At 53.7% G+C, this 43247-nt stretch carries 31 protein-coding genes; 8 read left to right on the top strand and 23 right to left on the bottom strand.

The features are described from left to right. The 11 genes from PAT3040_RS32220 to PAT3040_RS32170 form a co-directional block, all read right to left on the bottom strand. A partial coding sequence (locus PAT3040_RS32220) for an SMP-30/gluconolactonase/LRE family protein (RefSeq protein ID WP_219930345.1) occupies nt 1-1883 on the bottom strand: 1883 nt, incomplete at its 3' end. Between the two features lie 308 nt (nt 1884-2191). Continuing rightward, the gene (locus tag PAT3040_RS32215; RefSeq protein WP_373863991.1) at nt 2192-3136 is read right to left on the bottom strand and encodes an NAD(P)/FAD-dependent oxidoreductase; all 945 of its coding nucleotides are present in this window, start codon (nt 3134-3136) and stop codon (nt 2192-2194) included. Nucleotides 3137-3315: 179 nt separating this feature from the next. After that, nucleotides 3316-3939 carry a flavin reductase family protein gene (locus tag PAT3040_RS32210; RefSeq protein WP_108995900.1) on the bottom strand — a complete coding sequence of 208 codons (624 nt, stop codon included), beginning with the start codon at nt 3937-3939 and terminating at the stop codon, nt 3316-3318. 132 nt (nt 3940-4071) lie between these two features. Further along, entirely contained in the window at nt 4072-4692 is a 621-nt protein-coding gene (locus PAT3040_RS32205; protein WP_108995899.1) for an alpha/beta hydrolase, read from the bottom strand. A gap of 9 nt (nt 4693-4701) precedes the next feature. Then, a complete protein-coding gene (locus PAT3040_RS32200) occupies nt 4702-5685 on the bottom strand; it encodes a VOC family protein (protein ID WP_108995893.1) in 984 nt (327 codons plus the stop codon). 89 nt (nt 5686-5774) lie between these two features. Beyond that, the gene (locus PAT3040_RS32195; RefSeq protein ID WP_108995892.1) at nt 5775-6260 is read right to left on the bottom strand and encodes a MarR family winged helix-turn-helix transcriptional regulator; all 486 of its coding nucleotides are present in this window, start codon (nt 6258-6260) and stop codon (nt 5775-5777) included. A 997-nt stretch (nt 6261-7257) separates the two neighbouring features. Continuing rightward, the gene (locus PAT3040_RS32190; RefSeq protein ID WP_373863992.1) at nt 7258-8682 is read right to left on the bottom strand and encodes an MATE family efflux transporter; all 1425 of its coding nucleotides are present in this window, start codon (nt 8680-8682) and stop codon (nt 7258-7260) included. Between the two features lie 93 nt (nt 8683-8775). Further along, nucleotides 8776-9882: a GerAB/ArcD/ProY family transporter gene (locus PAT3040_RS32185; RefSeq protein WP_108995890.1), complete on the bottom strand. Its 1107-nt coding sequence runs from the start codon at nt 9880-9882 to the stop codon at nt 8776-8778. Beyond that, entirely contained in the window at nt 9879-10130 is a 252-nt protein-coding gene (locus tag PAT3040_RS32180) for a hypothetical protein (RefSeq protein ID WP_108995889.1), read from the bottom strand. Before PAT3040_RS32180 ends, PAT3040_RS32185 begins: the two co-directional genes overlap by 4 nt. Before the next feature lie 7 nt (nt 10131-10137). Further along, complete coding sequence (locus tag PAT3040_RS32175) at nt 10138-11337, bottom strand: Ger(x)C family spore germination protein (RefSeq protein ID WP_108995888.1); 1200 nt, start codon at nt 11335-11337, stop codon at nt 10138-10140. 21 nt (nt 11338-11358) lie between these two features. Then, a complete protein-coding gene (locus PAT3040_RS32170) occupies nt 11359-12936 on the bottom strand; it encodes a spore germination protein (protein ID WP_108995898.1) in 1578 nt (525 codons plus the stop codon). A 524-nt stretch (nt 12937-13460) separates the two neighbouring features. Here PAT3040_RS32170 and trpS point away from each other — a divergent pair. Then, nucleotides 13461-14450 carry a tryptophan--tRNA ligase gene (trpS, locus tag PAT3040_RS32165; RefSeq protein WP_108995887.1) on the top strand — a complete coding sequence of 330 codons (990 nt, stop codon included), beginning with the start codon at nt 13461-13463 and terminating at the stop codon, nt 14448-14450. A gap of 77 nt (nt 14451-14527) precedes the next feature. Here the strand turns inward: trpS and PAT3040_RS32160 are convergent, their stop codons facing one another. From PAT3040_RS32160 to PAT3040_RS32150, 3 genes are all read right to left on the bottom strand, one after another. Continuing rightward, a complete protein-coding gene (locus PAT3040_RS32160) occupies nt 14528-16423 on the bottom strand; it encodes a helix-turn-helix domain-containing protein (protein WP_108995886.1) in 1896 nt (631 codons plus the stop codon). 24 nt (nt 16424-16447) lie between these two features. After that, nucleotides 16448-17560, bottom strand: a complete 1113-nt coding sequence (locus PAT3040_RS32155; RefSeq protein WP_108995885.1) for an MBL fold metallo-hydrolase — start codon at nt 17558-17560, stop codon at nt 16448-16450. Nucleotides 17561-18438: 878 nt separating this feature from the next. Beyond that, nucleotides 18439-19182, bottom strand: coding sequence for a MerR family transcriptional regulator (locus PAT3040_RS32150; RefSeq protein WP_108995884.1), 744 nt, complete (start codon nt 19180-19182; stop codon nt 18439-18441). A 189-nt stretch (nt 19183-19371) separates the two neighbouring features. On the opposite strand from PAT3040_RS32150, the gene PAT3040_RS37745 reads away from it, so the two are divergent. Continuing rightward, nucleotides 19372-19671 carry a hypothetical protein gene (locus tag PAT3040_RS37745; protein WP_181376970.1) on the top strand — a complete coding sequence of 100 codons (300 nt, stop codon included), beginning with the start codon at nt 19372-19374 and terminating at the stop codon, nt 19669-19671. 475 nt (nt 19672-20146) lie between these two features. Here the strand turns inward: PAT3040_RS37745 and PAT3040_RS32140 are convergent, their stop codons facing one another. Together PAT3040_RS32140 and PAT3040_RS32135 are read right to left on the bottom strand one after the other, a co-directional pair. Next, nucleotides 20147-21481: a glycosyltransferase family 4 protein gene (locus PAT3040_RS32140; RefSeq protein WP_108995883.1), complete on the bottom strand. Its 1335-nt coding sequence runs from the start codon at nt 21479-21481 to the stop codon at nt 20147-20149. Continuing rightward, a complete protein-coding gene (locus tag PAT3040_RS32135) occupies nt 21432-23363 on the bottom strand; it encodes a CotS family spore coat protein (protein WP_258235269.1) in 1932 nt (643 codons plus the stop codon). Before PAT3040_RS32135 ends, PAT3040_RS32140 begins: the two co-directional genes overlap by 50 nt. Before the next feature lie 293 nt (nt 23364-23656). On the opposite strand from PAT3040_RS32135, the gene PAT3040_RS32130 reads away from it, so the two are divergent. Next, on the top strand, nt 23657-24745 hold the full coding sequence (locus PAT3040_RS32130; RefSeq protein WP_108995882.1) for a Gfo/Idh/MocA family protein: 1089 nt from the start codon (nt 23657-23659) through the stop codon (nt 24743-24745). 107 nt (nt 24746-24852) lie between these two features. Here PAT3040_RS32130 and PAT3040_RS32125 read toward each other — a convergent pair whose 3' ends face one another. The 7 genes from PAT3040_RS32125 to PAT3040_RS32095 form a co-directional block, all read right to left on the bottom strand. Further along, nucleotides 24853-26223: an SH3 domain-containing protein gene (locus PAT3040_RS32125; protein ID WP_108995881.1), complete on the bottom strand. Its 1371-nt coding sequence runs from the start codon at nt 26221-26223 to the stop codon at nt 24853-24855. Continuing rightward, nucleotides 26210-26782 (bottom strand): RNA polymerase sigma factor, encoded by a 573-nt coding sequence (locus PAT3040_RS32120; RefSeq protein WP_246608382.1) that lies wholly within the window; start codon nt 26780-26782, stop codon nt 26210-26212. The genes PAT3040_RS32125 and PAT3040_RS32120 overlap by 14 nt, the downstream gene beginning before the upstream one ends. Nucleotides 26783-26895: 113 nt before the next feature. Continuing rightward, complete coding sequence (locus PAT3040_RS32115) at nt 26896-30138, bottom strand: DUF6259 domain-containing protein (RefSeq protein WP_108995880.1); 3243 nt, start codon at nt 30136-30138, stop codon at nt 26896-26898. 41 nt (nt 30139-30179) lie between these two features. Then, nucleotides 30180-31886, bottom strand: coding sequence for an extracellular solute-binding protein (locus PAT3040_RS32110; protein WP_181376969.1), 1707 nt, complete (start codon nt 31884-31886; stop codon nt 30180-30182). 97 nt (nt 31887-31983) lie between these two features. After that, nucleotides 31984-33642 carry a response regulator transcription factor gene (locus PAT3040_RS39630; protein WP_108995878.1) on the bottom strand — a complete coding sequence of 553 codons (1659 nt, stop codon included), beginning with the start codon at nt 33640-33642 and terminating at the stop codon, nt 31984-31986. Beyond that, nucleotides 33642-35393 carry a sensor histidine kinase gene (locus PAT3040_RS32100; protein ID WP_087568268.1) on the bottom strand — a complete coding sequence of 584 codons (1752 nt, stop codon included), beginning with the start codon at nt 35391-35393 and terminating at the stop codon, nt 33642-33644. The genes PAT3040_RS39630 and PAT3040_RS32100 overlap by 1 nt, the downstream gene beginning before the upstream one ends. A 99-nt stretch (nt 35394-35492) precedes the next feature. Next, nucleotides 35493-36452 carry an alpha/beta fold hydrolase gene (locus PAT3040_RS32095; RefSeq protein WP_108995877.1) on the bottom strand — a complete coding sequence of 320 codons (960 nt, stop codon included), beginning with the start codon at nt 36450-36452 and terminating at the stop codon, nt 35493-35495. A gap of 143 nt (nt 36453-36595) precedes the next feature. On the opposite strand from PAT3040_RS32095, the gene PAT3040_RS32090 reads away from it, so the two are divergent. From PAT3040_RS32090 to PAT3040_RS32070, 5 genes are all read left to right on the top strand, one after another. After that, nucleotides 36596-37468: an AraC family transcriptional regulator gene (locus PAT3040_RS32090; RefSeq protein WP_108995876.1), complete on the top strand. Its 873-nt coding sequence runs from the start codon at nt 36596-36598 to the stop codon at nt 37466-37468. Nucleotides 37469-37591: 123 nt separating this feature from the next. Beyond that, nucleotides 37592-39241: an extracellular solute-binding protein gene (locus PAT3040_RS32085; RefSeq protein ID WP_108995875.1), complete on the top strand. Its 1650-nt coding sequence runs from the start codon at nt 37592-37594 to the stop codon at nt 39239-39241. A gap of 93 nt (nt 39242-39334) precedes the next feature. Beyond that, a complete protein-coding gene (locus PAT3040_RS32080; protein WP_087568294.1) occupies nt 39335-40246 on the top strand; it encodes an ABC transporter permease in 912 nt (303 codons plus the stop codon). 14 nt (nt 40247-40260) lie between these two features. Next, nucleotides 40261-41142, top strand: a complete 882-nt coding sequence (locus PAT3040_RS32075) for a carbohydrate ABC transporter permease (protein ID WP_108995874.1) — start codon at nt 40261-40263, stop codon at nt 41140-41142. A 30-nt stretch (nt 41143-41172) separates the two neighbouring features. Beyond that, nucleotides 41173-43230: a TIM-barrel domain-containing protein gene (locus tag PAT3040_RS32070; RefSeq protein WP_108995873.1), complete on the top strand. Its 2058-nt coding sequence runs from the start codon at nt 41173-41175 to the stop codon at nt 43228-43230. The last annotated feature ends 17 nt before the right edge of the window (nt 43231-43247 follow it).

Raw genomic sequence — 43247 nt, 5'->3', positions numbered from 1 at the left:
TCCGTCAGTTCTTCGTCGGTGTACCAACCTCCGAACGCGTATCCCGTTCTTATCGGAGCTTCTGGTGCTTCCACAGTATCACCGTGTTTCACCGTCGCTGCCTCCACCGCACTGCCGCCGTTGCTTTCGAAGCTCACCTCATGCGTCGATGGCGTGAACTTCTGCACCCGATGGTTGCCCGTCTCGGTCACGTAGACGTTGCCGGCACGGTCCACCGCGATGGCGGCAAGTCCATCGAACTCGCCTTCGCCCTTCCCAGAAGCCCCCCAGCTCGCTATCAATTCGCCGTCGGGATTAAATTTTTGAATACGGCTGTTACCTTCGTCCGTCACGAACAGATTGCCTTCGCTATCCACCGCCATGCCGGAAATATATCCGAAAGCTCCGCCCTCCGGCTCGCCCCAGCTTTCCTGCAGATGCTCCCCGTCCGTTTTGAAGGTTTGGATGTTGGTCGAATCGCCCGTATAGACAATCCCTCTTGCGCTATCCACCGCGATGGTAGTTGGGCGGAAGTAGAAGCTGCCTGGGCTCATCACGCCCTCCATCTCCAGCACCTTGTCACCAGATGCATCGAACTTGACGATCTTATAGCCGCTTGTGTTAGCTACATAAATAAAGCCGTCGGCATCCACCGCGACCTCGCCCGGGTTCGATAGATACGAAGTCTCGTTCAAATGCGTAACCCCATTGCTCGCTGGATCAAATCGCAGCAGCGCGCTGTCGCTTGTCATATACAGGCGTCCCGCTTCGTCGACCGCCAGGCCGTATGGCGAGAAGTAGGAATCTTCTCCGTCTCTTGCTGCAATAAAAGCAAATTCACGGTCGAACAGTTGAATGCGCTCGTTGCCCTGATCGGCGATATAGATATGTCCTTCACCATCGACGGCTATACCTTCCGGAATGAAGAACTGCCCTTCAGCGGAGCCATACGACCCCCATACGGCTTGCGACTCGAGCGTATCCGCATCCAGCTTCTGTACACGCCGGTTGGAAGTATCGGCCACATACACCGAACCGTTCGCGGCAACGGCAATCCCTTGCGGCGAATCGAATTCCCCGGCACCCATACCATAGGAACCACGAGTGGCCAACACTTCGAACGATGCATTCATGGCGATGATCGCATTCTCATCGTAATCGGTGGCGTAGATATGGCCCGTTTCGTCTACCGCTAAACCATGCAAGCTGCCGAACTGCTCCCCTCCCTCCAGCATGTCGAGATAAGCCCCATATCCGTTCATTTTTATAATGCGGTTATCCCGGTCCATGACGAACACATTGCCTTCGCCATCCAAGGCGACATCGACTATGCTGTCGAATCGACGCTCCACCTCGCTCGAGTCGTAGAAGCTCGTCCATACTTCTACATGATCGGTCATCGTATCCAGTATCCGGATACCGCCAAGATTATAGTCGGCTACATAGACATTTTCGCCGTCCGCATCAACGGCCATCCCCGAGACGTCCATATCGGCAATATGCCAAGTGTCCTCGACGGTCATGGCAGTCATATCGATCTTATGTACTTGCTCCTTGCTGCCAACGTATACGAATCCTTCGCCGTCCACCGTAATGGCACGCGGGGCAATCGAGCTGTCGCCCTGCCACTCGGCCATCACTTCTCCATTCGGACTCAGCTTGACGATTCTGTGGCCGAACTGCTCCGCTGCATAGACATTGCCTGCGTTATCTGTTGCCACATCCATAACCTGATCCAAATAATACGCCCCGCCCGGAAACATGCCGTCGAATACATACGACTCCTCCAGCCCCGGCTCCGGTTCTGCCGCCGCCTCACCCGGCACCCCCGAGACCATGCTGCCCGCAAGCAGCACGACGAGCGCCCATTTCCCCGCTTTGCTCCATCCTCTTCCCAGCCTCAAATCTGCGCACAACCTTTCCCGGTTTCCTAATACCCTTTTCTACATACTAGCACCTTGAAATCCGGGAAAATATTAACCAAAGTTAACTTTCAAACAAAAACAAGGTGAAATGGCTGTCGACATCCTTGGAGAAATGTAGAGAAAGTATAACGAAATGACTATAAAGTAGTGTTTCCTTTCCTATAATTCTAGAAAAAAAGGTTATCCCGCCTGCGTTCATCACTAAGATGATGAACGAACGCTGAGGATAACCTTTTTTTGCGAATGTCTAAAGATCTTCATTCGCTGATAATGGTGATGGGTATACATTAGCCCCCGAAATCTTCTCTTACGAGATCCGAGTTGATGCCGATCGCCGCGCGACTGCCTTCTCCAGCTGCGATAGATGTCTGGGCCGGCGCGATTACCGAGGTATCGCCCGCCGCATATACCCCGGGGATGCTTGTGCGGCCCAAGTTGTCCGTCTCTATGCCCCCTTGCCCGTTTATACGACAGCCCAGCATTTCGCCGAAAGGCGCAGCCTGCCGCCAATAAGGCGAGATGAAGCCTCCCGAGCGCTTCGCTTCCGTCCCGTCGTGGAACCGGACTGCTCGCAGTTTGCCGTTGTCTCCGACCAGCTCGGCGATTTTTTTCTCCGTCACAACTACTCCTCTGCCGCTTAGCGCCTGCGCCTCCAGCCTGCCAAGCGATCTCGAGGAACCGTTCGTGCAGACAAGCAGATCACGGCTCCATTGATACGCCAGACGAGCCAGCGAGAATGCGTTCGATCCTTCTGCGATGACGACGAGCGGCCCATCCCGGAGCTCCCATCCGTCGCAATAGGGGCAATTGAAGAGACTGCTGCCGTAAAACTCCGTCACTCCCGTAATTTTCGGCAATGTCTCCTTCAGTCCAGTCGCGAGCAGCAGTTTCCTGGCCCGGTAGGTTGCTCCGCCTCGGTCGCGCAGGAGGAAGCCTGAACCATCCAGCGGAGCCACCGCCTCGATCCGGCGGTCAACCGGCCAGACGGAGGGATAACGGGCGAGGTCCCGCCGGGCGAGCACCCTCAGCTCTTGCGGCGTCGCGCCATCCCGTGTCATGAAACCATGCGTATGTCTTGTCACCGCGTTACGCGGCGAATGGTCGTCGAACAACAAGACGCTCCGTCTGGCTCTGCCGAGCATCAACGCAGCGTTCAGTCCTGCCGGTCCTCCCCCGATAATGGCGCATTCCGCTTCCACTCCGCCACCGCCTTCCCTCTTCCCATCCGTCATCTGCTATACAGCAATCTCTTATGTATATCGCGAGAAGGCTGCCGACATGCATGCATACGATGGGAAGGAAGCCGCAATGGTTGCTGTCGGCCCCGCTGGAAACGCGAGGCTGCCATCTAGCTGATCATATGGATCACGATCCTGTCCAATCCCGGCAAACATTAAACATTCGCAGGGTTTCAAGTGGGGCGTACCAGCGTAAATCTCTCGCCTAGCTTTGCATAGTCATTCCCTGCCAATCGGCTTACGGGCTTTAACGCTTCCGGATCGATACGCCCGTTATTGTACAGCTTCTCGTCAATATGGAACCTGACGACGCGGCCGATGAGCAGGTCGGTCGACGGTACGCCGGCATCTCCGATAAGCGTACCGCCAAGGGGGATGGCTTGCTCCAGCACGCATTCCAGACGGATCGCCGCCTCGGCTACGCCGGGCACGGTGATGATCTCGCTGGCAACTGGAGTCAATCCCGCCAGCTCGACCTCGCTCACATCCGGAGGCGCGGGGGCCGCCGTCACGTTTAACGCTTCCACATAACGCTCATCCGCGATATGCGTCACGAATTGCCGCTTCGCTATGGCATTGCGGGCAGTGTCCTTCTGTATGCCGCTTTTACGCTGCACCGATACCGCAATCATCGGAGGATCGGCCGCGACAATATTAAAGAAGCTGAAAGGCGCCGCATTTAACACTCCCTCCTCCGACAACGTTGTGACTAACGCGATCGGCCTCGGGATAATGCCGCCTATAAGAAGCTTATAATTGTCCTGGGTGCTCTGTCCCTCCGGATCGATCGAAATCATCGTCATATCGTTAATCTCCCTTCATTAAGCGCGATGCGCAAAAGGACGACCGTCTCCCGGTCGTGCCGGGATGAGCCGTCCTTTTTATCGTAACCGATTATAGGAATGCCGAATATCCCCTGCCTGGATGCCTCATTCGATCGCAAAAGTTTGTTTAAACCACGCAGCAGCGGCATGCGCCTCTGCGCTCGTCAATTGGTGCCCGAACCGATCCCATCGCACTTCCACAACCGCCCCCGCTTCGCGAAGCAAAGCATCCAGCTCCTTCGTCTCGGTAGGCGGGCAGAGGGGGTCATTTTCTCCTGCCGCTATGAAAACAGGCACGCCCGATAAATCCGGCAGCTTTATGCCGCGAAGAGGAACCATGGGATGAAGAAGGATAGCGCCCTTGAGCGAATCCTTGTAATGGAACAACAGGCTTCCCGCAATGTTGGCTCCATTAGAGTAGCCTGCCGCCACGATATTGCTCCGATCAAATCCGTACTCCGTCGCCGCTTCCGCCAGGAACTCATGAAGCTCCCCAGTCCGGTATACCAGATCCTCGATGTCGAACACGCCCTCGGCGAGTCTGCGGAAGAATCGCGGCATGCCGTTCTCCAGCACGTTCCCTCTTACGCTGAGAACGGAGGAGCCAGGCGAGATCAGCTCCGCCAGTCCCAGCAGGTCGCGCTCTGTGCCTCCCGTCCCGTGAAGCATTAGCAGTACAGGCGCTTCCTCATTTTTGCCCTTGATATAGAGATGCTTCATCTTCATCGTCATTGTTCAGATTCCCTCCAATTCGCGTACCTCGAACGGTGTCAGCAGCTTCTCGATCTCCGCGCGGTTCTGTTCGTACCATTCGGGCAGCATCAGCTTCTCGCCAAGATGCTCCGCGTCTTCGTCTCGAGCGAAGCCCGGGGGATCCGTCGCGATCTCGAACAAAATTCCGCCTTCTTCCCTGAAGTACAGCGCGTTAAAATATTGCCGATCCACAATCGGAGTAGGCTGATAGCCGTTCGCGGCTACGTGGCTTCTCCAGAGCGCGTGCTCCGCGTCGTCTTTCGCTCTCCATGCGATATGATGCACCGTGCCGTGACCTCCATGGCCTGGAGCCATCGCGGTAGCGTTAACGTCAATGATGTTGCCGATGTCGCCGAAAGAACGATAACGAACGTAACCGACATCCTCGCCAACTTTCGTTAATCCCATAACATCCTGAAGCAGCTTGCCTGTCGACTCTGGCGCTCCGCTAAACAGAACCGCGCCTCCGAAACCTTTGATCGCTTTGTCCGTTGTCACGCCTCCGAACGACCATCTGCTATTGGCTCCTTCTGCCCGGGCGACGATCTCGCCGCGCAGCCCGTCTGTGTCAGCGAAGCCCAGGTACGTCTCGCCGAAACGCTGCGTCTCTTCTACTTTGACACCTAACCTCGTCAAACGCTCACGCCAAAATGCCAGTGCACCTTCGGGAACAACATACGTCGTGATGCCGACTTGACCCGCTCCGATCCGGCCCCTGCGGGATTCCTCCCAAGGGAAAAACGTGATGATGGTGCCGGGACTGCCGCTTTGATCGCCGAAGTACAGATGATAGACTTCCGGAGCGTCGAAGTTGATCGTTTTTTTTACCAGACGCAGTCCCAGTATCCCGGCATAAAAATCGGAAGTGGCCTGCGGATCTCGTACGAATGCCGTAATGTGATGGATGCCTGCCGTTTGTGCACGATCCTCGAAGCTCGTTTGCCCTTGCGCGTTTTGGATTGTCATTGGATATCTCTCCTCTTTTTGCATAATATTTGTGAATCTTAAAATTAAGATATATGTTCGATAGAAGCAGTCCTTCCTGCCTAGTGTGGCTACTTGTAGGACTGCTGGGCGTACTTTCCTAATTTTTTGAGCAGAGTGCTGGCCTGCGCCTTCTCTTCGTCGGTCAGACCGCCAGTCGCTTCTTCGATGCATATAGTATGCGCCGGGAACACTTCTTCTATAAATTTGCTGCCTTCATCCGTAATTTCGCCGTAGATCAGCCGCCGGTCTTCCTTGGATGCGCGTCTGCGGCACAGTCCCTTTTTCTCCAGCTTATCGATGACGTATGTGATGTTGCCGCTGCTCATCAGCACCTTACCGCCAATCTGCTGCAGGGGCTGAGGCCCGCGATGATACAACATCTCCAATACGCCGAATTCCGTTCTGTTGAGACCGTGGCTGCGAATATCCCGATCAATGTGGGCATTTACCCACTGACTGGCCCGCGAAAGCGCAATGTAGAGGTCCAGAGAGACATTGGATTTAGCAGCGTTGCCTTGAGTCGATTGATGGGTTGAATGGTTGTCACTGCTCATATTCATCTACTCCTTTCCTTCAATTTGCATTATCTTAAATTAAAGATATCAGAAGACGCGGTTATTGTCAACTACCGATTAAAAGATAATTTCGTTTGTGAGAAACGCTCCGCTAACCCTAATATGGCTTGCCGGCGTAAGACATACATCGTGTACACCGACTTAAGACCACCCTGGCAGAAACCCCGGGGGAGTCGGTCTGGACGACTTAATGGCCATCAACCAAGCCCATCTGAAAGTTTAAGTCGGTCTCGGCGACTTAAAAGCCACCAACCGAGCGCATTCGAAAGTTTAAGTCGGTCTCGACGACTTAAAAGCCGCCAACCAAGCACATCTGAAAGTTTAAGTCGGTCTCGGCGATTTAACGGCCGCCAACCAAGCCCATCTGAAAATTTAAGTCGGTCTCGACGATTTAAAGGCCGCCAACCGAGCGCATCTGCAAGTTTAAGTCGGTCTCGACGTCTTAAAGGCCGCCAACCGAGCGCATCTGCAAGTTTAAGTCGGTCTCGACGACTTAAAGACCACCAACCAAGCGCATCTGCAAGTTTAAGTCGGTCTCGTCGACTTAAACCGGCGGTAGTCCGTTCTCATCGACATACTCGCCACCCTCGCATCTCCAGAAAAGTAAAATCCCCGCCACCGCACCTCATATGGCACAGTCGCGGGGGAATGCACATTCTCTTCTTACGATTCAAAAAGCAGATGGGCCGTAGGGGTTGTCCAGCCAACCCGTACGCAGACCTAATCCTGCAACGGCTCCCCAGGTTACGCCTGCAACGGCCCCCTTGGCTTACGCCTGCAACAGCTCCTCAGGCTACGCCTACACCGGCTCCCCTAGCTGACCGCCTGCAACCAACGGCCCCCCTGGCTTACGCTTGCAACAGCTCCTCAGGCTACGCCTACACCGGTTTCCCTAGCTTACGCCTGCAATGGCTCCCCAGGCTACGCCTACACCAGCTCCCCTAGCTTACCGCCTGCAACCAACGGCCCCCCTGGCTTACGTCTGCACCGCGGCGGCATGTCCATCCGCGGGCGGCGTGTCCGGTCTGACCAGCGCGTGTTTCTCCCACTTGCGGCTGCGCCAGCGGAAGTAGAAGATTACCGCGCGGACCCACTCGTCTGCGGCGATCGCCAGCCAAACGCCCGGCAGCCCCATATCCAGTTGGAACACCAACAGATAGCCCAGGGGCAAGCTCATGCCAATCATCGAGAAAACACCGACATAGAGCGGATACTTCGCATCGCCGGAAGCCCGCAGCGAGTTTACGATGACGATATTAATCGTGCGCCCTGTCTCCAGAATAAAGCTATAGAGCAGCACCTGCGCCCCCAGTCTGAGCACATCGGGATCATCCGTAAAGAAGCCGACGAGCTGCTCGCGGAACACCATCACAATCACGACGACGATCAGCGTCCCGATGCTGGCGGAGCGAACGCTCATCCAGACGCGGCGGTACGCAGCGTCCGGGCGCCCTTCGCCGACAAGACGGCCGACCATGATGGACGTGCCGATGCCGATCGCGAATGCGAACAGATAGATCAACATCGAAATATTGGATGCGTATTGCTTCGCCGCCAGCGACGCCTCGCCCAGATACGTCGTGTAAGCGAGGAAGACGATCTGGCAGCTATGGTACATTACCTGTTCCAGTGCGGAAGGGATGCCGATTTTTAAAATTTTGCCTACAAATTCCTTGGACAGATTTAAATAATAGCGGAACTGGATACGCACTTCCATAATGCGATACAGCAGCCAAAAGAAGACGACGACCGCGATAAGGCGGCTGCCAATCGTCGAGATCGCCGCGCCCTCCACGCCCAGGGCCGGCATGCCCCAGTTACCGAAGATCAGCGCATAGTTGCCAATAATATGGATAACGTTCATGCCCAGCGCGACAAGCATCGCTTCCTTTGTAAATCCGTGCACGCGAATGATCGCTGCCAGCGAGTTGATAATCGCTTGCAGAAAAATCGCTCCGCCGACAATTTGCAAATAACTTTGGGCGTAGTCGTACACTTCGCCTTGCAGATTCAATGAACTCAGCAAGTAACCGTTAAATGCTACGAATCCGATACTCAGCACCACGCCGACGATCAGATTGAGCGTAACGGCGAGCGCCGATATTTTGGCCGCTTCAAAAAATTTCTTCGAACCGATATACTGAGCCACGACGATGGACGCCCCGTTGCCGATGACCTCCAGCAGCAAAATGGCGATGTGCAGATAATGGTTGGACGCGCCTACGCCGGACACCGCGTTGTCCGAAATCTCGCTCAGCATAAACGTATCCGCGATCCCCATCATCATAAACAACGCCACTTCAAGGAAAATCGGCCACGTCAAATAAAACAACTTAAGATCCTTGGCCTTCTCTCCTCCGCCAAGAACCTGTTGTCCAGCAGGTTCACTCAAACTCTTCACCTTCATCCTATGTCTATTCTCTATTTGCGTCTGACGTATCGTAACATAGAATGGGGGCTTCCGCATACGGGGATTTGCTGATTAACGAAACTTTCACGTTCCTTGCTTCGGCGAGAGGCTGCCGCCACGGATAAAGCCCACGGCCAGCAGTAAAAGCGAGGTTCCTACACCCAGGGTCAAATCCATGTACGGCCAATAATCATTCATCTGCTGGAAGTGATTGATATTCGGAGAGATCAGCACGGACATAGCCACAAGAAGGACACCTGACGGCAGTACCATCGACCGGTATTGTTGAAGACGGAACAAATGGGCGAGTGTCATATGGAACACATAGAAGTACAAAGAGGTCTTGATGAAGCTCGTCAGCAGCCACATAAAAGCCAGGATAACCTCGATTCGCTGAAGGAATTGGCCCACGTCGATCTTCTTCGCCAGCGCATAGCTGGGATACATGTTTCTTGCGGCCAGGTCCTGACCCAAAATGGAGATGGACAGAAAAATAATGAGCGCTATGACAACTCCTCCGAACAGTGCTCCCTTCAAGAAGCTGCCCCGAATAGCTCCCGAATTCTTGACATGGGGAATAACCATCAGCAGCACGCTAAGCTCGGCAAACGGGTAGGCCGTCGTCGAGACAGCGCCTTGCATGACCGGACCAAGCCCATTCTCCATAACCGGAAGCAGATTGCTCGTCTCTATACTTGGCACCAGGAATAGAACGAATACAATCAGGAACAGAATCAACACGGGAAAAAAAAATTCGCTCGTCCTTGCGATGCACTCCAACCCAAGGTAAACCGCCAAAAGGACGACGGCCGCATAGAAAATGTGGATGGCATGAATCGGCGTCTCCGGCATCATCTGCGTCGTCATGAAGTCGCCGATCTCCCGCACATGAGCAGCCGACGATAAGAATATATAGCCGAGAAAGGCACATGCTACGGCGCCCCCCAGCCATCTCCCAAGCACGGTCTCCGCATAGTCCACAAACGTCCGTCCGGCATTGCGTTTCCCAACCGTGCTGTACAACAGGACGACACCGATTCCGAAGACGATGCCCAGCAGTGCGGAAATCCAGGCATCTCGCCCCGCCGCTTGCGCCGGGACAGCGGGAAGGATCAGAATTGTGTCGCCGATAGTAATATAGATCGCAAGGAGCGCGAATTGTCTGCCATTAATCAGCACGAGGTTCTTCATCCCTCATTCACTCTCCTCAGGCCAAACGTCGTTTCTGCCAGATTTTCGATCGGACGAAATATCGCGGCAAGCCAGTCCATGGGATTAGGCAGCCCCGCGTCCAGATCAATTCCCACTGAAATCCCCGTGCCGAGCGCAAGCAAGAAGCCGAACAGCCCTAACTCCTTCCACTGCCTGCTCCGCCACATGCGCGGTACTTCCAGAACGCATATACAAGCGGCTATCGCCGCTATTCCCACTATCGCCATCTTCTTCCTACTCCTTCATCTCGTCGAGGAATGACTCCCCTACCGTTCCGATTCTTCTGATTTTCATATCAACTTTGAATGAAACCGTCAGCTCTTTGAAAATTTGGTCCCATTCATTCTGGACGCGGCTCCAGTACGTTGGGCTCGCACGATGAATTTCTTCGCCGAAGCCGAACACGTCGGTTCCCAGCTTCTTCGCTTTGGCGACAGCTTGCTCCGCGTTCAGTCGCATCGTCTCCTCCGCCCGCTTCTCAATCTCCTCCAGCGAGTTCCTTCCCGTAATATGCATATGGCATTCGACATCCGCGACATTCGCCTCCGAGCGCATAGTGACGACGATCTCGGGCTTGCCGTTTTTCACGCTGCCTTCCATTTTCGACTTCGATCGGATAACCTCGACGGCAAGCTTGCCCCCCTCGGGGCATGGTATCTCCACCATGGTACTATTTAGACGATTCGTAATATCACTGAAGCCCTTGCTCTCCGATTCATTCAGCCATCCGATCAGCTTGTCGGAACGAAACACGGCAATGCCTTGGTATTGCAGTCTCGTCGGCGTATCCGGCGTTCGCAGATTTTGGAGCTCGCGCCCGACAATAGGATCACCTTTAATCGTGATGCCAGTCAAAGCGGGCTGTATGCCCTTGGCGACGATCTCCGTGATGAGATCATCCAGTTGCACCGACACGGTTGGCGCCCAGGCACGTTCCGATACTTGAAGCGAGGAATGCATCTTGGAGGCCGGAATTCTCTCCATAGGCGTGAGAATACGCAAAACGTCGAACGCCTTATGCCCTTTGGCCACAACGATATAGAAGTCCGTCCGCCCTTCCTGATCGCGAGACAGCAGGTCGAGCGACTTCCCCATTCCTTCCCGGGCAAGCGCCTCTCCAATCACGAAGAGACGCAAATGGGCAAAATACAGCTTTCGCGGCGTTACCGTCGTCATTCTGCGGATCGCCTCCGCCATTGTGTCGCCTGTTGCGTCATATGTGGTCACCGGGGAAAAACTGCCTCCGGACGATCTGGCCGCAACTTCAGACGGATCGACGACTTGCACCGACACATGGTAGCCGCGTTCCGCCTTGTCTACGCCGAGCGCCGTGACAATGGCAAGGTCGTTTAGCTCGCGGCGGTTCCAGCACCCCGTCGCCATCGCAAGCGCGAGGATGAGCAGAAGCGTGCCTGGCGTCCTGACTCTTCGCATAGTGATTGCTCCTTCTCCTGGCTATTTGTCCGGCTTCGGCTTCGCCGCTTTCGCCGGCTGCTGCCGCTTGCCGCCGGAGCCTGTAAGCAGACTTGGCCTTCTGGTCATCATCCAGTGCGGCAACCGGAAGATCGCATCCTTCTGCTCTCCAAGGTTCATGGGGGCGAAAGGGGTCAAATACGGAACCCCGAACGTACGAAGACTGGTAAGATGCAGTACGATCGCGAAGCTTCCCAGAATGATGCCAAACAATCCGAACGACGCCGCAAGTCCCATCAGCGGAAATCTCAGCATTCGGATGGCATTGGCCATACTGTACGCAGGGAACACGAAGCTAGAGATCGCCGTCGTAGATACGACGATGACCATCGCCGCGGATATGATGCCTGCTTCTACGGCGGCTTGGCCGATGACGAGCGTGCCGACGATGGATACGGCAGGACCGATCGTCCTCGGCATTCGGAGCCCCGCTTCCCGCAAAATTTCGAATGCCGCCTCCATCATGATTGCTTCGATGAATGCGGGGAATGGAATGCCCTCCCGCTGAGCGGCGAGACTTATTAGCAGCTGCGTAGGCAGCATCTCCTGATGGAAAGTTGTAATGGCCACGTAAAGCGATGGAAAGTACAGCGCGATTAAGATGCCTACGTACCGCAGAAGCCGAATCAATGTGCTTATGTCGGCGCGGTGATAATAATCTTCCGCCGCGTGCAGAAAAGAGACGAACACGGCAGGGACGATCAGCACAAACGGCGTTCCGTCCACCAATATCGCGATTTTCCCTTCCAACAGCTCCGCTGCGATTACATCCGGGCGTTCGGAATTATATACCGTCGGGAACGGCGTGTACGTCTCGTCCTGAATCAGCTCCTCGATATAGCCGCTCTCCAGGATGCCGTCGATATCGATGTTGTCCAGACGCTTTCGTACTTCCTCGACGATTTTGTCACTCGCAATTCCTTGCATGTACATTATGGATACGTCCGTCTGGGTTTCTCGCCCGATCCGGCTCGTCTCCAGTCTTAGCCGCGGACTTTTGATTCTGCGTCTAATCAGTGCTGTATTCGTCCTGATCGTCTCCGAGAAAGCTTCTCTCGGTCCCCTAATGACCGATTCCGTGCTCGTCTCCGATACGCCTCTGTCCTTCCATCCCTTGGTTCCCGCCGCAATGGCGTGGTCGAGGCCGTCCATCAGAACAATCGTATTTCCCGACAACAGGGCGTGGAACAGCGACTTGAACACGTGCAAGAACTCCAGCTCTCCCACGGCCAGGATATGCCGCTCGAGCTCGGATACTACCTCTTGGGCGCCCCTTCCGGTCCGTTCGTGCTCCTGGTCAGCGTCGTCCGACATCGCTCTATCCAGAATAAATCCAGCTATAAGCTGCTCGTTCGCCAATCCTTCGGTAAACACGATGGCCGCTGCTACACCTCCGCTCAGCCGGATCGGCCGAATGACGATATCGTCGCTGCCTCCGAGAACTTCCCGAATCGTGTCCAGATTGTCCTCGAGCGAAGCCGACAACGGCCTTGGCGTTTCCTCCGCATCGTTCCCGTCCAAGCCAGCCTGGCGTGCCGATGAACGCTTCCAGCTTCTCATCCTGCTCATTGGTTCCATCCCCGATTGTTTGGCATTGTTTCCTATAATATGGTCATTTCTCACCATTTTTAGACAAAATTTTTACGCAAAAAAAAACGCGAAGCCCTGCTTGACTAGACGCCGAATTGCCGTTATGCTTATGAACAATATATCGTAACAGCCATGAGTGGAAGTAGTACCTTGGTGCGGATGCTCGCAGCGAGCCGGCGGTTGGTGAAAGGTCCGGCGCAGACGTCTAAGAGAATGGATCCGCTCGCTTCGGCCCGAACCTCGTTCCCGAGCAGTAGGCCCCGACGGCAGCTCCCCCCGTTATCCCAGGGAGACATGAACGAAAGCACGCAAGCGGCCCCGCGCTGTTTTGCTCCGTTCGTGGAAGAGTGCGGCCCTACTGGCCGAATTCGGGTGGTATCGCGGAGTTCACGCTTCGTCCCTGTTACAGGGGGCGGAGCGTTTTTTTGCGTTTACTGGAGCGGCAGCCATTACACGAGCACACGACCCCTATTCCAAAGAAATGAGGTTATCCCATGTCCAACAAACGATTCCTGTCCGGCATCAAACCCAGCGGCGATCTCAACATCGGCGGCTACATCGGCGCCTTGCGCCAATTCGTTATGATGCAAGAGGAGGGTGAGTGCTACTTCTTCGTGCCCGACCTTCATGCCGTCACCATTCCACAAGATCCCAAGGAGTTGCGCGAGCGCTCGCGCCAGATCGCGGCATTGTACATCGCTGCGGGGATCGATCCCCGCAGCAGCGCCATCTTTATGCAGTCGCATGTATCCGCCCATGCGGAGCTCGGCTGGTTGATGGAGACGCAGGCTCACTTCGGCGAGCTTAGCCGCATGACGCAATTCAAGGATAAGTCGGACGGCAAAGATATCGTCAGCTCCGCTCTTTTCACTTACCCGGCGCTTATGGCCGCCGACATCCTGCTGTACCAGGCGACGCATGTGCCGGTCGGAGACGACCAGAAGCAGCATCTGGAACTGACGCGCGACCTCGCAACCCGCTTTAACAATCGGTTCGGAGAGACGTTTACCGTGCCGGAGCCGATCATTAGAGAAGTTGGCGCTCGGGTCATGGGCCTTGACGATCCTTCCAGCAAGATGAGCAAAAGCAACCCGAACCAAAGCAGCTACATTCTCCTGCTCGACGAGCCGGGCGTCATTCGCAAGAAGTTCTCCCGCGCCGTCACCGACTCCGACATGAACGTGCGCTACGACTGGGATGCGAAGCCGGCCGTCAGCAACCTCATCGAGATCTATTCCGTCTTCGCGGATATCGGGATCGCAGAGGTCGAGCGCAAATTCGAAGGGCAAGGCTATGGCGCATTCAAAAAGGATCTCGCCGAAGTCGTCATCGCCAAGCTCGAGCCGATCCAGCAGAGATATGCCGAGCTCGTCCATTCCGAAGAGCTCGACCGCATCCTGAAGGACGGCGCGAACCGCGCCGCGGAAGTCGCGAATCGCACGCTGAATGCTGCCAAAGAGGCCATGGGCTTCTTGACGTTCTAGGTTCATAAAGAAAGGGGATGCCCCAAGTCATCGCGACTTTCGGAGCATCCCCTTTTAAATTCATAGTTCAATGTCCATTACTGACTGCCTTCGACCAGCAAATCGACGATGATATCCAGCTGCTGCTCGACCGAGATCGGATCGCTGAACAGAAACTTGTCAAAATCGATCGGGTAAATATGACCGGCTTTGCCTGCAGGCGTATTCCGGATAAACTTATCCACCCTCTTCATGTCTTCCTCCGCTCCGTCATTTACGGCAAGCAATAACCGATCACCTACGAATTCGGGGATCACTTCCATCGATATATCCCATGTCTCTCCGTTAATAACGTCATTCTTTACTTTTTCGGTCGGCTTCAAGCCCAGATACTTGTAGATAATGTTGCCCCCCATATTGGTATCGCCGTAAATAAAGATCGATCCGGGGCGCACATTCAGTATCGAGAACGTTTCATTCGCCCCAATAACCGGGCTGATCTTTTCTTTGTATTGCACGATTTTTGCCGCAAACGCCTCATTCCATCGCTTCGCTTCTTCCTGCTTGCCAAGAATATCGCCGAACATCTCGACATCCTTGATCGGATCGTTGTACTGCTCCACAACAATCGTCGGCGCAATCTGGCTCAGTGCTTCGTATCCGCCTTCCACGACCTCCGCGAACGGCTCCGTTGTCACAATAAGATCGGGCTCCAGCAGCAGAATCTTCTCCAGATCGGGAGGATTCCCGATATTCGTAATATCCGAAGTATCGCCAATCAGCGGATTATCCAGAATGTGTGGCGTTGCGCCAACCGGCCTTACCCCTACCGCCATCAGTTCGCCCAAATGGAAGAGACTGACTACACGCTGAGGTTTCACCGGAATTTCCGTTTCGCCTTTCAAATGCTTGTAAGTACGTGTTTCTGCAGTCTCACTGGCTGCAGTTGCCCCTGCCGAAGCTGACGGCGAGGACGGCGCCCCCGAATTGTTGTTTGCCTGGCATGCGCTCAGCAGCAAGGTTGTGCATAGCAGCATCATCGCTCCGAACGTTGGTCTTGAAAATCTAAACATTGATGTTTCCCCTTCCCCCATCCATTGATAACAAATCTCATTCTCATTATGGGAATAGGGCTCAGAGGATACAATAGACGATTTTAACAGCCGCAATGGATTATTCTGAACTGCCTGCCGACGCTCCTCCCGGTATTGCAGCGGGGAGCAGCCCGTATGTTTCTTGAACAGACGGCTGAAATAATAGACATCCGCATAGCCGACGCTGCCCGCGACCTCCTGGATACGAGCCTCCGAATGCACCAGGAACTGCTTCGCTTTGCGAATGCGCGCATGAATCAGGTATTCGATTGGACCGACGCCGATCTGGCTCTTGAACAAGCGGGACAAGTAGCTTGCGCTGCAGCCGTAAATGCCGGCCAACTCCTCGGCTGTTATCGGCTTCCTGTAATGTTCGTGAATATAATAAATCGCCTCGGTTACCAGGTTCGGTCTGCCGTTCTCCTTTGCCGACATGCAGAGCTGCCGCATAATCTCGTACACCAACGGAAGGAAGGCGGACTGCGCCTGAAGCTTCCCCAGCGAGGTTGTTTGCTGCCACAGGCGATGCATGGCCAGACACTTTTCCTGCAGAACCAGAGACGCGCCGGGATGGAACGCATAGGGCATGCGGAAGCTCTCCTCCTCCTCCGGCGAGTCGCAATCCGCCCTGTAAAGAATTACATAACAGGCATAATCGCTTCCTAGCGGCGCCATGCCCAGCTCCGATTCCTTCCCTCCATGCAGAATGTGAGGCGAACGGGCTTGATAGACCGTTCCCGACAGACTCACCCTCGCCTCCCCATGGGTCGTAATGATAAAAAAGCTGGATGGCGTTACATAACGATCAGGGAGCGTTCCCTTCTCCGCGCTATACTCCCGAATATCCAGCAGCCTAACGGCGGCTCGGCTCCACCGTTCGATGTGGACTTCCCAATCCATACGTTTCCCCCTCTCGCTATTGGCTTAAGCCTCCCACCATTTCCGGTTCGGATAGCCCCCCTCCGTTCGCAGAGGAATGCTCTCTCCGATCATCGGGGTCGTGATCGTCACGCCTCTACGCTCCGCTTCCTTCGTCACGCGAATGGCAGGATCATCCCAACTGTGCATCGCGAGCGTAAAGCCTCCCCAGTGAATCGGCAGCAGCAGCCCGCCCCGCACGTCGAGATGCGCCTGCACCGTCTGCTCCGGCAGCATGTGGATCGCCGCCCACTTCTCGTCGTATTGCCCGCATTCCATCAACGTCAGATCGAATGGACCCAGCCGCTCCCCAATCTCCTGGAAGTGCGGACCATACCCGCTGTCCCCGCAGAAAAATATATTCCCTTCTCGGCCCCGCAACGCCCAAGAGCACCATAAGGTGCTGTCCCGAGTCGTCGTTCCCCTGCCGGAGAAATGTCTCGCGGGCGCGCAAGCCAGCTTTAGGCTGCCGACCTCGCGTTCCTCCCACCAGTCCATCTCGGTTATCCGATTACGGGATACTCCCCAACGCTGCAAGTGCGCTCCTACGCCCAGCGGCACAAAGAAGTGTCCGACCTTCGCTTCCAGCCGTTTGATAGAGGGATAGTCCAGATGATCGTAATGATCATGCGAAATAAATACGTAATCGATTCTCGGAAGAGCCTCCAGCTGCATAGGCAGCTTGCCTCCATAACGCTTGCCTCCGACAATGGGAAACGGCGATGGCGCCTTGCCGAACATCGGATCGAACAGGATCGTCAGCCCATCCATCTGCAGCAGCGCCGCGGAGTGGCCGAACCAGATAACCCTTGGTTGCCGGCTCAGCCTGAGATCTTCTTCGCCGAGCGCAACATACGGAAGCGCCTCACGAGGATTTCGATCGGGATTGCCCCGAATGAATTCCCAGGCGGCAGGCAGCATTTCTTTAAAGCTCATCAGCACCTTCGATTCGAGGGGATAACGAAACTTCCCGTTGTCATAATGCGGAAGACTCGCATATCTCCCGAGTTCCTCGCGGGAGGGCCGGCTCCCGAAGACGGGGACGACGATTTGTACAAGCGGAACGGCGACAACGATAACCAGCACAATCAGGATAATAATCGCAAGCGTTAACCACATCTCGGTTTCTTCCTCCATCCTGACTTCGATTCTCGCGTTTCGTGCGGTCGAAGCCACTCCACCTATCATTTACTACCATCGTAGACCGATCGCAGGGCAAAAGTAAAGAGCCCCCCGGCGTCCATCAAGGACGGCTGCGGAAGGAGCTTTTTAGCAGACATGGTTTTGGTGGTGTTGGTTACAACCATCCGAGACAAAACTAGACAAACCAAGATCAACCGAGACAAACCAAGACAAACCAAGACAAACCAAGACCGACCAAGATAAGCTTCTTCCTATACAAGGTGATCATCATCATTCTTGGATAACTAGTTACCTCTCCCTGTACAGGGCAGGTGATCATCATCTCCCTTGGATAACAAGATACATCTTCCTGTACAGGGCAGGGTGATCATCATTCTTCTTGGATAACTAGATACATCTTCCTGTACAGGGCAGGGGGCGTCGTCCTTCTTTGATAAGAGGAAAATCTCCCTCTAATTGCCCTCTCCTCGTCATCCCCTGAGTCTTAGAGGGATTTCCTCCCTCTAATTTAGGCCGAATCCATACATCTCGGCAAAACCTATTCAATTAGAGGGCGGTTTTCCCTTTAAGATAGGCAAACAGCCCGATTCGTTCAGATTAGATGGAGCTTTTCCCTTTATTTATAGATTAGGCATACCATTGGTCTCCACTCCCATAAGGTCGTGCAACAATACAATGTTACTGTCAGAAGAAAGTCCAAGGTGAACTGGCTTCGCTGCCCTCGGGAAAGACCGCGGGTTTCATCTCGAAAAGGATAGGTCAAGCATGAGAAAACTTATGATATCCTTTCATTCGAGAAGAGACGGCCGGGCTTCAAGAGCCTCGGCTGCCTCTATTCTTCCGTTCGCCGCATTTTAGCCAAGTCGGCTGTCTGAGTAATATGCCATCGCGTCCCGCATGAACAGGGCGAGACCTTCTCCGAACTGGTCGATATTACGCGTGAATCGTGCGTCATCAACATATATCTGCCCGAGACCTTTGAACGCCTCCAGCGAATACGAGCCCATTTGGTTCAGCAGCGTGAACCATTGGCCGATCGCCTCTTGCGACGCCTCCGATGACGGATCGTCATGGCGGACGGCCGCCAGCTTCCTGTACAATTCGTTCATCTCGTCTTGGAAAGCCTGCATTTTGCCATCTTGCTTCAGCTTCTCCATCTTCGCGTTCGATTCGTCGACGGCCTTGTCGCCCCAGCGCTCTCTTGCCTCTTGTTCGTATGGGTTGCTGCCGAAATCGAAGCCTTTGAATTTTTCTTCGTTTGTCATGGTTACCTCTCCCTTCGCGTGTCTGATCGTCTGCTCCACCGTTCGGAGCAATTGCTCCAGCTGGCTTCGCTTCTCGTTCAGCCTCTCCCGATGCCGCTCCAGCGCTTCCAGCCGGTCGAACGATTTGCTTGTGACGATTTCCTTGATTTTTTTCAAAGTAAACCCAAGCTCCCGAAAAAATAAAATTTGTTGTAGAAGCTCAAGATTTCGCTCCGAATAGTCGCGATACCCCGCCTCCGTGGTCCCGTCGGGAACTAACAATCCGATCTCATCGTAATGATGCAGCGTGCGCACGCTGATCCCGGTCAGATCCGCAACCTCTTTTACCTTCATGGCGCTTCGGCCTCCTTTCAACCCTTACTCTAAAGTATCACGTAACGTGAGAGTCAATACGTTTTTTAATGCTTTCTTATATTTCGAGAAAATCGACGAATAACCTGTCTCATTAACCCAATCCAACAGCCTTCGCCTCTTATACAATATACGGAGTGCCAATAATGTACCGGACGGAGGAGTGATAAGTTGTCCAGCTTAAAGAAACAAAGCAAAGAAGTGCTCCAGGAGAACACGGTGATCAGCATGAGTCTCGTTTACGAGGACGGCAGCAAGAAAGTAATGAATCTGGAGGGACAGGAGCTGTCCAGCAAAGCCGCCAAACGGCTGCTCGAATCGATCAAGTGGGACTCGGTCGCAGAAGTCACGTTCGAGGTCGATGAGGATGAGCGCGACGGCGAAGAAGGCGCCGATGATGAGGACGACGATGTAGATTACGATTTGGATGATTATTTGGATGACGAAGAGGATGAAGAAGAGGACGATTAAGAGGAGGATTTAAGAGGTGGTTTAAGAAAAGGTTTAAGAGGAGGACTTATTCTACACCTATGTCCTCTAGTCCTCAAAAGTTTGCCCGTTCCGTTAGCGGAACGGGCTTTCGGCGTTGCTTCCCAAGAGAGCGGAGTACTCAACGATAAACGATGATCGGAATACAGCATGCAGAGCAGCCCCAGCTGGCGCAATAGCCCGAAAAGGACGGGCTACAGGGGCCAATAAAGGAACTCCGAGCGAAGCAATAGTACGAAAAGGTCGGGCTATTGAGCCCTGAGCAGCCTAACGAGTGCCGTCCTTGGGCAGAGAGCCTTGCTGTCCGGGAAAAGCAAAAAAAGACTGTTCCTCTCCCTGCGGAGAGGATGCAGTCCTTTTTTTGACGGGCTTGATTACGAGCCTATAACTATCCTTTAGCCTCGCCGTGCCCAAGTTGATTACCTCTTATCGACAAAACATCTACCTTTAGGAGTGACTATAGAGACTCGTCACTCGTAGGATCTACCCCGTCCATATCGTCGGCCTCTCCCGAATCGGGAGCTCCTTGCTCTCCCACTTCGGGAGCTCCTTGCTCTCCCGCTTCGGGAGCTCCTTGCTGTCCCGCTTCGAGAGCTTCTTGCTCGCCCGCTGAATCGGATCCCTCGGTAACGAGCTCAACGGGCGCCTGTCTAGGCGTATTCCATACCTCCAAAATGTTGCCCGCAACGTGACTCCAGGTAAAGTTATCCTCCGTCAGCTTGCGGCCGTTAAGCCCCATCTGCCGGGATTCTCCCAAGTTGGACAGCATCGCGTTAATTTTTGTTGCGTATTCCGCCGGGTCCTCCGGATTCTGGACGATCACGCCGTTATTGCCGCGGATGATCTCCGGATTGCCGCCGCGCGCAGTCGTAATAAGCGGCAGCCCTGCCGCCATCGCTTCGTAGTGAACCCTCGCAAGCGGCTCTTCCCAGATCGACGTGCAGACGAACATATCCGCCGCGCAGAACCACTTATGCACGTCGCTCGCTTGCACGTATCCCGTCGTCATAACGGGGAGCGGCGACGTCTCCGCCATTGCTCGAAGATAAGCGATATAATCGCTGATGCGATCATCGCTGTACCAGGCCGCTCCCACGATGACAAGCACGGCATCAGAATGTTTGACCTGGGACATCGCGCGTACGAGTACATGCGGTCCTTTGTTGCGCGACAAACGACCGACGAATAGAATAACTTTTTTGTTGCCAAGTCCGTGCTGGGCTCGAATATCCTCCCTGTCCCGAAGCGCCGCCCTCGACTGCTTCCATGGGGCGAATCTGCCCAGATCCACGCCGGAATAGATCGTGCGGATCTTGGACTCCGCTTGCGGATAGTCCTTGCAGATGGCGGCACCGATGTAGTTGCTGATCGTAATGATCGTATCGACCCGCTCCACGACGGCGTCGCCTTCCTCCTTGGCCAGCTTGTGCGGGTTAAACATGTCGTTATGCATGCTGAGCACGATTCGGGCATTCGGCATGATCTTCGAGATAGGCATGACGAGACGAGGCCGGTTAAAAATATGAACGAGATCGTAGGAAGTCCCGGCAGCCGCTAAATACGGGATCATATTGCTCATATAGGTTTCCAATGCCCCGTTTGATTCGAAGCGCAAATAACGTACGCCGTCCACCCGCTCGTCGCTTGCCAGCTCGGGATCGTCCCTGCCAATGATCGTAATGTTGTGTTGCGCCTTCAGCAGTCCGACTGCACCGCCGATATACGTCTGAATGGCTCCGCCTCTAATATTCGGTACCGGCAGCTTCTCCGTGCAAATCATCAAAATGTTCAAGCCCAGTCCTCCTTGCCGACTTACTGTCACGGTACGCCGTGAGATACAGCTTCACGCCGACCTTCTTCTTTCCTTTGTTCCAAGCTGACCTCGTACGGCCTCCGCCCGCCGCCTTCTTTAATCCTTCCTTGAGAGCCGCTCCCGGCTTCGAAGTCGAAGTAGAACGCTTAAGCGGCTTGCTCCCAGCGGCGGTACTCCTGGACTTCTGCCCGCTGCCCGCGCTCGGCTTGCCGGACTTCGGCTTTACTGCGGCAGGCTCCGTTCTGTATTTGTAGCGTTTCATGCGTTCTCGTTCTGGAGCCACGGCTTTTACCGGCTGGCGCAACGGCGATACGGCCTTTTCCGGCTTGCGTACTGCCAGCCCCTCTTGCGAAGCCAGTTGCTCGGACCGCTGAAGCTTGCGGAGCTCTTTCTTGGACAGCTTCTTTAACTCTTTTTTGGAGGACTTCTTTTCCTCTTTCTTGGATAGCTTCTTTAACTCTTTTTTGGACAGCTTCTTTAACTGTTTTTTGGAAAGCTTCTTTTCTTCTTTTTTGGCAAGTTTCTTTTCCTCTTTTTTGGACAGCTTGCGCGGTGTTTCTCCGCCCGGAATGATCTTCGCCTTCCCGTCCGGATTGAGGACAATACGAATGGCATCGCTCTTCTCCTTGTCCTTGCGCTTGCGTTTGGATCCAGGTATCTCCACGATCGGCGCCGCGCCTTCCTTGGCATAATCCTTGTAGCGATACGGTCCGCTCGGCGCAGCCGTCACGTCCGGATAATCTCCGGCCGCATACTTCGTTTTGTCTTTCTCCAGCTCGCGCAGCACATCCCACTTGTTCGTCTCTGTAGCGACGACGCGGTCGAGAATCGCGTTCAACTCCGTGTTCATGAACTCGACGGGCGTAAACACAACCTCTTTGACGTGCTTATAGAATTCATTCGGGAACGCCATGTCGATCCAGAGCAGCTCGAATGTTTCTTGATCCAGCGGGTTCGCGGAGTGATACGCGTCGATGACTCCCCTGATCCACTCTAGATCCCAAGCGCCCATATCGTCCATGGTGCTGGTGATGATTTTGCGGAGATCCCGGATAGGGAGGTCGAAGGCGACCCCGTCAAGATCGATGACCCAGATGCCGCCAGGACCCATCTGTCCGTTGGACCAGCCGTAATCCTGGTGGGCCAGCCCCCAGTGAGCCTCGCCTTTCGCGACCATTCTTTTGTAAGCCGATTCCTGGAACCGCTTGAGGATGTCGCGCGCCTGCCCCTCAAACGTATCCAGCACGGACAATAGATGTCCGCTCGCTTCCGTATTGGGATAAGCATTGGCAATATGGCGGAACCAGCCAATTTTCGTCATGATCTTCTGGTACTGGCTCTCCCACTTGAAAATACGGGACGATTTGCCCGCCTTGGCAGGCGGCTCGTAACCCTTTGACCATTGATGAAACTCCCCGAGACCGTGGCACAATGTCCGCGCTCCCTCCAGATCGATCTTCATGACGGGCGTCAACGTATCGATCCAGTCCGTTACGATCCACAGCTTCCCTCCGGCTTCAACGGAATTGCGACCATCCTTGGTGAGAATAATCCCTGGCACTCTGGCGCCCTTGCTGACTACGTACTCCTGCGCGCCGACGCTGAACAGACTTCGCTGCGGCGTCCGATGCAGCACCTTCAGACTCCTTGGTCCGCGGTTTGTCTCGATCCGCCAGATGGCGCCGCCTTTGTCCGGCTTGGACGTTATCAGCGTCATTCCGCTGACGCTCATATCGTAAGATTTCATGACCTCATACGCGAGCTTCTCCACTTCGGGCGGCACGTATTGTTCCAGGTTAAGGGAACGCATCGATTCGTCCGAAGACAGATCATCCCAGGGCACAATTTGATATTGTTCCAACTGGCTACCTCCACTCTAGTCAAGCTAAATAAGCGATGTCCTCTTATCTATATGCGCTACTGCGGTCTATCGATTGGACATGAGTGGAGATGGAAGCGCCCTATTGCCTAAGTCTGGCCTATCGTTCGTATAAGCAGAAGCAGAGCTCTATCAAATTTCGAGAGTGAACCGCGATGCCGATGTCGCAAATTTGCAGTAGGAGAGTGACGCAATCATCGACTACTTCGCCGCTCACTGTAATGTTACGATGAGGGTAATGTCACGATTATCGAATAGGGAGATGAATGTAGCACATGAGCAGAATCATTCGCATCGGCATCATCGGAAGCGGCGGCATCGCCGGAGGACATCTGCGGGCTTATCAAAACATGGAGAACGTCGAAATCGTAGGAGCTGCGGATATCGTGCCGGGGAGGGCTCGGCAATTCCTTGATGCCGCAGGCCTGACGGAAGCACAGGCATTTCAAGATCATCGCCGACTGCTGGAGCTGGAGCTGGACGGCGTCAGCATCTGCACGCCGAACGTCTCCCACTACCAGACGACGCTCGACGCGCTCCGGGCAGGCAAGCATGTGCTGCTGGAGAAGCCGATGTCCGTCACGCTGGACGAGGCGATCGAGATGACGCAAGCATCGCAGGATACCGGAAACATGCTGACGATCGGCTTTCAGCCGCGTTACGACCCCAACATGAAGCTGATTCGTCAAGTTATTCAGGAGGGCAAGCTGGGCAAGGTGTATTACGTGGAGGTTGGCGGCGGACGCCGAAGAGGGATGCCCGGAGGCACCTTTATCCGAAAGGAGCTTGCCGGGGCGGGCGCAATGGCGGATATCGGCTGTTACTCGCTCGACTTCGCGCTGCAGGCGCTTGGTTCTCCCAAGCCGCTGACGGTGTCGGCGGTGACTTCGAACTATTTTGGCACCAATCCCGCGTACCATCCCGAAGCAAGCCGCTTCGACGTCGAGGATTTCGGCGCCGCCTTCATTCGCCTGGAGGGAGGCATTACGCTCCAATTCAAAATCTCCTGGGCCATGCACATGGACACGCTCGGCGCATCCATGTTCCTCGGCACGGATGCGGGGCTTAAAGTAACGCCTGCCGGTCAAGGACCATGGTCGGGCGTATGGGACGGACAGGTCGGCAGCATGACGCTGTATCACGATCTGCTGGGCCAGCATACGCAGACTCCGCTTCCGCGCATCGAACATAACTTGAACGTGTTCGAGGAAAAGGTGAAGGACTTCGTCCGCGCCCTGAGCGACGGAAGCGCCGCTCCGATCCCGGCATCGGAGATTCTGTACAACCAAGCCATTATCGACGGCATCCTGCGCTCCTCGGCGGCAGGCAAGGAAGTCGATATCGAGCTGCCGAACTTGGGCTAACAGGGAGGAACGGCCATTCTCCTATTATATTGCAGAGAGAATGGCCGTCAACTTACCCATCGTTTTTTGGATTATTCGCGAGCGAAGCACCTATCTTGCTTCGCCTTCTACTGCATCGGCAGCCAAGCGACTTTCCAGATGCCTGCTTTGTTGCGCAGTAGTTGGAAGCCCCGCACCTCCTCCTCAGTTCCACCGAACGTTGGCCTTATCGTAATCGTCGCTTGACCTGATTCGACCTCCTCGCCCAACCGATAACCCATCATGAGCCTATCCCACAACCGCCACGTCCGCTGCGCAAGGCCTGGATCATGCGAAATATCGTTCATATAGGTTTCAAAGTCGGGAACCCCATGCCCCTGATCTTGAATCAACAAGGCGTAAACGGTTTTCTCATCCCTGTTCAACTGAGCCTGCACGTAATAACGAAAAATCTCGATCGGGGGCAAACCTCTCAGCAGATTCTCATCGCGACTTGCCGCGTACCGCTCGTAACCCTTCATTTCCTCGGAGGTCATTAGCCAATTCTCGGTCATCACGGACAACAGCAGCCTTCGCCTCTCGTTCTCCGCAATGAAAGGATTAGGCACAAAATCCCTCGCTTCGACAAAGCCCGTAATCCCATCCTCGGATCTTATCCGATAACGCCCGTTTGCCATCTTCTCTTCGACAAACACACTGTTAAACCATGGCACCTCGATCTCTCTGCCGTTTCCATTCTTGATCACAGCTCCTTGCCTCAGAACGCCTTCCATTGCCATTGCCGGATCCCAATCCATTAATTCGGTCTTCCGCAGCCATAACTCGCCCCCGTAAGGCTGATCGTAGGTTACGATATCGACGCCCACCCAGTCTTGGAACTCCTTTACGACTTTGACGACCTTGCCAGCGGCGACCTCAGGACCGGACGGCTCAATCTCCTCCGGATTTGTGCTCATCGTCACCGCGCTCCCGGCAAACATCAAATAAGGTTCGACGGCATCGACCGGCGCCTCATCCTTCTCCTTCGTCAAATACCACGCATTCATCCATCCCGCATTGCCATCCTGGTTCACCTTGGCGTATCCGCCCGAAATATCCAGCACCTTTAGCGGAACGCCTGTCTTTACCGTGAAAACGGCCGCTTCCTTTGTATGAGGATTCGGCACCGTATACAAACCCGTCTCCCCTTTCGCGTAAAAATCGCCGACCATGGGTTTCGGACCTTCCGTCGGCTGGGGAGTGGCTTGCGGCGTTACCGTCGGCATGGTCATAGAAGGCTTCGTTCCGAACCAACCGACAGGCTGCAAGACGAGAACGAGCGCCAGGACAGAAGCAACCGCCAGCCCGGACGCGGCATACATCCAAATACCGCTCCGGCCTCTCCGTCCGCCGTCCCGCGCCTTACGGCCAATCTCCTTCATGCGTTCCTCCGTAAACGTGCGTTCGCGGAACGGCCCCGCCTTCATCCGTCCATACCAATCCGGCCTATGCTCGCTCATGGACGCCGCCTCCTTCCCACATCTCCGCGGCTTTGCGCCGCGCTCTCGACAACCTTGATTTCACCGTGCCGACCGGCAATCCCGTCAGCTCGGCCATCTCCTTGAGGCTCATCTCGTATTTGGCATCCAGTACGAGGAGCTCGCGGTATTTGGCCGGAAGCGCCATGACGGTCTCCCATATTTCGTCTGCCAGCTGGTTGCCCATCGCCACGGTCTCAGCGGAAGGCTCTCTCCCCGGCCGTTCTGGCTGCCCAACGGGAATGACGCGCCTTAGAAACGCGGATCGCCGATAATTAAACGCGCAGTTCCGCGTAATCGCGAACAGCCACGTCTGCATGGACGATTCGCCCCGGTATCGATTCGGGCTTCGGAACACCTTCAGAAACGTCTCCTGCGCAATATCGTCCGCCCAATCCTTTCTTTTGGTCAGGAAATACGCATAATTCCATACTTCCTGGCCGTGTTGCCTCATCAGCTCGTTCAGATCCTCAGGCGAAAATCGTTCGACGAACCTCCAGTAATCCTGCTCCATTCCGACCACCTCTACCCAATTAGACACATGAACCGGCTCTTAGGTTCCATCTTGAACGACAAAAAAAATTGGACAGAACGCAAAACATTCTGCCCAACTTTTGTTGTTGTACGGCCACTGCCTCATTGCGTATTGACGAATTAGTCGGCAATTAGCTTCGGCTCGCCCCAAAACGCCCAGTCATATCCGTAATCGCCTATGGAGTCCGTAATCAAGGTCAGAACGACACTCTCGCCTTCATAATCGGCCAAGGAGATATGGAACGGCTCCCAAGCCGCGCCTGGCATCATGTCTTCCGACCATACGATGTTTCCGTTTACCGCAATGCGGAATCCGACGCCTCCGGACTCGTCCGCTCCATCCTTGATTCCCGCAAAACCGGTGAGCGCCGCATCTGTGCCGACCGGCAATCGCAACGCGTATTCCACATGCGTCTGACCACGCTGAGGCGGATGCGCGTCCAGTCCCTGCTTTGTAACATTGTTGACGGAGCCGGTTCCTGCAAACCCTCCGAAGGGAGCCTGCGCCAATCCTTCAATGCCATTGTCGAACCAGAGACTTGTGTCAAATGGTGTGCTATCCAGCGAGAACGGTAGCGTCACAGGCGTCAAGGTGTCATAAATCAGATAGACCGTATCCGATGCCTGCGCCGTGATGGCGTATTTGCCGCTGCCCAAGTCGGAGAGCCCAGCTTGGCCCGACACCGATTTTATTTCCGCCACTGCCTGAGGGCTCACGATCTCCAGCTCTACCATTCGCGCTTGATCGCCAGCCGGCTCCAGCACAACACGAGGCTCTACCCATACGGCGGAATCATTATCTACGGTGGCTCCCGAATGCGTCTCTAGCCTTATGGTTGCAGTCTTGCCGGCGAATGCAGACAGATCAAGCTCCATAGGGGCTGCAGTTGCGCTTCTGCTGAATTGCTCTTCGCTCAGAACGACGCGCGTCTCGGGTGCAGCCGTCTTTTCCCAAGCGAGAGCCTTAAACGTCACCCCGTCGCTGTGCAACACATTTTGCTCGGATCCTAATTGTACTCCGACCCGGAAGCTTGCCGCCACATCGGCCGGAATGTCCACATCGAACTCCAGCCAGGTGTGGCCTTCTTGCCACTGTCCAATATAAGGCGGATGAGCCAGCATGCGATCTCCCCAATGCTGCACCGTGCCGCCCCCCGCAAATGCAAAGGAAAAACCGTTCACGGAAGAGAAGGACGTATCGGTCTGATGGACGGTGTCATCGCCCAGCGTTTCGCCTGCGCGAATCGGTCCGGAATAGTTCAGGAAGTTGATCTCGCTTGCCTGAAGCAGGTCCTCCATGCGAATCACGGCATGGTTTGTCCGGAGCGCCAATCGCTTGAGGCTTACATTCTCCGGCCAGTCATAAATATGAAAAGCGTTCAAATCGCGAGGTTCGCTGTTGTATAGATACGTTTGACCGGGGTTTAGCCCGTACAGTCTCGTATCGTCATACAAACGCCAGCCCGGAATGGTTCCCGACAATTCATAGGCTTCTGAACCGTACAAGTAACGTACAATATTGGTCCCTTTCCAAGGGAAACTCGATGGACGGACATGCAGTTTCTCGCCAAAAGAGTCTCGCACATATTGCGCAGTCTCGCCGCTCTCTGTACGAAAGGCAAACAGCGTACTGCCAGTCCAGCCTGTAAAGCTCGCTTCAGGCCTTGCATCCTGATACCAATTGGCCTCCGCGAACAACTGCTCCATGAGCGGAGTCGGATTAGCCACCTGCCCGTAGTTGGGTCTTGATAACATCGGAATAGCCCCCAGCCTGTTCTGAACCACTTTATGCCAGGCCATATAATACTCCTCCGTCATCGGATTGGCATGATCGGGATGTCCGTAAATCGTCGTATACGGCGCAAAGATGGCTGAGCTTGCAGGGACGACCTGATCGATCTTGCTGTTGTCCCAGGTGCCCGTACCGGAAAAGATGCCATACGCATGCCGTTGGGCAAAGGACTCGTAGCGCGTTGTAATTTCATTCAGGCTTTCTCCGCCCAATGCGATATGCGCCGGGAGCGCCTGCCGCAGCTCGCGATGCAGCGCGAGATTGCCTTGCATCATATTTTTGCCATCAATAAGACCGTTCGCGTCATTGTACATAAGCAGAGATTGGTCCAAATGAATGGCGTCGGGACCGACTTCATCCACCAGATCCGCCATCTTGTCCACAAACATCTCGCGCCAGGCTTCCGCCGCCGGATTGATGACGGCAAACGCAATCTGCTCCGAACCCGCCGAATACTCCCATTTTTTCGGCGTCAGCGTATAGGGGTCCTTGACCTGATAGGCTTGCAAGGCCGCATATGCCGGGTTGTCGAAAGACACGCCGAATATATTTACATACAGCATGACCTTAAAACCAAGTGCCTGTGCCGCTTCCACCTTGGCCGCTATATCCGCCTTGGGCGCGTAATTCGGGAAGTTGACGTCGTAGGGGTCCTCGCGCCATCCGGGCACCACCAGCAAAGTCTGATCCGCCTGTACCTTCTGAGCCAACTGATCCAGCATATCCGGATCCTCCAGATCGGTCAGCACAGTAAAGCGAATATCGTTGGCCCATTCCGGCTCCAGTGCGGAAAGCTCGGACAAACGGAAGGTTTGATCCGCCCACTCGCGGTACATCAGCGCTCCGTTGGTCCAATCCCCGGCATAAGCTTTCAGCCGCCAGTCGGTGGACACTGCCGTTTTGGTCTGCTGGAACGGCGCCGGTGTATGCGTTTCCAATCCGATATAGAAATAGCCGTTCTCATGTTTGACATGCAAGGTTTTGAAAAACATGGCATCGTCATTGGCATGCACAAGCATGCCTCCGCCCTCGCCTTGAATCAACAGCATTTGCGCTTCCCAGACATCCGGATAGGCAAATTGGCGGAACCCGTAAGCGGCATCGGGAGATTCCGCCGTCAAGCGAATGCCCCCAAGAACGGGAAGGATGAGATCATTGGTATCCGGCACGATTAATCCCCATTGGATGCCCGAAATTCCCTCCGCCGCGGACTCTGCATACTGGCTAATCGTCAGCGTTCCGTCATATTTGCGGGCCACCGTCGTCTCCAATTCGGCTTTCGCAGAGTCGTCGCCCCATTCGTGCTCAACAGTGGCATGCCCTTTTTTGCCCGTCACGACGGAGTCAGCGACGTTATTCCACAATCCATCGAGGGAAAGATGACGAATGCCGGTCAGCTCGCCGTTTTCACCATAAGCCAATTGGGCGTTTCCGTAAGTAAAATCAATGTTGCCCGTTGCGGAATTAAATCCGACACGCTGGCCTTCAGCCGCAGCCCTGCCCGGAGCCCATTGACACAGAAGCAATACAGCCAGGCCGGCCAGCCACATTTTTTTGCTTGCCGCTCTCATAACACGACCCCTTTCGCCTCTTGATCGGCCCTTCCTTCCTCTTATTGCTGAGCCGATAACCAATCATTAATTTCATGCAAGATCGTTTCCCCGCCAAGCTTATGCCAGTCTGAAACAAACACATCGAATTCATCGATGGATGCGGCGCCCATAATGATTTTTGTAAAAGTTTCCCGTTCCATCTTGTCAAGCGTTGCCCACTTGTCGATCATCGTCGGCGTTTGTCCGCCAAAAGCCGTCATGAGCAGGCGATCGCCCGTATAATGATCCATCGTCGTCACAAATCCGAAATATTGATGCGCCACCGCCCAGCTATCGATACTGCCGGTCTTCAAGTAGTTAACGGTAGGCCCGTATTTATCGCTCTCCGTCAGCGTATCCCCAAGCAGGCTTTCATCCTCGTTTTCTATAGCGCGCCGCAGCAGCTCCAACGACTCCAGCACGCCTTCATTAGACACGCCGGATTGCACAAGGGACAAACGGGATGTATTGATTCGCTCGCCGTTCTCTTCCACCGTAATAAATTCGCCTTCGTCTCTCCTCGAACCGTGAACAACCTCTTCGTGCAAGTTCAGCATCTTGACGACTGCTTCGGGATGCGCAAAACCTTTGCGCACAACGATATAACCGCTTGCGGAAAAGCTTGCGCTGGCTCTGGTCGGCGTTCCGTCCACGGATGGAACCGGGTACGGCTTCCACTCCATGTCCGGATTTTTTTTTACGGCGTCGATAAACACATAGGGATTCCAGTTCGCGCCAAAAGCCATGCCAATTCGGTTAGCGGCGATGTCCTCCGCCACTTTATTGCTGTCTTTGACGCCGAAGTCGCGATCAAGCTGACCGTCCCTGTACATCTCGCGCAGCTTGGCCAGCGCATCCTTCATTTCCGGCTGAACCGAACCGTATACAATTTCTCCGGTTGCAGCTTTAAGCCATATTTGGGGATAAGCATGGTAAGCATTAAAAAAACCGGTCGTCGATACAATCGGACCGTACAAATAATTGCCGACCCCAAGTCCGTATGTATCCTGCTTCTGGTTTCCATCGGGGTCCCGTTCTGTAAATGCTTTGGCGATTTCGAGTACATCATCCAGCGTCTCCGGCTCGGGCAAACCCAGCTTATCCAGCCAATCCGTCCGCACCCACAGCAGATTCGACTCATAGATCGGAGCATTTACAACCGGAATGGCAAGCAGCTTGCCATTAAACGTCGCCGAAGCGAGCGCCGCTCCTCCATCGCCCTTCTGCAGCTTCTTCGTATGATCGGAGGCGTATTTCTCGTAAGCGTCCGTCAGATCCTCCAATTGTCCGCCGTCTGCAAGCTGCTTGAGTTGACTCGATGATACCGAGAATACATCCGGCAAATCTCCGGAGGCAATCGCTACGTTCAGCCTGCGGTTGTATTCCCCTAATAACGCAGTCCAGTCATGCACAACCTGGATGCCAAGCAAGCTTTCATATTCCCGATACCAAATGTTGTTGTCGATGCTGTCGCCTTCCGGGTAAGTCCAGGTCTGATCAACCGAACGCGCAACACGAACCTTGACCGGCGGATCGTATTTCTCGAAGGGGTTGGCACTGACAGCGGCCTCCTCGTCCACAGCGGATGGCTCCTCCTTCGTCGCGTTCCCTCTGTTCCCTATCGTGTTGCCTGTGTCGGTATTCGTCGCTTTGTCGCAGGCTGTCAGCAGCAGCAGCAGCGACACCGCGATGCAGGCTGCCAGCACGGATAAACATTTTATATTCATTTCCCTCACCTCTGACATGTGGATATACAGATGCGCGGCCCGTGCTGCCCGAATTTATTATAAAATTGTTCTGCCCGGCCGCTCTACTTGCCATTTTTCACTTTTCATTATCCTTTTTGGATACACTTTGCCGTTCCCGATATTCCTGAGGCGTCAGTCCCGTAGCCTTCTTGAAAAAGCGGTAAAAGGAATGTTCCGTCATAAATCCAATCGATTTCGAAATATCCTGCACAATGACGTCCCCTTGTTCCAGCAGTTTCCGGGCTTTGGCCAATCTGACTGACGCAATAAAGTCGGTCAACGCTTCATTTGTGATTCGCCGGTAAAGCTTGGTCAAGTAATAGGGGTTGTAGCCCACAACTTCGCCGATTCGCGTCAATGACAAATCGCCTGCCAAATTATGCTCCACGTAAAGTCGAATATGTTTGACGAGGTCGTCCTCACTGTAGATATGGTCATTATGCTTCTGCTCGAACAGGCATTCGGCCAATTGCGACAAATAACTTAACGCTTCGTGCCAGGAACTGTGGGCATCATATTTAACCAATTTGGCCAAATCGATCATACGCCCGATTACTTTATGCAGCTCCCAACGATTCATGTAGGATAGAAACAGCGTTGCCGTGGAGTAGTAGATTTCCAGCTTCAACGTATCGTCCTGATTGGCAGCGGCAGGCAATGCCGCCAATTTATCGAATTCGATCATAAAATGCTCTTTCTGACCATTTTCCAAATAAGCCGCCATTGCCGGCAGCTTGCCAAGCTGACTGCGTACCTGATGGAATTGCACCTCTACCTTGTCCATCCTTGCGCGGCGGTCATCGAGCAATATTAATTCTTTGCCCATGCCAAGCCCTCGGCCAAGCAATTGCGTCAAAGCGCTGAACTGCTCCGCAACCTGATCCCATGGAAGAAATGACGCGCTTGCCGCCAGCGATACGCTAAGCTTAAGCGTCTGCCGACAGGAAATCTGTACGGTCTCCATCGTTCTGTGCATATGACGCAGTGCCGATTCAATGGAAATGTCGTTCTCTCCCGAAGGTTGCAATAACCATAGCAGTTTGTTTCTCTCGAATCTTACGGTCAGGCATCTGGCCGACGCCGTCCATAACTCCTCCGCTATGTTCTGGATCGCATACAACATCAGCTCCCGGTCGGATACGCCAAGCTTGTCGCGCCAGTCATCCACGCGCCCCATAACCAGCAGCACGTCTTGCCGGGCGTCAAGCGGGCACTCCCATTGCGCAAACTTGTCCGGCATGCCGCGAAGCGATTGCCTGTCTCCTTGCAAAACCTCAAGCAAATAATCATTGATCAAAAGCGGTCTTGCCATACGCATCTGGCTTTCCGCTCTCTGAATAAACGCTTTGGATTCCCCAGCCGCATACAATTGTGCGGAAGCCTTCTCTACAGCGCGAAGGATGGCGTCCGGCCCCTCCATCTTGAGCAGATACTCGACTCCGCCATTGCGCATGACCTGCTGAATATATTGAAATTCATCGTAACCGCTCAGAAAAATGATTTTACACCAGGGCCATTGCCTGACTATTTCTTTCTGAAGCTCCAATCCATCCAAACCAGGCATACGAATGTCGGACAACACGATATCAAACTTCATTCTCTCCAGCATTTCAAGCGCTTCTTGTCCCGAATAAACGCCAAACGCCTCGATTTCGAGCTTGTCCGACTGCCTGAACAGGTCCAGCAGACTTTCTACAATGAGCCGTTCATTATCGACAATAAGCAATCTGATCATCACTCTTCACCTTCTTCTCTTCGAATCGTCAATCGCGCTTGAAACCCTCCAAGCTCGCTCCTCGAAACCTGCAAACCGCAATCCTCGCCGAATTTCAATTGCAGTCTGCGATGCACGTTCAATAGGCCTGTGGTCTCCATCGCTCGATCGGCGGCGGCAATTGCTTTGCGCATTTCTTCCAGCCGGCTGTCACCCAGCTCTTCTCCATTATCATCCACTTCGATCATGAGCCGATTTCCTTCGACTTCCCGGAAACGAAGAGTCAGAAGGCCGTCGGCTTGTTTGTTTTCCAGGCCGTACTGGTAGGCATTTTCGATTAAAGGCTGGACAATCAATCGCGGCACCATGACCGACTCCCAGGCAATGGGCACATCCTCCAGCTCGACGAGCACCGTGTCGGAGAATCTTATTTTTTGAATTTCCACATAAGCCCGGGCATGTTTCATTTCCGAAGCAAGCGTGACGTTCTCCGCGCCGCTCCTCGTAATAAACTGAAAGTAACTGCCGAGATGATGAAACATTTTATCCGCCAAATCATGTTCCCTCATCTGCACCAGACCCTGCAAAATAAAAAAGCTGTTATAAAAAAAATGCGGATTGATTTGCGATTGCAACTGCTTAAGCTCGGACTGCTGGGAACGAATCCGCTGCTCGTACACCTCGTGAATCAGCGATTGAATCTGGCCCAGCATCGCGTTGAACTGATTGTATACGTAATGAAATTCATCCCGGTTGACGTGATAGACTCTCACGCCGAGATCGCCTTTCTCGACTTTGCGGAATGATCCGATCAACCTTTTGATCGGTTTGTGTATCAGTTGATGAATCCAATAGGAGAACACAATGACAAGCAGCAAGGCGATCACCGATACAATCCCGATCCAGTTGCGATGTTCGCTGAGCGGCTGCATGACCGTCTTCGCCGGGGTAAACACGGCAAGCGTCGCCCCCAGCGCCGGTGAATACTCATGCGCCGTGAAATAGGCTACACCGCCGGAAACCATTTGAAGTTGCCCTCTTTGCGGCCATTCGTTGCCTTCATACGATCCTAGGCCGTCCGCCAGCAGCTCCAGCAGCTCGCTATCGGTATTTGTCGAAACCTGCCATCGTCCGCTGGCATCAATCCAGGCCACTCCTCCCTGCCCGCCCTCCGACATGCTGGACAACGTCCGAACGATCTCGGCACGCGACAATTCGATCTCCATCGCCAACACCGGGGCGCGATCCGCGTAGACGGAATCGGGATATGCGCCGCTCATCAGCAGCCGGCCCTGTATCCCGAATAACGCTGATCGCATTCGCTCCGAATCGGTAATCGCCTCCAGCTCACCTTCGGTAATCTGATAATCAAAGTTGTTGGCATTAATGCTTCTGTTCAAAGCCGGTATATAGAGCGTGACATTTTCTACGAACGGACTTGAGCTTTTTAGCAAATAGAGCTTGTTTTTGATGGACAAAATGGCCTGCGTCCGCTCAAAATCGTCCAGCCGCTCAGGCGTGTTGGCAAGCGACAGCAAATCGTCATCATTAAGATATTCCCACTTTAGACGAGTAAGCCGGGCGAGCTCCGTCTCCAGGGAAACCGTATAAAAGTGTACACGGGACGCCATGGAATCGGAAATTTGCGTCTGTACGATGTCTTGCCCGGAACGATTCATCATCAGGCTGGAAATGTAAATCGGCACAATAACCAGCAAAAAGGACAAAACCAGCTTTGGATAAATCGTAAGCGATTTCAAAAAATCAGGCATGCGGCACCTTCCCTCATACAACTTGACCCTGCATAGGCTAAAGCATACACCGCCTTGCTCCGAGAGGACAACAAAAAGAGAGGCCCTAAGCCTCCCCTATTACATTTCCAACAAAAACTGTATCGTTTTGTCTTCGAAAGCCGGCAATCTCTCGTGAACAAAGTCAGGATAAATCTCCATTCGTTTCTCGGAGCCAATGGCATTGTAAGCGGCAAATTGCGTCGACGGCGGACAGACGGTGTCCAGCAATCCGACTCCCATCATCACTTTGCCTCGAATACGTGGCGCAAGATGTCTCACATCGATATATCCAAGCTTCTCGAAAATTTCGGTTTCGCGCAAATGCTGGGGATCGTGATGGCGGAAAAACGTTCTCAGCTCTTCGTATGCATCCCGCGCCAGATCCATCTCCCACACTCTTCTGTAATCGCACAGAAAGGGAACGCTGGGTGCGGCACGATTTACGCGGGGTTCCAGAGCCGCGCATGCCAGGGCAAGTCCTCCCCCTTGCGAACCGCCGATCGCAGCCACGCGTTCGGCGTCGACTTCGGGCATATTCATGACAATGCCGGCCAGCTGCGCCGTATCCAGAAAAATGTGGCGAAACAGCAGCCGATCGGGATGATCGTCCAGACCGCGTATAATATGGCCCTTATGCGTCGTTCCTTTGACGCCGCCCGTATCCTCGGAATTTCCCCCTTGACCCCGGCAGTCCATTGTCGCCACTGTAAAACCCAGTGACGCATAAATCAGCTTATCCGCCCAATCCGCCGAATGATGCGCATAACCATGGAATTGCAAGACTGCAGGATGCGGCTTCTGGGCATGAAGCGGTCGTACCAGCTTCGCATGGATGCGTGCGCCTCCCGTCCCGTTAAAGTATAGATGGAAACACTCGGCATACGGAACCTGAAATTCGCTCCGGACAAGCTCGACTTGCGGATCTGTTTCTTGCATCGCTGCAAGCGCCCGTTCCCAATATTCGTCAAAATCGTCCGGACGCGGATTGCTCCCGGTGTATTGTTTCAATTGATCGAGCGGCATGTCGACCAGCGGCATGGGTATGCACCTCCAAAACAAATGATTGCGGATCGAAGCCCGACATATAGTACAATATTTGCATCAAATTTGATTTACATTGAATCTAAAACATTTCCGCTATCGTGACAATAGCAAAATATTGAACGGGAGGTAGTATTATTTTGCTTAAAACCAATTATGATTTTCGGTATAACGATCAGAACAACCCGTTGATGGCCATTCGATCGATCGGCTGGGAAAGCACGGCCAGCGAAACTTATCGCTGGGACGGCATGGCAAGGGACGACAAATTTGTGCTGTTCCAATATACCTTGGCTGGCGAAGGGCATCTGATCTATCATGGCCGTCATTACACGGTGCCGAAACATCAAGGCTTCTTCCTGCGCATCCCCGATTCGCATTGTTATTATTACAACTCTGCTTCCAAAACGCCATGGGAATATATATTTCTGGTCGCAAGCGGCACGCATGTTTTTCCGCTCTGGCATGATCTGATGGCAAAAGCGGGCCCCGTCGTCAGCTTCAAACCCCAGGCTCGTCCCATCTCCATGCTGTGGGATATGATGCAAACTGCCGGCGACAACGGATTAAGGGACAAATACGAAATCTCGCTTTCTTTATACGATTGGATTCTGTCCTGCTTGCGGCTAATGGACGGCATGCCCGACGCCGGCAAGCCGCTCCCCGAATCCATTCAACGCGCCTTGCAGCTCATGGAGACTCAGTACCACCGCTTGCTTACCCTCGATGAAATTGCGGCAGCCGCCGGCGTTAACAAACATCATTGTTGCCGATTGTTCGCCAAACATATCGGCGCAACGCCGATTCATCAGTTGACGAAAATCCGTATCGCCGAAGCTTGCCGGCTGCTGCGACAGACAGATGAAACCGTGGTCGCCATCGCGACATCCACCGGATTTGACAACAGCAGTTATTTCGGAAAAGTATTCCGCAAATTGGTCGGCGCGTCTCCTCAGCAGTTCAGGGAGCAAGACGGAAACCTCACCTCCGACAATCAATTATTCGTAAATTAGAACTTAAAAATATCCAAATTGGATAATCGAATGTTCAAATCGGACTCTAGCAGCGCGTTTCTCCAGTTGTTATTCTTGGCAAGGTAAGGGATATCAAGAATAACTTAAGGGGGAAACAACGCTATGAAGAAACAGGCAGCAATTGTTTTGGGTTCGATTCTTCTGTTGATGTCGGCTTGCAGCTCACAGCCAAATTCAACCGCTCCGGAAACCGCCAGCCCGGGACCGTCAGAGTCCGACAGTGTCGCACCGGAGAAGAAGATTGATTTAAAGGTAGGACGTTATTCATTGCCTACATGGGGTTATCCGGAAGGAGACGACTTCGCCAATAATATCTGGTACCGACATTATGCCGACAAATTCGGTCTCAATGTTACGCATGAATGGACGTCCTTGCAAAGCGAGTATAACGAGAAGCTGAACATCGTCATCGCCTCCGGCTCCATTCCCGACATACTGATGGAAATTTCAACCAATCAGCTGGAGACGTTGGTAGAAGCCGATATGGCGGCCGATTTGACCGATGTATTTAACGAACACGCCTCTGATTTGACCAAAGAAATTTTGTACGGAGATGGCGGCTTGGGCATGAATTCCGCTACCTTCGATGGCAAGCTTATGGCATTGCCTTATATGACCTCGGTTATTTACGAGCCCAGCTTGTTATGGGTACGGCAGGATTGGCTCGACAATCTGAATTTGCCGGTGCCTCAAACGATCGACGATGTAATGGCCGTGGCCAAAGCCTTCAAAGAACAAGATCCGGACAAAAACGGCAAAAATGACACTGGCGGCTTGGCATTCAGCAACTGGCTGTTCGACGGCATTACGTCCCTGACCGGATTCTTCAACGGTTATCACGCTTATCCCCAAACATGGCTAAAAGGCGATGACGGAAAAATTACTTACGGCAGCATTCAGCCGGAAATGAAAAATGCAATCGCAAAATTAAGAGAAATGTATAAAGCCGGACTGCTGGACCCTGAGTTCGGCATGAAGGACACGCCGAAAGTAGTGGAGGAAGTGACCGGCGGTAAATACGGCATCACTTACGGACGCAACTGGAATGTGTACATGTACGGCGCTGGCCTCGAAGGCCAGCCGGAGATGATCTGGACGCCGCTTGTCGCCCCGAGCGCCGACGGCAAAGATGTGTTTGCCAATGTAGGCACCACTGTAGTCAGTTATTATGTCGTCAACAAAAACTACGAACATCCGGAAATCCTGATTCAATTGTTGAACGAATACAACGAAATGGCTTACGGTCCAAAACGAAATGATCCCGAAGTGAAAAAATTCTTTGCTTTCGAAGACGGGCAAACGATTGTAGAACAAGGTCACTTGTCGCTTGTTCGTACCCTGACGACCGATGAGGCTACCTTGAAGTCGTTGGAATACGTCATTGAGGCCATTGAAAAACGCGATCCTAGCAAACTGGACGAAGCGCTGACCGAAACGGGGAAATACGAGCCAAGCGTCGCTTATCTGGACGGCAAGGGCACCGGCTACATGGAGTACCATCAAGTCAAGGGCTTCCAGACGACGATCGAACATTACGGTACGGATCGGCTGATCCCGCAAGCCTATAGCGGAACTACGGACACCATGAGAGACAAGATGGGCATTCTGGGCGATTATGAGCGCGAAATGTTCACGAAACTAATTATGGGCGCGGAACCGATCGATGCATTCGACACTTTTGTTGCCGAGTGGAAAAAACAGGGCGGAGAGCAGATCCTGAATGAGATAAATGCCGTAGCAAAATCGAATTAACAGCAAAGCCAAGTCGGCCTTCTTCGTTGCAAGGAGGCCGGCTTTCGATGAAAGAGGTGACATCTTGTGAAAACATCGTCAGATACAGCGCGAATGCCTGTGCTCGCTCGTTTGAGGATGCGGTTTAAGCGCGAACTGCCGTATCATCTTTTTTTAATTCCGGGCATTATTTTGGCTATTTTATTTTGTTATATTCCCATGATCGGAATCGTAATGGCCTTTCAGAAATTCACCGTGTTTAAAGGGTGGTTTGACGCACCCTGGGTGGGATTGGCCAATTTCAAATATGTCATATCCATGCCCCGCTTCGGGCAAGTCATGTTTAATACGGTATACATTTCCGTACTGAAAATCATCTTCTCCTTGCTCGTGCCCATCATCGTGGCGTTGTTGCTGAACGAAATGCGAAGCCGCAAGATGAAGCGTGTCCTCCAGACGGCCATGTATTTGCCCCACTTTCTTTCCTGGATTATTTTGGGCGGCATTATTCTGGATATTCTCAGCCTCGAGGGCGTCGTTAATAGTATCATTAGCGCTTTCGGAGGACAGCCGATCGGCTTCCTGTCCAGCAACACTCTTTTTCCCGGTGTGCTGATTACGACGGAAGTGTGGAAAAGCTTCGGGTTTAATACGATTATTTATATGGCTGCCTTGACCTCTATCAACCCGGATTTGTACGAAGCGGCCGAGATCGATGGCGCCAGCCGGTGGAGGCAAATCTGGCATGTCACCTTGCCCGGCATTCGCCCCACCATCATTTTGCTCGCCACCCTTAGCCTCGGCAACGTGCTGAACGCCGGGTTTGAGCAAGTGTTTATTTTGCTGAATCCACTGGTCATGGACTCCGGCGATATATTGGATACGCTGGTCTACCGACTTGCCTTCAATCAGGCCCAATACAGCGTAGCTACGGCGGTAGGTCTATTTAAATCGATCGTATCCGGCGTGCTTATTGCGGTGTCCTATTATCTCGCCTATAAGCTTGCCGATTATCGCATTTTCTGAGCAGGAGGATCATGATGAACTATCGTATGGATGGCAAAAAAATATTCACCATTTTCAATTATCTATTTCTTATTGTATTGGGATTGATCTGTATCGCGCCGCTGCTTAACACCTTGGCGATCTCTCTCAGTTCGGCGTCGGCGGTCGCTATGGGCGATGTGCTGTTTTTCCCGTCCAACTTCTCGCTCGACGCCTACACCTTCATCGCTACCCGTTCGGAATTTTTAACGGCTTTAAATGTTTCCGTGATGCGTGTCATCGTGGGCAGCATTTTGCAAATGCTTGTCACTTTTATTTCGGCCTATCCGCTTTCCAGGGAAAACCGGGATTTCAGAATGCGAACCGTCTACGTCTGGTTTTTTATGTTTACGATCCTTTTCAGCGGGGGCATTGTTCCTTTGTACATGCAGGTGAAAACCCTGGGCATGCTGGACAGCATGATGGCGCTTGTCCTGCCAACCAGCCTGGCCGTCTTTAATATTGTTCTGATGATCAACTTTTTCAGAATTCTTCCGAGGGAGCTGGATGAGTCGTTTCGTATCGACGGGGCCGGGCACTGGACCCTTTTATGGCGACTGTACTTCCCCTTGTCCCTGCCTGCTTTCGCAACGATTTTGCTGCTTGCCATGGTAGGACACTGGAATAGCTGGTTCGATGGCATGTTATTTATGAATCAGACCGAAAACTACCCGATCGCCACCTATTTACGATCCATTATCGTCAGCTTTGATTTCAGCAATGTACGGTCCGAGGACGCTGCGCTGCTGGCCAGCATTTCACCGCGTACGACCAAAAGCGCGCAAATCATATTGGCTACGCTGCCGATCTTGTGCGTATATCCGTTTTTGCAGCGTTATTTTGTCACCGGTCTCGTTCTGGGCAGCGTCAAGGGATAGTTTAACATTCATGATGAAGGAGCAAGAAAGATGAAAAAAATAGCCAGCGGGATTTATAAAATGACCTTCGGTACGCCCGAAGCCATTACGCCTGTTTCGGTGCTGCAGCCCGGGACCCGCTTCGAGGCCATAAATGCATTAAAGGATCATCCGCTTCCATTCCTGCAGGGAGATATTGGATTCGGGCCGCGCAAAGGTTCGGTTCTATTGGACATTCCTCTGGAGCCGAATGAAGAGGTTTACGGTCTCGGCTTGCAGCTCAAGTCGTTCAGGCAAAGCGGCAGCAAAAAGAAACTGCGCACCAATTCCGATCCGGCAGCGGATTTGGGAGATTCCCACGCGCCCGTCCCTTTCTATGTCAGCACTGCCGGCTACGGCGTTCTGATCGACACCGCCCGTTATGCTACCTTCTTCTGCGGAGGCTGCAAGCGAGTCGGCAGTCGGCAGGATGAGGAAGGTTTTAAGTCGGCCGGCACGGAGAGGGGGCACTGGGAGGTCAAAAAGGGGAGCGGCAATATGCTTGTCGACATCCCGGCGGCCGAAGGGGTCGACATTTATATTTTCTGCGGCGACGATATGAAGGACGCGGTCTCCCGCTACAATCTGTTCAGCGGCGGCGGCGCACTGCCGCCCATGTGGGGACTTGGCGTTTTATACCGGGCCGATTGGCATGCCAATCAAGAGGATGTGCTGAAGCTCGCCCGTCAGATCAGGGAGGATGATATGCCTTGCGACATCTTTGGTCTGGAGCCGGGCTGGCAAACAAATGCCTATTCCTGCACCTACGTTTGGGACAAATGCCGATTCCCCGACGAACGGGCGCTTATCCGCGATTTAAATGAAATGGGCTTCCGGCTTAACTTGTGGGAGCATGCATATGTGCATCCCGAAAGTCCGATTCATAACGAATTGAAGCCCTATTCGGGAGACAGCTATGTGTGGGACGGCTTGGTGCCGGATTTCACGCAACCGCAGGCCAGAGAAGCATTTGTCGGCATTCATCAATCGACCATCGATGCCGGGTTATCCGGCTTCAAGCTCGACGAATGCGACAATGGCGATTACATCGGCAACTGGGGATTTCCCGATTTTGCCCGGTTCCCGGGAGGAGCGGACGGCGAGCAGATGCACAGCTTGATGGGGCAGCTTTATCAGCAGACGATGCTGGACCCGTTCGTAGCCGCCAATCGCCGCACCTACGGGCAAGTGCGTGCCTCGCACGCGCTCGCGGCTCCTTATCCCTATGTCCTCTACAGCGATCTGTACGAGCATAAGGATTTTGTGCGGGGCATGGCGACGGCCGCATTCTCCGGACTGTTGTGGTCTCCGGAAGTCCGGCAAACCGCAACCAGAGAAGAACTTCTGCGCCGGATTGGCGCCGTCATCTTTTCGCCATTGGCCGTCCTTAACTGCTATATGATCCCTTCTCCTCCGTGGAAGCAATACGATCACGACAAAAACCATGCGGGCGAATGGCTGGAGGACTGGCCGCAGTTGACGGAGCAATGCCGCCAGTTGCTGCAGCTCAGAATGCGCTTGATTCCTTACCTTTATGCGGCATTCGGCAAATACAAGGTGCAGGGTGTCCCGCCCATTCGTCCCCTTGTGCTCGATTATCCCCATGATCGCGAGGTGTTCGATTGCTTCGATCAGTTTATGGTCGGAGACGATTTATTGGTTGCGCCTGTTGTCTACGGCAGCGGCGATATCCGCAACCTTTATTTGCCGGAAGGCCGCTGGTACGAATGGTCTGCAGGCCAATGGATCGATGGCGGCCAATGGATTACGCGCCAGGTGCCGGTAGATCAGGTGCCGATGTTTATTCGAAAAGGAGCGCTGATTCCTTGGGCGGCGCCTGTCTCAAACGTGGAGGATGGCGGCATGCTGGAGCTGCATCCCGTATTATACGGTGCGGACGAGGGGAGCTGTTCCCTGCTATGCGACGATTCCACAAGCTATGCCTATCAAAGCGAAGGATTAACCTTCGGTACTATCAACGTATCCGGAGACCGTACAGTGAGCGCAGATGCAGTCATCTCCAGACGATACACGATCGGGGACGTGACATTCGTCAAGGACGAGGCGTAAACGAATGGCGGATCGGA

The organism is Paenibacillus agaridevorans (assembly GCF_003112455.1).
Classification (GTDB): Bacteria; Bacillota; Bacilli; order Paenibacillales; family Paenibacillaceae; genus Pristimantibacillus; species Pristimantibacillus agaridevorans.
The sequence above is the reverse complement of the archived record's forward strand: the minus strand, read 5'-3'. Positions and strand labels throughout refer to the sequence as shown.

What these genes read in the sequence shown, in the direction of transcription:
- PAT3040_RS32215 (WP_373863991.1), bottom strand. Translation starts at nt 3,136, where the DNA reads ATGACGGATGGGAAGAGGGAAGGCGGTGGCGGAGTGGAAGCGGAATGC.
- PAT3040_RS32210 (WP_108995900.1), bottom strand. Translation starts at nt 3,939, where the DNA reads ATGATTTCGATCGATCCGGAGGGACAGAGCACCCAGGACAATTATAAG.
- PAT3040_RS32205 (WP_108995899.1), bottom strand. Translation starts at nt 4,692, where the DNA reads ATGAAGATGAAGCATCTCTATATCAAGGGCAAAAATGAGGAAGCGCCT.
- PAT3040_RS32200 (WP_108995893.1), bottom strand. Translation starts at nt 5,685, where the DNA reads ATGACAATCCAAAACGCGCAAGGGCAAACGAGCTTCGAGGATCGTGCA.
- PAT3040_RS32195 (WP_108995892.1), bottom strand. Translation starts at nt 6,260, where the DNA reads ATGAGCAGTGACAACCATTCAACCCATCAATCGACTCAAGGCAACGCT.
- PAT3040_RS32185 (WP_108995890.1), bottom strand. Translation starts at nt 9,882, where the DNA reads ATGAAGAACCTCGTGCTGATTAATGGCAGACAATTCGCGCTCCTTGCG.
- PAT3040_RS32180 (WP_108995889.1), bottom strand. Translation starts at nt 10,130, where the DNA reads ATGGCGATAGTGGGAATAGCGGCGATAGCCGCTTGTATATGCGTTCTG.
- PAT3040_RS32175 (WP_108995888.1), bottom strand. Translation starts at nt 11,337, where the DNA reads ATGCGAAGAGTCAGGACGCCAGGCACGCTTCTGCTCATCCTCGCGCTT.
- PAT3040_RS32170 (WP_108995898.1), bottom strand. Translation starts at nt 12,936, where the DNA reads ATGAGAAGCTGGAAGCGTTCATCGGCACGCCAGGCTGGCTTGGACGGG.
- trpS (WP_108995887.1), top strand. Translation starts at nt 13,461, where the DNA reads ATGTCCAACAAACGATTCCTGTCCGGCATCAAACCCAGCGGCGATCTC.
- PAT3040_RS32160 (WP_108995886.1), bottom strand. Translation starts at nt 16,423, where the DNA reads ATGGATTGGGAAGTCCACATCGAACGGTGGAGCCGAGCCGCCGTTAGG.
- PAT3040_RS32155 (WP_108995885.1), bottom strand. Translation starts at nt 17,560, where the DNA reads ATGTGGTTAACGCTTGCGATTATTATCCTGATTGTGCTGGTTATCGTT.
- PAT3040_RS32150 (WP_108995884.1), bottom strand. Translation starts at nt 19,182, where the DNA reads ATGAAGGTAAAAGAGGTTGCGGATCTGACCGGGATCAGCGTGCGCACG.
- PAT3040_RS32130 (WP_108995882.1), top strand. Translation starts at nt 23,657, where the DNA reads ATGAGCAGAATCATTCGCATCGGCATCATCGGAAGCGGCGGCATCGCC.
- PAT3040_RS32125 (WP_108995881.1), bottom strand. Translation starts at nt 26,223, where the DNA reads ATGAGCGAGCATAGGCCGGATTGGTATGGACGGATGAAGGCGGGGCCG.
- PAT3040_RS32115 (WP_108995880.1), bottom strand. Translation starts at nt 30,138, where the DNA reads ATGAGAGCGGCAAGCAAAAAAATGTGGCTGGCCGGCCTGGCTGTATTG.
- PAT3040_RS32110 (WP_181376969.1), bottom strand. Translation starts at nt 31,886, where the DNA reads ATGAATATAAAATGTTTATCCGTGCTGGCAGCCTGCATCGCGGTGTCG.
- PAT3040_RS39630 (WP_108995878.1), bottom strand. Translation starts at nt 33,642, where the DNA reads ATGATCAGATTGCTTATTGTCGATAATGAACGGCTCATTGTAGAAAGT.
- PAT3040_RS32100 (WP_087568268.1), bottom strand. Translation starts at nt 35,393, where the DNA reads ATGCCTGATTTTTTGAAATCGCTTACGATTTATCCAAAGCTGGTTTTG.
- PAT3040_RS32095 (WP_108995877.1), bottom strand. Translation starts at nt 36,452, where the DNA reads ATGCCGCTGGTCGACATGCCGCTCGATCAATTGAAACAATACACCGGG.
- PAT3040_RS32085 (WP_108995875.1), top strand. Translation starts at nt 37,592, where the DNA reads ATGAAGAAACAGGCAGCAATTGTTTTGGGTTCGATTCTTCTGTTGATG.
- PAT3040_RS32080 (WP_087568294.1), top strand. Translation starts at nt 39,335, where the DNA reads ATGCCTGTGCTCGCTCGTTTGAGGATGCGGTTTAAGCGCGAACTGCCG.
- PAT3040_RS32075 (WP_108995874.1), top strand. Translation starts at nt 40,261, where the DNA reads ATGAACTATCGTATGGATGGCAAAAAAATATTCACCATTTTCAATTAT.
- PAT3040_RS32070 (WP_108995873.1), top strand. Translation starts at nt 41,173, where the DNA reads ATGAAAAAAATAGCCAGCGGGATTTATAAAATGACCTTCGGTACGCCC.